Annotated in this window: 55 protein-coding genes (2 of these 55 running past the window's edge); 34 read left to right on the top strand and 21 right to left on the bottom strand. The window is 58.8% G+C overall.

Features of this window, described 5'->3' with window-relative positions; all coding sequences use genetic code 11:
• From VOI23_RS02095 to VOI23_RS02070, 6 genes are all read left to right on the top strand, one after another.
• On the top strand, positions 1 to 429 hold the 3' end of the coding sequence (locus VOI23_RS02095) for a lipid A-modifier LpxR family protein (protein ID WP_323780821.1). The gene continues 486 nt to the left of window position 1, outside the view; the window shows 429 of its 915 coding nt (coding positions 487–915); its start codon lies off the left edge, out of view; its stop codon occupies positions 427 to 429.
• A 141-nt stretch (positions 430 to 570) separates the two neighbouring features.
• Complete coding sequence (locus tag VOI23_RS02090) at positions 571 to 1,635, top strand: Hint domain-containing protein (RefSeq protein WP_323780818.1); 1,065 nt, start codon at positions 571 to 573, stop codon at positions 1,633 to 1,635.
• 214 nt (positions 1,636 to 1,849) lie between these two features.
• Complete coding sequence (rpsD, locus tag VOI23_RS02085; RefSeq protein ID WP_323780815.1) at positions 1,850 to 2,470, top strand: 30S ribosomal protein S4; 621 nt, start codon at positions 1,850 to 1,852, stop codon at positions 2,468 to 2,470.
• Positions 2,471 to 2,670: 200 nt separating this feature from the next.
• Positions 2,671 to 3,756 (top strand): histidinol-phosphate transaminase, encoded by a 1,086-nt coding sequence (gene hisC, locus VOI23_RS02080; protein ID WP_323780812.1) that lies wholly within the window; start codon positions 2,671 to 2,673, stop codon positions 3,754 to 3,756.
• On the top strand, positions 3,753 to 4,670 hold the full coding sequence (locus VOI23_RS02075; RefSeq protein ID WP_323780809.1) for a prephenate/arogenate dehydrogenase family protein: 918 nt from the start codon (positions 3,753 to 3,755) through the stop codon (positions 4,668 to 4,670). The genes hisC and VOI23_RS02075 overlap by 4 nt, the downstream gene beginning before the upstream one ends.
• Complete coding sequence (locus tag VOI23_RS02070) at positions 4,667 to 5,449, top strand: extensin family protein (protein ID WP_323780805.1); 783 nt, start codon at positions 4,667 to 4,669, stop codon at positions 5,447 to 5,449. Before VOI23_RS02075 ends, VOI23_RS02070 begins: the two co-directional genes overlap by 4 nt.
• Here the strand turns inward: VOI23_RS02070 and VOI23_RS02065 are convergent, their stop codons facing one another.
• On the bottom strand, positions 5,450 to 6,451 hold the full coding sequence (locus VOI23_RS02065; protein WP_323780801.1) for a DUF2125 domain-containing protein: 1,002 nt from the start codon (positions 6,449 to 6,451) through the stop codon (positions 5,450 to 5,452).
• A gap of 66 nt (positions 6,452 to 6,517) precedes the next feature.
• Between VOI23_RS02065 and VOI23_RS02060 the strand changes: the two genes are divergently transcribed.
• The 3 genes from VOI23_RS02060 (at position 6,518) to VOI23_RS02050 (ending at position 10,522) form a co-directional block, all read left to right on the top strand.
• The gene (locus VOI23_RS02060; RefSeq protein WP_323780799.1) at positions 6,518 to 7,048 is read left to right on the top strand and encodes a gamma-glutamylcyclotransferase; all 531 of its coding nucleotides are present in this window, start codon (positions 6,518 to 6,520) and stop codon (positions 7,046 to 7,048) included.
• A 67-nt stretch (positions 7,049 to 7,115) separates the two neighbouring features.
• Positions 7,116 to 8,327 (top strand): biopolymer transporter ExbB, encoded by a 1,212-nt coding sequence (locus VOI23_RS02055; protein ID WP_323780796.1) that lies wholly within the window; start codon positions 7,116 to 7,118, stop codon positions 8,325 to 8,327.
• Between the two features lie 2 nt (positions 8,328 to 8,329).
• Complete coding sequence (locus VOI23_RS02050; protein WP_323780793.1) at positions 8,330 to 10,522, top strand: peptidoglycan -binding protein; 2,193 nt, start codon at positions 8,330 to 8,332, stop codon at positions 10,520 to 10,522.
• 30 nt (positions 10,523 to 10,552) lie between these two features.
• On the opposite strand, the gene VOI23_RS02045 is transcribed toward VOI23_RS02050, so the two are convergent.
• From VOI23_RS02045 to gloB, 3 genes are all read right to left on the bottom strand, one after another.
• Positions 10,553 to 11,506 (bottom strand): M23 family metallopeptidase, encoded by a 954-nt coding sequence (locus VOI23_RS02045; RefSeq protein WP_323780790.1) that lies wholly within the window; start codon positions 11,504 to 11,506, stop codon positions 10,553 to 10,555.
• On the bottom strand, positions 11,506 to 13,836 hold the full coding sequence (gene clpA, locus VOI23_RS02040; RefSeq protein WP_323780787.1) for an ATP-dependent Clp protease ATP-binding subunit ClpA: 2,331 nt from the start codon (positions 13,834 to 13,836) through the stop codon (positions 11,506 to 11,508). Before clpA ends, VOI23_RS02045 begins: the two co-directional genes overlap by 1 nt.
• Positions 13,837 to 14,008: 172 nt before the next feature.
• Complete coding sequence (gloB, locus tag VOI23_RS02035; protein ID WP_323780784.1) at positions 14,009 to 14,776, bottom strand: hydroxyacylglutathione hydrolase; 768 nt, start codon at positions 14,774 to 14,776, stop codon at positions 14,009 to 14,011.
• Between the two features lie 61 nt (positions 14,777 to 14,837).
• On the opposite strand from gloB, the gene VOI23_RS02030 reads away from it, so the two are divergent.
• Positions 14,838 to 15,584: a methyltransferase domain-containing protein gene (locus VOI23_RS02030; protein ID WP_323780782.1), complete on the top strand. Its 747-nt coding sequence runs from the start codon at positions 14,838 to 14,840 to the stop codon at positions 15,582 to 15,584.
• Here VOI23_RS02030 and VOI23_RS02025 read toward each other — a convergent pair.
• Positions 15,581 to 17,671 (bottom strand): hypothetical protein, encoded by a 2,091-nt coding sequence (locus tag VOI23_RS02025; RefSeq protein ID WP_323780779.1) that lies wholly within the window; start codon positions 17,669 to 17,671, stop codon positions 15,581 to 15,583. The two genes, VOI23_RS02030 and VOI23_RS02025, sit on opposite strands and share 4 nt — an antisense overlap.
• A gap of 631 nt (positions 17,672 to 18,302) precedes the next feature.
• Here VOI23_RS02025 and VOI23_RS02020 point away from each other — a divergent pair.
• The 6 genes from VOI23_RS02020 (at position 18,303) to VOI23_RS01995 (ending at position 23,632) form a co-directional block, all read left to right on the top strand.
• Positions 18,303 to 18,863, top strand: a complete 561-nt coding sequence (locus tag VOI23_RS02020) for a F0F1 ATP synthase subunit delta (RefSeq protein ID WP_323780776.1) — start codon at positions 18,303 to 18,305, stop codon at positions 18,861 to 18,863.
• Positions 18,864 to 20,402: a F0F1 ATP synthase subunit alpha gene (atpA, locus tag VOI23_RS02015; protein ID WP_323780773.1), complete on the top strand. Its 1,539-nt coding sequence runs from the start codon at positions 18,864 to 18,866 to the stop codon at positions 20,400 to 20,402.
• Positions 20,403 to 20,417: 15 nt separating this feature from the next.
• The gene (locus tag VOI23_RS02010; RefSeq protein ID WP_323780770.1) at positions 20,418 to 21,293 is read left to right on the top strand and encodes a F0F1 ATP synthase subunit gamma; all 876 of its coding nucleotides are present in this window, start codon (positions 20,418 to 20,420) and stop codon (positions 21,291 to 21,293) included.
• A gap of 18 nt (positions 21,294 to 21,311) precedes the next feature.
• A complete protein-coding gene (atpD, locus tag VOI23_RS02005; RefSeq protein ID WP_323780767.1) occupies positions 21,312 to 22,736 on the top strand; it encodes a F0F1 ATP synthase subunit beta in 1,425 nt (474 codons plus the stop codon).
• An 11-nt stretch (positions 22,737 to 22,747) separates the two neighbouring features.
• Positions 22,748 to 23,185 carry a F0F1 ATP synthase subunit epsilon gene (locus tag VOI23_RS02000; protein ID WP_323780764.1) on the top strand — a complete coding sequence of 146 codons (438 nt, stop codon included), beginning with the start codon at positions 22,748 to 22,750 and terminating at the stop codon, positions 23,183 to 23,185.
• 96 nt (positions 23,186 to 23,281) lie between these two features.
• A complete protein-coding gene (locus tag VOI23_RS01995) occupies positions 23,282 to 23,632 on the top strand; it encodes an H-type lectin domain-containing protein (protein ID WP_323780761.1) in 351 nt (116 codons plus the stop codon).
• A gap of 45 nt (positions 23,633 to 23,677) precedes the next feature.
• Here VOI23_RS01995 and VOI23_RS01990 read toward each other — a convergent pair whose 3' ends face one another.
• Positions 23,678 to 24,694: a ribose-phosphate pyrophosphokinase gene (locus VOI23_RS01990; protein WP_323780757.1), complete on the bottom strand. Its 1,017-nt coding sequence runs from the start codon at positions 24,692 to 24,694 to the stop codon at positions 23,678 to 23,680.
• 104 nt (positions 24,695 to 24,798) lie between these two features.
• On the opposite strand from VOI23_RS01990, the gene VOI23_RS01985 reads away from it, so the two are divergent.
• Together VOI23_RS01985 and VOI23_RS01980 are read left to right on the top strand one after the other, a co-directional pair.
• A complete protein-coding gene (locus VOI23_RS01985; RefSeq protein ID WP_323780754.1) occupies positions 24,799 to 25,398 on the top strand; it encodes a 2-hydroxychromene-2-carboxylate isomerase in 600 nt (199 codons plus the stop codon).
• Between the two features lie 3 nt (positions 25,399 to 25,401).
• Complete coding sequence (locus VOI23_RS01980) at positions 25,402 to 26,244, top strand: alpha/beta hydrolase (RefSeq protein WP_323780751.1); 843 nt, start codon at positions 25,402 to 25,404, stop codon at positions 26,242 to 26,244.
• On the opposite strand, the gene VOI23_RS01975 is transcribed toward VOI23_RS01980, so the two are convergent.
• From VOI23_RS01975 to VOI23_RS01955, 5 genes are all read right to left on the bottom strand, one after another.
• A complete protein-coding gene (locus VOI23_RS01975; RefSeq protein ID WP_323780748.1) occupies positions 26,217 to 27,260 on the bottom strand; it encodes a low specificity L-threonine aldolase in 1,044 nt (347 codons plus the stop codon). The genes VOI23_RS01980 and VOI23_RS01975 overlap by 28 nt on opposite strands.
• The gene (locus tag VOI23_RS01970) at positions 27,260 to 27,718 is read right to left on the bottom strand and encodes a YcgN family cysteine cluster protein (protein ID WP_323780745.1); all 459 of its coding nucleotides are present in this window, start codon (positions 27,716 to 27,718) and stop codon (positions 27,260 to 27,262) included. The genes VOI23_RS01975 and VOI23_RS01970 overlap by 1 nt, the downstream gene beginning before the upstream one ends.
• Positions 27,715 to 28,653, bottom strand: a complete 939-nt coding sequence (locus tag VOI23_RS01965) for a bifunctional riboflavin kinase/FAD synthetase (protein WP_323780742.1) — start codon at positions 28,651 to 28,653, stop codon at positions 27,715 to 27,717. Before VOI23_RS01965 ends, VOI23_RS01970 begins: the two co-directional genes overlap by 4 nt.
• Positions 28,654 to 28,733: 80 nt before the next feature.
• Positions 28,734 to 29,177: a MaoC family dehydratase gene (locus tag VOI23_RS01960; protein WP_323780740.1), complete on the bottom strand. Its 444-nt coding sequence runs from the start codon at positions 29,175 to 29,177 to the stop codon at positions 28,734 to 28,736.
• 101 nt (positions 29,178 to 29,278) lie between these two features.
• Positions 29,279 to 30,154, bottom strand: a complete 876-nt coding sequence (locus tag VOI23_RS01955) for a TIGR01459 family HAD-type hydrolase (RefSeq protein ID WP_323780737.1) — start codon at positions 30,152 to 30,154, stop codon at positions 29,279 to 29,281.
• Between the two features lie 163 nt (positions 30,155 to 30,317).
• Between VOI23_RS01955 and VOI23_RS01950 the strand changes: the two genes are divergently transcribed.
• On the top strand, positions 30,318 to 31,514 hold the full coding sequence (locus tag VOI23_RS01950; protein WP_323780734.1) for a hypothetical protein: 1,197 nt from the start codon (positions 30,318 to 30,320) through the stop codon (positions 31,512 to 31,514).
• Positions 31,515 to 31,584: 70 nt separating this feature from the next.
• Here VOI23_RS01950 and VOI23_RS01945 read toward each other — a convergent pair whose 3' ends face one another.
• Together VOI23_RS01945 and VOI23_RS01940 are read right to left on the bottom strand one after the other, a co-directional pair.
• A complete protein-coding gene (locus VOI23_RS01945) occupies positions 31,585 to 32,505 on the bottom strand; it encodes a manganese-dependent inorganic pyrophosphatase (protein ID WP_323780731.1) in 921 nt (306 codons plus the stop codon).
• Positions 32,506 to 32,628: 123 nt separating this feature from the next.
• Positions 32,629 to 33,627, bottom strand: coding sequence for a TraB/GumN family protein (locus tag VOI23_RS01940; RefSeq protein ID WP_323780728.1), 999 nt, complete (start codon positions 33,625 to 33,627; stop codon positions 32,629 to 32,631).
• A 109-nt stretch (positions 33,628 to 33,736) separates the two neighbouring features.
• On the opposite strand from VOI23_RS01940, the gene VOI23_RS01935 reads away from it, so the two are divergent.
• From VOI23_RS01935 to VOI23_RS01915, 5 genes are all read left to right on the top strand, one after another.
• Positions 33,737 to 34,402, top strand: a complete 666-nt coding sequence (locus tag VOI23_RS01935) for a DUF2161 domain-containing phosphodiesterase (RefSeq protein ID WP_323780725.1) — start codon at positions 33,737 to 33,739, stop codon at positions 34,400 to 34,402.
• A 184-nt stretch (positions 34,403 to 34,586) separates the two neighbouring features.
• Positions 34,587 to 34,874, top strand: a complete 288-nt coding sequence (locus tag VOI23_RS01930; RefSeq protein WP_323780722.1) for a co-chaperone GroES — start codon at positions 34,587 to 34,589, stop codon at positions 34,872 to 34,874.
• Between the two features lie 38 nt (positions 34,875 to 34,912).
• Entirely contained in the window at positions 34,913 to 36,553 is a 1,641-nt protein-coding gene (gene groL / locus VOI23_RS01925) for a chaperonin GroEL (RefSeq protein WP_323780720.1), read from the top strand.
• A 290-nt stretch (positions 36,554 to 36,843) separates the two neighbouring features.
• Entirely contained in the window at positions 36,844 to 37,452 is a 609-nt protein-coding gene (locus VOI23_RS01920; RefSeq protein ID WP_323780717.1) for a DNA-3-methyladenine glycosylase I, read from the top strand.
• The gene (locus tag VOI23_RS01915) at positions 37,452 to 38,282 is read left to right on the top strand and encodes a DMT family transporter (protein WP_323780715.1); all 831 of its coding nucleotides are present in this window, start codon (positions 37,452 to 37,454) and stop codon (positions 38,280 to 38,282) included. Before VOI23_RS01920 ends, VOI23_RS01915 begins: the two co-directional genes overlap by 1 nt.
• Positions 38,283 to 38,374: 92 nt before the next feature.
• On the opposite strand, the gene VOI23_RS01910 is transcribed toward VOI23_RS01915, so the two are convergent.
• Both VOI23_RS01910 and VOI23_RS01905 read right to left on the bottom strand, forming a co-directional pair.
• A complete protein-coding gene (locus tag VOI23_RS01910) occupies positions 38,375 to 39,301 on the bottom strand; it encodes an electron transfer flavoprotein subunit alpha/FixB family protein (protein ID WP_323780710.1) in 927 nt (308 codons plus the stop codon).
• On the bottom strand, positions 39,301 to 40,059 hold the full coding sequence (locus VOI23_RS01905) for an electron transfer flavoprotein subunit beta/FixA family protein (protein ID WP_323780707.1): 759 nt from the start codon (positions 40,057 to 40,059) through the stop codon (positions 39,301 to 39,303). Before VOI23_RS01905 ends, VOI23_RS01910 begins: the two co-directional genes overlap by 1 nt.
• Positions 40,060 to 40,282: 223 nt before the next feature.
• On the opposite strand from VOI23_RS01905, the gene VOI23_RS01900 reads away from it, so the two are divergent.
• A complete protein-coding gene (locus tag VOI23_RS01900) occupies positions 40,283 to 40,780 on the top strand; it encodes a GyrI-like domain-containing protein (protein WP_323780704.1) in 498 nt (165 codons plus the stop codon).
• Between the two features lie 30 nt (positions 40,781 to 40,810).
• Here the strand turns inward: VOI23_RS01900 and VOI23_RS01895 are convergent, their stop codons facing one another.
• From VOI23_RS01895 to VOI23_RS01880, 4 genes are all read right to left on the bottom strand, one after another.
• Positions 40,811 to 41,383, bottom strand: a complete 573-nt coding sequence (locus VOI23_RS01895; protein WP_323780701.1) for a cob(I)yrinic acid a,c-diamide adenosyltransferase — start codon at positions 41,381 to 41,383, stop codon at positions 40,811 to 40,813.
• 3 nt (positions 41,384 to 41,386) lie between these two features.
• A complete protein-coding gene (locus VOI23_RS01890; RefSeq protein ID WP_323780699.1) occupies positions 41,387 to 41,590 on the bottom strand; it encodes a twin transmembrane helix small protein in 204 nt (67 codons plus the stop codon).
• 84 nt (positions 41,591 to 41,674) lie between these two features.
• Positions 41,675 to 42,505: an SDR family NAD(P)-dependent oxidoreductase gene (locus VOI23_RS01885; protein WP_323780695.1), complete on the bottom strand. Its 831-nt coding sequence runs from the start codon at positions 42,503 to 42,505 to the stop codon at positions 41,675 to 41,677.
• A gap of 76 nt (positions 42,506 to 42,581) precedes the next feature.
• Positions 42,582 to 43,124, bottom strand: a complete 543-nt coding sequence (locus VOI23_RS01880; protein WP_323780690.1) for an SH3 domain-containing protein — start codon at positions 43,122 to 43,124, stop codon at positions 42,582 to 42,584.
• A gap of 192 nt (positions 43,125 to 43,316) precedes the next feature.
• Here VOI23_RS01880 and VOI23_RS01875 point away from each other — a divergent pair, with 192 nt between their 5' ends.
• Positions 43,317 to 45,659, top strand: coding sequence for a DNA topoisomerase IV subunit A (locus VOI23_RS01875; RefSeq protein WP_323780688.1), 2,343 nt, complete (start codon positions 43,317 to 43,319; stop codon positions 45,657 to 45,659).
• Between the two features lie 53 nt (positions 45,660 to 45,712).
• Here the strand turns inward: VOI23_RS01875 and VOI23_RS01870 are convergent, their stop codons facing one another.
• Entirely contained in the window at positions 45,713 to 46,582 is an 870-nt protein-coding gene (locus tag VOI23_RS01870) for an AraC family transcriptional regulator (protein ID WP_323780685.1), read from the bottom strand.
• Between the two features lie 137 nt (positions 46,583 to 46,719).
• On the opposite strand from VOI23_RS01870, the gene VOI23_RS01865 reads away from it, so the two are divergent.
• The 8 genes from VOI23_RS01865 to VOI23_RS01830 are packed head-to-tail and all read left to right on the top strand — an operon-like array spanning position 46,720 to position 55,175.
• Positions 46,720 to 48,222 (top strand): aldehyde dehydrogenase, encoded by a 1,503-nt coding sequence (locus tag VOI23_RS01865; RefSeq protein WP_323780682.1) that lies wholly within the window; start codon positions 46,720 to 46,722, stop codon positions 48,220 to 48,222.
• Positions 48,223 to 48,258: 36 nt separating this feature from the next.
• Complete coding sequence (locus VOI23_RS01860; protein WP_323780678.1) at positions 48,259 to 49,554, top strand: ABC transporter substrate-binding protein; 1,296 nt, start codon at positions 48,259 to 48,261, stop codon at positions 49,552 to 49,554.
• Between the two features lie 14 nt (positions 49,555 to 49,568).
• On the top strand, positions 49,569 to 50,300 hold the full coding sequence (locus VOI23_RS01855; RefSeq protein WP_323780676.1) for an ABC transporter ATP-binding protein: 732 nt from the start codon (positions 49,569 to 49,571) through the stop codon (positions 50,298 to 50,300).
• Positions 50,297 to 51,022 carry an ABC transporter ATP-binding protein gene (locus tag VOI23_RS01850; protein ID WP_323780673.1) on the top strand — a complete coding sequence of 242 codons (726 nt, stop codon included), beginning with the start codon at positions 50,297 to 50,299 and terminating at the stop codon, positions 51,020 to 51,022. The genes VOI23_RS01855 and VOI23_RS01850 overlap by 4 nt, the downstream gene beginning before the upstream one ends.
• Positions 51,019 to 51,927 carry a branched-chain amino acid ABC transporter permease gene (locus VOI23_RS01845; protein ID WP_323780670.1) on the top strand — a complete coding sequence of 303 codons (909 nt, stop codon included), beginning with the start codon at positions 51,019 to 51,021 and terminating at the stop codon, positions 51,925 to 51,927. The genes VOI23_RS01850 and VOI23_RS01845 overlap by 4 nt, the downstream gene beginning before the upstream one ends.
• On the top strand, positions 51,924 to 52,910 hold the full coding sequence (locus VOI23_RS01840; protein WP_323780667.1) for a branched-chain amino acid ABC transporter permease: 987 nt from the start codon (positions 51,924 to 51,926) through the stop codon (positions 52,908 to 52,910). Before VOI23_RS01845 ends, VOI23_RS01840 begins: the two co-directional genes overlap by 4 nt.
• Positions 52,911 to 52,933: 23 nt before the next feature.
• A complete protein-coding gene (locus tag VOI23_RS01835; protein WP_323780664.1) occupies positions 52,934 to 53,719 on the top strand; it encodes a coniferyl-alcohol dehydrogenase in 786 nt (261 codons plus the stop codon).
• Positions 53,720 to 53,729: 10 nt separating this feature from the next.
• The gene (locus tag VOI23_RS01830; protein ID WP_323780661.1) at positions 53,730 to 55,175 is read left to right on the top strand and encodes an aldehyde dehydrogenase; all 1,446 of its coding nucleotides are present in this window, start codon (positions 53,730 to 53,732) and stop codon (positions 55,173 to 55,175) included.
• A gap of 75 nt (positions 55,176 to 55,250) precedes the next feature.
• On the opposite strand, the gene VOI23_RS01825 is transcribed toward VOI23_RS01830, so the two are convergent.
• A protein-coding gene (locus tag VOI23_RS01825; protein WP_323780658.1) for a thiamine pyrophosphate-requiring protein crosses the window boundary here: on the bottom strand, positions 55,251 to 56,804 show its 3' portion. The gene runs 168 nt beyond the window's last position; the window shows 1,554 of its 1,722 coding nt (coding positions 169–1,722); its start codon lies beyond the right edge, outside the window; the stop codon is at positions 55,251 to 55,253.

Raw genomic sequence — 56,804 nt, 5'->3', positions numbered from 1 at the left:
TTCGTAATGGAACTGGGGCGTGACTACGCCTTGGGGCAGGGTGCCACGCTGCGGCCGTTTTTGGAAACCCGGGTCGGGGTCGAAACGCTGTTGCGCGCCGGGGCCGACGTCACCATCGGTCAAATTGGTCGGGGCGAATTGTTGGTGCGCGACCCGGTCAGCGGTCAGCGGTACCGCACCATGCAGAATTCCGATGCCGGATACACATTCGTCCTTGGCGGCGATATCGCGAAGGTGACAGATTCCATCTATCTGCCTACCAGCCGCGGATTTACCCTGACCGACAGCCGTCAACGGCTGCGCGCCGGGGTGCATTGGCAGGGCGAGAACAGCAGTGGATTTTACGGATTGACCTGGCTGGGCGAGGAATTTCTGGGTCAGGGCGAAGGTCAGTTGATCGGCTCGGTGCGTCTCAATCTGAATTTCTGACTTTAGGGTCACGAGATAAATATCTGCAAAGTGTGATTATTTTGCACAGTTTATGTCTCAAGGGTGCGTCGGGGCTTTGCAGAGTCGGCAGGCTCTGTTAGCCTTTGGGTAATAAAAAAAGTTTGAAGGCAGGTATCAGGCATGGGAACGGGCTTTAGCGGCACGTTCGTCATTTCCTGGTCACAAACAAAAGTAGACGGCATAGAAGCCGCCCCTTTGCACGCGCTCAGCGTTGGGACCTCTTGGTCTTGGCATGGCGATGCGGTGAGGGTGGACGGACCGACAGAACTGCTACGTTTGGATCAGGCGGACGGAGAGGCCAATCTCCGCCGTAGGGCAGCGCGCATGGTGCGCCGTCTGGTGGGGGCAGCGAAACAGAACACGACCGATCTTGATGCGGTCGCGGTCGATGAACCGTTGTTGGACAGCAATATCGTTGTCACTGACGGGTCGCGAACGTTTACTCTGACGATTATCGAAGTGGGCGACGGTGCCCGGCCTTTACTGATGTTCATGGGGCAGATACCGCCATCGAACCGTGATCTGTGGGTGGTGCATCACACGCTCGATGCGATGCAGGCCAATCATATGAGTCCCGGCAGCGGCGGAGTGATCTGTTTCACCCCCGGCACCCGGATCGAAACCCCGAAAGGTCCGAAACGGGTCGAGGATCTGCGCGAAGGCGACCGGGTCCAGACCAAGGATAACGGGGCCGAGGAAATCCTTTGGATCGGTAGCCGCCGCATGACCGGCGCGCGGCTGTTCGCGATGCCGAAATTACGCCCGATCCGCATCCGTGCGGGCGCATTGGGGGTGCAACGACCGGATGAGGAATTGCTGGTGTCGCCCAGCCACCGCATGTTGGTGCGTGGCGATGTCGCCCGCGCCCTGTTCAATACGCCCGAGGTTCTGGTTGCGGCCGAAGATCTGATTGACGGCGACCTGATCAAGGTCGATACGCAACTGCGGGAAGTGACCTATATCCATCTGCTGCTGGGCAGCCATCAGGTGCTTTGGGCCAATGGGGTGGAAACCGAAAGCTTCCATCCCTCGAATGCGGCGCTGTCGACGCTGGAAGACACTGATCGAATGCGGCTTCTGTCGCGGTATCCGGAACTGGAAATGGATCCGCATGCCTATGGCGGTTACGCGCGGCGCAACCTGAGCCAGTCGGAAGCGGCGATTTTGATGTACGAGGCGGCTTAGGTCGTGGCCCGGAACACGGCGCTTTGCGCCGCTGGGCCATGAGGACTTACTATCCTGGCTGCGCTCACTTGACTCTGTCCCGAACCCCTATATAAGCGCGACTTCATTGGTGTTGGTGGCCCCTGCAAGGGGATGCCTGTCATGGGGAAACCCAAGAGGACAACGCCCTTCATAGTCGCCCCACCGGGCGATGCCCTTAAGAAGGAGATCAGCCGTGACCAAACGCACGTCTGCCAAGTACAAAATTGACCGCCGGATGGGTGAAAACATCTGGGGTCGTCCGAAATCCCCCGTCAATCGCCGCGAATATGGCCCCGGCCAGCACGGTCAGCGCCGCAAGGGTAAACTGTCCGACTTCGGCACTCAGCTGCGCGCCAAGCAGAAGCTGAAGGGCTACTACGGCGATCTGACCGAAAAGCAATTCCGCCGCATCTACGGCGAAGCCGAACGTGTCAAAGGCGATACCGGTGAAAACCTGATCGGCCTGCTGGAGCGCCGCCTGGACGCCGTCGTCTACCGCGCCAAGTTTGTGCCGACCGTTTTCGCTGCGCGTCAGTTCGTGAACCACGGTCACGTCCTGGTTAACGGCCAGCCGGTGAACATCCCCTCCTATCGCGTCAAAGAAGGCGACGTGGTAGAAGTGCGTGAGAAGTCGAAGCAAATGGCGGTCCTGCTGGAAGCCGTTCAGCTGCCCGAGCGTGACGTTCCCGACTACATCGACGCCGACCATTCGAAAATGGCCGCTACCTTCGTGCGCACTCCGAGTCTGGGCGATGTTCCTTACCCGGTGATCATGGAACCGAACCTGGTGGTTGAATTCTACGCGAAGAACTAAGGGTTCTTCGCCGGAATACTAAGTTTTCGGAAAGCCCGCCGCACGAAGCCTCGTGTGGCGGGCTTTTCTTTGTCTGCCAGCGGGGAAAGGGGCAGGCATGGCACATTGGCAACTGCGCCAATGTGGGCGCTGCCCAGAGTCAGTTCGATCTTTCCCTGCCCGGAGTGGCTTTGCTATGGAAAGCCGAAGGAGACAGGAACATGACCAAGATCACGCCACAGCCCGGCATCATGGAAATTGATCTATATGTCGGCGGCGCTGCCCATGTCGAAGGCGTGTCCGATGTTGTGAAGCTCAGCTCGAACGAAAACCCTTACGGACCCAGCCCGTCGGCATCCGCGGCCGCCCGCCGCGCGTCTTATGAGTTGCATCGTTATCCTTCGACCGATCACGCCGAATTGCGTGCGGCCATCGGTGAAATTCACGACGTCGATCCGGAAAACGTCATTTGCGGCGTCGGGTCTGACGAAGTGTTGCAATTCATCGCACAGTCCTATGCCGGACCGGGGGATGAGGTGATCTACACCGAACACGGGTTTTCAATGTACCCGATCCTGGCGCATGCCTGCGGCGCGACCCCGGTGAAGGTCGCCGAAAAGGACCGGGTGGTGGATGTCGACGCGATCCTTGCTGCCTGCACCGACAAGACCCGGATCGTGTTCATTGCCAACCCGGCCAATCCGACCGGGACGATGATTGATCTGGATGCCTGCACCCGGCTGGCCGAAGGCCTGCCCGCCGAAGCGCTGCTTGTGCTTGACGGGGCTTATGCGGAATTCGAAGCCGACTATGACGGCGGTGTATCGTTGGTGGAACGCCGCGAAAATGTGATCATGACCCGTACGTTTTCCAAGATCTACGGGCTTGGCGGTCTTCGGATCGGCTGGGGCTATGCGCCGCGCGCCATCATTGATGTTCTGAACCGGGTGCGGCAACCATTCAACCTGTCCACGGTACAGTTGGCGACTGCCGAAGCGGCGTTGCGCGATACTGACTTTATGGAGAAATGTCGCACGGATAATGAACGTTTGCGCTGTTGGCTGGCGACGGCATTGAAAGATCTCGGCGTCGAGTCCGATCCTTCGCACACCAATTTCATTCTGGCGCGGTTCGCCAATCAGAACGAAGCCGACGCCTGCGATGCCTATCTGAAAACGCAGGGGCTGATCGTACGCAAAGTGGCTGGCTACGGCCTGCCGAATTGTCTGCGCATCACCATTGGCGATGAATCATCCTGCCGCCGGGTGGCGCATGCGATTGGTCAGTTCAAAAGAGGTGAAACATGACCCCGGTATATGATCGTGTTGCGCTGATCGGTCTGGGGCTGATCGCCAGTTCGATGTTCTGGGCAATGAAGCGTGCCGGGGTAGCCCGCGAAGTGACGGGTTACGCCCGGTCGCAGGAAACCCGCGATACCGCGCGCCGGATCGGGTTGTGTGACCGGGTTTGCGACAGCGTCATCGAGGCTGTACAGGACGCCGACCTGGTAGTGCTTTGTGTGCCTGTTGGTGCAATGGGGGCGGTGGCCGCAGAAATTTCACCGCATCTGAAACCCGGCGCCACGGTCAGCGATGTTGGGTCGGTGAAGAAATCTGTGATCGAAACGGTGCGCCCACATCTGCCCAAAGGGGTAAGTTTCGTCGGCGCCCATCCGATGGCGGGCACAGAACATTCCGGTCCGGAATCGGGGTTCGCCTCGCTGTTCGACAATCGTTGGTGCCTGATTGTGCCCGATGGTGCGCCGGAAGACGCAACGCAGAAGCTGGAACAATTCTGGCAGGCTTTGGGGGCCAATTGCGAACGGATGGAGGTCGAACATCACGATCTGGTCTGTGCCGTGGTCAGCCATATTCCACACCTGATCGCCTATACGATGGTTGGCGTGGCCGACGATCTCAGCCGGGTTTCGGATCAGGAGGTGATCAAGTATTCCGCCGCCGGGTTCCGCGACTTTACCCGGATCGCAGCTTCTGATCCGACCATGTGGCGCGATGTGTTCATGACCAACAAAGATGCCACTTTGGAAATCCTTGGCCGGTTCACCGAAGAACTGTTTGCGTTGCAGCGGGCGATCCGCACCGGCGACGGGGACGAACTGTTCGAGTATTTTACTAGAACCCGCGCAATTCGCCGTGGTATCATCGAAGCGGGGCAGGATACCGAAGCTCCGGATTTCGGGCGGGTCAAAATACACGAATGAAAAAGATTCTGGCGGTTCTGATCGGTTTGGCAATGGCGCAGGCAGCTGATGCCAACGCGCCAGGAACCTCGCTGCGTCCAGTTGCCAGGGGGGATCTGGCGCAGTCCATCATTCAGGATGTCACGCCCCGCGTATTGGGAGTCCAACAGCAGGTCGAGACGCCGGATCGCAAAGGCATGTTGGGATTGTTCAGACCCAGAACCCGGTCCGATTCCGGGTTCGACGAAGCGATCCAGTCCCGCAAGGACCGACGCCGGGGGACCGTGTGCAATGATCCCGATCTGGTTGGCGAACCCGTGGGCTATGTGCCGGGCCGGATTACCGGCTGTGGCGTGCAGGAAGCGGTGCGGGTTAAATCGGTTTCGGGTATTGCGCTCAGTCAGTCGGCGACGGTGGATTGTCAAACGGCCAAAGCATTGAAAACATGGATTGAAAATGGAATGAAACCTGCCATTAAGCGGCGTGGCGGCGGCGTGGAGAAAATACGTATCTTTGCCAGCTATTCATGTCGGACGCGCAACAATCAAAAGGGTGCCAGGATTTCCGAACATGGGAAGGGCCACGCCATAGATATCGGTGGCTTTATCTTGAAGAACGGCGATGAAATCACCGTGCTGGACGGTTGGAAGAAGCGCAAAGAGCGCAAGATTTTACGCAAGATGCACAAAAGCGCCTGCGGCACATTCGGTACCGTTCTGGGCCCCGAAAGCGACCGTTTTCATAAAAACCATTTCCATTTCGACACCGCGCGCTATCGCAGCGGGTCCTATTGCCGCTGATCAGCGCAACCGCAGCAGTGGTGCCGCGCTGATCGGAACCGGCCCCAGAAACACCAGATCGCGACGAAAATCCAACGGAATATCCAGCGTTCTGGGATTGCCGGCAAGTCCGGCGATCAGGGTCAAACCGCTTTCCAGTTGATCGGCAACGCCCCGCGATATGACCTGCGAGGCAACCGCCATATCGAGTATTTCGCGCCAATTCCGCGCTTTTATGGTCAGTCGCCCCTTCGGGCGACCGCGGTTGTCGATCTCCAGATCACCAGCCAGCGCCAGTTCCAGATTACCCCATTTCGCCTCTGCCAGCTTCACGTTGATGCGGCGGGGTTGTGGGCGGCCGTCTTCAATCGCGTCCAGATCCCAAGGCTGGTCGAAACCGACCTGAAAATCGGCGCTGAATGCAGACAGGGTCCGAGGCAACCCGCCGCTGCGATCGACCAGTTTTCGGAAAGTCGATGACGGGGCCAGATCGTCGGCTGTCAGGGCAAAACGGTAAAGGCTGGCCTGATCGTCATCGCGTCGCACCGCCAAATGCAGCGCGGTCATCGTGGTTGCGTCATGATCACGTCGAGTGATTTGCACGCTGTCAGCGACCAGGTTGGCGCGGTTCAGCGCCAGATTGGAATTCTTGTCAGTAATCACGCTGGCCTGCATCTTGGCGCTGCTGATATCGAATTTGTCAGTCGGTGTGGCGATCAACTGCTGATCGGGCCAGATCGCGATGACATGGTTCGGTTTGTAGCTCAGCCTCAGGATTTGGAAAAACGGTACCTGCCAAGCCCAGCCCGTGGTCGGATCGGCCAATTCCAGATCGGTGAAGGTGGTGTCGAACCGATTGGGAAACCCCTGCAGGGTCAGGTCGGAATAGTCCGCAGCCCAGGCTTCGCCCCGGCGCGCTTCGAACCAGTCGGCGAAGCTGGATTTAACTCTTTGTGCCCCGACAAACCAGTAGCCGGACCAAAGTCCAGCAGCGATCAGGATGGCAATCAACAACCGTTTCACGCGCGGGCCCCTTTTCCTATCGTTCGCCGTGGTGTTTACAGGGGGCAGTTTGAAAGGACCAGCAGCATGACGATGTGGGTGTTCGGTTATGGATCGTTACTGTGGAATCCGGGGTTCGACCCGGTCGAAAGCGTGCTGGCCCGATTGCCGGGCTATCACCGCAGTTTCTGCATGTGGTCGATTCATCATCGCGGCAGCGTAGAAAAACCGGGGCTGGTTCTGGCGCTGGACGAAGTCGAAGCGCTGCAATGCAACGGTTTGGCGCTGGCGGTTCATCCTGACGAAGAAAGCCGGGTTCTGGCAGAGCTGCGCGAACGCGAACTGGTCAGTTCGGCCTATCTGGAAAAACGGTTGCTTGTGGATTTGACCGATGGCCGCCGGGTCGAAGCCGTGACCTATGTCATCGACCCGGTTCATGTTCAATATTGCGGTGGGATGGCATTGGAACAACAGGCGCAGGTGATCGCCAATGCCCATGGCGGGCGCGGTCCGAATGCAGAATATCTCTACAATACCGCCGCACATTTGCACGAACTGGGAATCCGTGACCCTGATTTGGACTGGTTGTCTGATCGCGTTCGGGAAATCCGCGCATAAGACCTTGGCTTAATGGCCTTTTCATCATAAGGTTCCGACAACTAAAACAGTGTCGGGATCTGTCCGAATGGTACAGACGGACCGCGAGGCCGAGCCGCAATTTTCACCACCCGTCCGCCAGATTTTGCTGATGCTTCTGGTCTTGGCGTTGAGCGGCTTTGTTGTCGTTCTCGCCCTGCCACGCATTCTGCCTGTATTCGAGGCAAATCCTTATCTTAACGGATTCATCCTTTTCGTTTTCGCCCTAGGTGTGATCGCCTGTTTTTGGCAGATGGCGCAATTGTTCAATTCAGTGCGCTGGATCGAAGATTTTGCCTCGGACGGAACCAGAAGAGAAGGCCGCCGCGCCCCGAGTTTGCTGGCACCGCTGGCCACGCTGTTGCGCAGTCGCAATGCGCAGATGCAGATCAGTTCTTCGTCAACCCGGTCAATCTTGGATTCGGTGGCAACACGAATCGACGAAGCGCGTGAAATCACCCGCTACATCGTCAATTTGCTGATCTTTCTGGGCCTTCTGGGCACGTTTTATGGCCTTGCCACAACAGTACCCGCGCTTGTCGATACAATCCGCAGTCTGGCCCCGGCCGAGGGCGAAAGCGGTGTAGATACGTTCGGTCGGCTGATGAGCGGACTTGATGCTCAGCTTTCGGGTATGGGCGTGGCTTTCGGGTCTTCGCTTTTGGGGCTGGCCGGTTCGCTGGTCGTAGGCTTGCTGGAACTCTTGGCTGGCCACGGTCAAAACCGGTTTTACCGCGAACTGGAAGAGTGGCTGTCCACGATCACCCGGGTGGCTTTTTCCTCTGGCGACGGGGATGGCGGCGGTGAATTTTCTGCGGCTGCGCAGATCCTGGACCATATGCTGGAACAGATGGACCAGATGCGGCAGTTGTTTGCCCACACCGAAGCAGGCCGGGCCGAAGTCGATGCTAAACTGGGAAGTTTGGCCGGATCCATCGAACGGCTGACTGACCGGCTGGCTGGGAATCGTCCGGTCCATGATGCGTTGGAACGTGTCGCTGACGGTCAGGACCGACTGATAGAGATTATGAGCGATAGCGGAAGCGGCGAAGGGCTGGATGCCGAAAGCCGGATGCGGCTGCGGTCGATGGACGTGCAATTGCTCCGGATTTTGGAAGAAATTAGCGCCGGGCGTCAGGAAACCATGGCCGAATTGCGCATGGACATCGCCTCTTTGACTCGTCTGGTGGCGCAAAGCCGTATCGCCGAAGCCGATCACCCCCAAATGCGCAGCGCCCGGACCAAGGATAAGGAGGGCTGATCATGGCCCTTTCGCGCCGCACCGGACAACGGTTCCAGAGCTCGATCTGGCCCGGTTTCGTGGACGCGATGACCGGCCTTTTGCTGGTGCTGATGTTTGTGCTGACCATTTTCATGGTGGTGCAGTTCGTGCTGCGCGAAACCATCAGCGGTCAGGAAAGCGAACTGAATGCGCTGTCGACGGAAATCGCGGCGCTGGCTGATGCTTTGGGGTTGGAAAAACGGCGTAGCGCGCAATTGACCGAACGGCTGGGCGAACTGGACGCGACCCTGTCAGCGGCGCGCCAGCAGGCGGATGCGCGTGAAGCATTGATCGCGTCCCTGACCGTGGAACGGGACACTCAGGCGGCCGCGTTGGAAGTCGCCAATCTGAAAATCACTGATTTTGAAACGCGGGTCGCGGCGTTGCTGGCGCAACGCGAAGAAGCGCGCGGCAGTATCGCGGCGTTGCAAAAGGAACGGGCCGATCTGATCGACGAACGCGAAGCGCTGAATCTGGCATTGGCTCAGGCCCGCGATGAGATTGACCAAGGGGCAGAGGCGGCCCGTTTGGCGGCGGCGAAACGCGAAGCTCTGGAGGCGCTGATCGCCGATCTGAAGGCGCAGAACAAAGATGCGGAAATGGCAAATGCCACGCTCGGTACGCGTGTCGAAACGCTGCAAAACGACCTGAACGAAGAGGAAAAAGCGCGACTGGCCGAAGCGGCGGCCGCAGAGGCGTTACGTGAGAAGTTGAAAAATGCCGATGCCGAACTGACCGCCATGACCCTGTCGCTGGAAAAGCAGCGGCGCAAGGCCGAGGAGACTCTGACACTGTTGGCTGCAGCAGATGCGGCGAGCAAGGATTTGACCTCGAAACTGGCGGCGGCGTTGCTGGCGCAGCAATCGGTGTCTGATGAGCTCGCCCGGGCGCGACGCGATCTGGACGCTGCCCAAGGTGGCCGCGAGGCCACGCAATCGCGTCTGAAAGATCTCGAAAACCAACTCGCCGCCGCTTTGTCCGAGGTGGATGAGGGGACGCTGACCATTGCCGATTTGCGAACCCGGTTGAGTCAGGCCGAAGCATCGCTGGCGTCAGCCGAAGGCCGGGCGCAGGATATGGAAGCGCGGCTGGCCGGAGAACGCGCGTCGTTGGAGGAACGTCTGGCCGAAGCACTGGCGGCCAAGCTCAAGGTCGAAGCGGATATCGAAGATGCCAATACCGCGCTGGAAGTAGCCCTTGCTGCCAAGTTGGCGGCGGAAAAGCAGGCCGAACTGGCGCGGCAGGCTCAGGCAGATGCCGAGCAGCAGGTGGTCGCGGCCCATGCCGCAATGGAACAGGATGAAGCCGAATTGCAGCGCCAGTTGGCCCGCGCGCTGGCGGCCAAACTGGCCGCCGAACAGGCGTCGCGCGAAAGTCAAAACGAAGCAGAGCGGCAGGCGGCGCTGGCTGAAGCTGCGAACAAGACGCTTTCTCAGGCAAAGGCCCAATCCACCGAAGCGCAGCGCCAGCAGGCACTGCTGAACCAGCAACTCGCCGCCATGCGGACACAATTGTCGAGCCTTCAGGCCTTGCTGGACGACTATAAGGAACGAGATTCAGCGGCGAATGTACGGATCGACAGTCTGGGGTCCGATCTGAACGCTGCCTTGGCGCGTGCCGCAGCCGAAGAACGCAAAAGACGGCAGCTCGAAGAGGCAGAGAGGCTGCGGCTGGAAAAGGAAAAGCAGCAGCTTGAGGCCCAAAAGCAGGACTTGGAACAATATCGCAGCGAATTCTTCGGACGAATGCGCGAACTGCTAAGCGAACGCGAAGGGGTGCGGATCGTTGGCGACCGCTTTGTTTTCTCGTCCGAAGTTCTGTTCGCATCGGGAAGTGCGGATTTGTCATCGGAAGGTGCAGGCGAAATCGCCAATGTCGCTTCGATCCTGCGCGAGATTGCCGACGACATCCCCAAAGAAATCGACTGGATCATCCGGGTGGACGGGCACACGGATGACCGTCCAATCGCGGCCGGGGCTGAATTCGCCGACAATTGGGAACTGAGCCAGGCACGGGCGCTGTCGGTGGTGCGGTTCATGGTGCAGAACCTTGGCATTCCGCCAAATCGTTTAAGCGCCAATGGATTTGGCCAGTATCAGCCAGTCAACCCCTCCGATACGCCCGAAGCACGGGCGCAGAACCGCCGGATCGAATTGAAACTGACCGAACGATAGGCAGGCATTGAACGACTGCGGTGGCTGGTGTCATTCCACCGTTACGTGGGCAAAGCGATGCGCGATGATCGCGCCGTCACGGGTCAGTTGCGCTTCGCCCAGATAGGCGCCTTTTGGCCAACCGCCTGCGGGGGCCTTGCGTCCCACCGCGCGCATCACGGCGCGTTGCGGGTTTTCCATCGGGATTTCCTTGCGGAACACTTCGCCCTGCGGACCGTTGGCCCAGATCGTCAACAGATCGCCGGTCTGCGCATCGCCGGACAGCGAATAGACGACGAGTGGGGCATTGGCCGCACTGGATTGCAGCCGAACCGCGCCGCTCTGGACCTCTTTGATCGAGGGGATTTTGTTGGCGAAGCCCGCCGTCACCAGCCCCGTGCGATAGTATTCCGCCGGGTTGTCCCACAGGGTGTCGACCGGATCGGTGCAGCTATCCGTCGCTGCGGCGTCAAAGGGATCGACGATCTTGCCGTCCTTGATCACCTGGAAATGCAGGTGAGGATGATTGGTCTGCCCCGACAGACCGATCTGACCCATTGCCGTGCCGGGCTGAATCACGTCGCCGGGTTTGACCAGAATGGACCCCAGTTTCATATGGCAATACAAAGTCTGCCAGCCATCGCCATGGGTCATCAGTACCGCGTTACCACAGGCGTTTTCAGAGGTGACACCGCGCATCAGCCGGTCGTCGGCCATGCTGTCGCGGATACGTTCGACCCGGCCAAAAGCAGCGGCACGAACGGTGACGCCTGCGGCAATTTCATCGAAGCTCAGCAGCGCGATATCGGTGCCTTTGTGGGCGTCGCGGGTGTTGATACCGCAGGAAAAGTCACGGATGCCGCGCGCCGCCGGATCGTGATCGACATAGTCTTCAATATAACAGCTGTCGCCCAGAGTGCAGTCGACAGGCCATTGAAAAAGCGGCGCCCTCGCAGCGGATTGCGCTGCGAGGGCGAGCCCCAGAATAATCCCGATGAGTTTCATCAGTCTGCGGTTAGCAAGGGTGGTTTGTCTCCGGAAATGCGTGGCCGGTCGGGACCTTCGATACGCAGATCGATTTCGCCGTTTTTGACGCCAACCTTGACCAGTCCACCCTTGGCCAGCTTGCCAAAGAGCAACTCTTCGGCCAGCGGCTTCTTGATGTATTCCTGAATCACGCGACCCAGTGGGCGGGCGCCCATTTTGTCGTCGTAACCTTTGTCGGCCAACCACTCAGCCGCAGGCCGGGTCAGTTCGATATGCACGTTGCGGTCCATCAACTGGGCCTCAAGCTGCAGCACGAATTTCTCGACGATTTGCAGGATCACATCCTTTGGCAGCGGGGCAAAGCTGATCACCGCGTCCAGACGGTTGCGGAATTCCGGCGTGAAGGTGCGTTCAATCGCGGCAGTGTCTTCGCCGGTCCGGCGATCGCGGCCGAACCCGATCGCGGCCTTGGCCTGTTCCGCGGCACCCGCATTCGAGGTCATGATCAGCACGACGTTACGGAAATCCACCGTGCGTCCATTGTGATCGGTCAGCTTGCCGTGATCCATCACCTGCAACAGGATGTTATAGACATCAGGATGCGCCTTTTCCATCTCGTCCAGCAACAGCACGCAATGCGGATGCTGGTCGATGCCATCGGTCAGCATGCCGCCCTGGTCAAACCCGACATAACCCGGAGGTGCACCGATCAGGCGGGACACAGCGTGTTTCTCCATGTATTCGGACATGTCGAAACGCAGCAGTTCGACACCCAGCGTATCGGCCAATTGTTTGGCGACCTCGGTCTTGCCAACGCCGGTGGGACCCGCAAACAGGTAGTTGCCGATCGGTTTTTCAGGTTCACGCAGCCCGGCGCGGGCCAGCTTGATGGCCGAAGCCAGTGCTTCGATGGCAGTATCTTGACCGAACACCACGCGTTTCAGAGATTTTTCCAGATCCTTGAGAACCTCGGCATCGTCCTTGGACACGTTTTTCGGCGGGATACGGGCGATCTTGGCGACCACCGCCTCGATTTCCTTAACGCCGATGGTCTTGCGGCGCTTGGATTCGATGACCAAGTGCTGAGCCGCCCCGGCTTCGTCGATCACATCAATCGCCTTATCGGGCAGTTTCCGGTCGTTGATATAACGGGCTGACAGATCTACCGCCGCCTTAATTGCGTCATTGGTGAATTTGATGCCGTGATGGTCTTCGAAATAGGGTTTCAGGCCCTTGAGGATTTTCACGGTATCTTCGACCGAAGGTTCGTTCACGTCAATTTTCTGGAACCGGCGGGAAAGCGCGCGGTCCTTTTCGAAATGCTGGCGGAATTCCTTATAGGTGGTCGACCCCATGCAGCGCAGCTTGCCGCCCTGCAGCGCCGGTTTCAGAAGGTTCGACGCATCCATCGCACCGCCCGACGTGGCACCGGCACCGATCACGGTGTGAATTTCGTCGATGAACAATACCGCGTCGGGATGTTCTTCCAGCTCTGTCATTACCGCTTTCAGGCGTTCTTCGAAATCACCGCGATAACGGGTGCCAGCCAGAAGCGCGCCCATATCAAGCGAATAGATCGTGGTATTGGCCAGAACCTCGGGCGTTTCGCCAGCGACGATTTTGCGTGCCAACCCTTCTGCGATGGCGGTCTTGCCGACGCCCGGATCGCCAACCAGCAACGGATTGTTCTTGCGACGGCGGCACAGAACCTGAATGCAGCGTTCTACCTCATGGGTCCGGCCGATCAGCGGATCGATGTCGCCCTGCTGCGATTTGACGTTCAGGTTTACGCAATATTTACCAAGCGCCGATTCCTTGGGATCGATGGTTTCAGACGCGGTGCCCTGATTGATGTCTTCTTCTGTAGGCTCCGATCCGCTGACCGGGCGGGTTTCGCCATAGGAGGGATCTTTGGCTACGCCATGAGCGATGAAATTCACCGCGTCATAGCGAGTCATATCCTGTTCTTGCAGGAAATAGGCGGCGTTTGATTCGCGTTCGGCAAAAATCGCCACCAGAACATTGGCACCGGTCACTTCGGTCCGGCCCGAGCTTTGAACATGGATCGCGGCGCGTTGGATCACGCGCTGGAAGGCGGCGGTCGGGACCGCTTCGGACCCATCGATTTCGGTGACCAGATTAGACAGGTCGTCATCGACGAATTCGATCAGGGTTCCGCGCAGTTCTTCGGTGTCCACCGAACAGGCCTTAAGCACGCGTAAAGCGTCGGGTTCGTCGATCAGGGCGAGCAGGAGATGTTCCAGTGTCGCAAATTCGTGTTTGCGGGCATTGGCCAGAGCCAGCGCTGCATGGATCGCCTGTTCCAGCGTATTCGAGAATGAAGGCACGGCAGTGCTCCTTCCAATAATTGGGCCGAAAAATCCGAAGCCTGTCTATTACAACGTCCGGTCGACCATGGCCTGTTAACATTAAAGTTTGGTCGATATCCCGTCGGCTTCAAGTCTTTTCTACCTGTGACACCTCACAATTTTAACAAATGCCGATCCGCTGGGCGCGTGTTCAGAAATTATCCTTACGCTTTCTGATCTCGGCGAAGACTGTAGAAGGTTGTGCATCGATCATGCCAACTGACGCCTTTATGCCAGGATCATTACAGCGCAGGAACGGGTTTGTTGCCAGCTCTTCCGATAACATGCTGGGAACGGTCGCTTCACCCTGTTCACGTGCCGTTTGGACCTGCCTCATACGAGACATAAGCGCAGGATTGTCAGGATCAATGGTCAGCGCGAATTTCCCGTTCGATTCGGTGTATTCGTGACCTGAACAGATCACCGTATCGGCGGGCAGGGAGGCCAGTTTAGACAGGCTGTCGAACATTTGCTCCGGGGTGCCTTCGAACAGTCGCCCGCATCCCAGTGCCATCAGGCTATCGGCTGTAAACGCGAGCTTACTGTCGGGGAAATGGAAGGCGATGTGGCCAATCGTGTGCCCGGACACGTCGATCACCTGCACCGGTTCGCCGCCAATACGCAGCGTATCGCCCTCGGCCACGGCAAGGTCGAGCGGCGGCAGACGGTGGGCATCGGCCGCAGCCCCGATCACTTTTGCGGGATGATCTTTCAGCAGCGCCGCCAGTCCGTCGATGTGGTCCCAGTGATGATGGGTCAGCAGCACGTGGCTGAGCGTCCAGCCCTTGCCATTCAGCGCATTGGCGATCGGTTCGGCTTCGGGCACATCAATCAATGCGGTTTCGCCGGTATCCGCGTCATGCACGAGATAGGCGTAATTATCCTTAAGGCAGGGCACGGTGACAAGCTCAAGGGGCATGGCATTTCCTCGACTGATTGCTATTCTAGGGCCACAGTGGCGGATCAGGGGACCGGCTGCAATGCATCTTGACGTTCAGGACCTGCGCAATTTTTACTACCGCAGCACTCTGGGGCGCGCGGCGCAGAAAACCGTGCGCGACGAGGTTAAAAAAATGTGGCCCGAAGCGCATGGTCAAACCGTGGTCGGGTTCGGTTTCGCCGTGCCTTTATTGCGGCCCTATCTGAAAGATGCCCGACGGGTGACCGCGCTGATGCCCGGCCCGCAGGGGGTGATGCCTTGGCCCGCAGGGATGCCGAATCTTTCGGTGCTGTGCGAAGAAGTATCTTGGCCCATCGAAACCGGCCATGTCGATAAGCTGGTGTTGATGCACGGGCTGGAAACCAGCGAACAGCCCTCGGCGTTGCTCGATGAATGTTTCCGGGTGCTGGGGCCGGGGGGCAAGGCGCTGTTCATAGTGCCGAACCGTGCCGGATTGTGGTCGCGCAGCGATCGCACACCGTTCGGATATGGACGGCCCTATACGCTCAGTCAGCTGGAAACCCAGCTCAAGCGGCATCATTTCATGCCGGAACGCAATGAAACCACGCTCTATCAGCCGCCGTCGCAACGTCGGTTCTGGCGTAAAACCGGCGCGTTGATGGAACGGATGGGGCATTCCCTGTCGATGGTGGTATCCGGTGGGGTGATCATGGTGGAAGTGTCGAAACGCGTCCACGCGCCCAGCGGGCCGGGTCTGCGTGAAGCGGTCCGAAAGCCGTTGTCGATCCTGTCGCCCAGCCCGGCGAAGGAACCGAAACCGGTTTAGGCGGTTTCGTCGTAGATGACGTCGCGGTTGATGGTGATCATGTCATTGGCATCATCTGCCAGGGTGCCACCAGCATAAATCCGTATGAATTCATGCCCGGCGTTATCACTGAAGGAAAAATAGATGTAGGTTTCAGTGTACCCGTCCTCCTCCAGCACTTCCTGTTCCGCGCTGACAGTGATTTCACCCGTCACTTCGCGCGGCAGGTTAAGCGTGACCTCGGCGAAATCGCTAGGTGTTGAGAAATACTGGAGCACGGCCGGGTCGCGATCTAACGTCTCGGGATAGACATTCACCGATACCTGATCCTGCCCTGTGACACCCCAAACTTCCTGCCCCATGGACATGGTGAGCTGGTCCACCGCTTGATCTGCGTCGAGACGAATATTTGCAGAGCCGCTGTTGCGGGCTGCGATCACGACATCCTCTGCATCATCGTAATCCCCATAAACTTCCGTATGGATTACGATGTCATCTCCGGAGAAGGTGATGGTGTCGTTACCGTATCCCCCGAATATGGAGTTTGAGATCTCAGATTCGCCTTGTGAAACAAAGGTTATCTGGTCGTCTCCTTCACCGCCGTCGATACGGACGGTCGCGCCGGAATACTCCAACACATCGTCGCCGTCCCCAAGGAACGCCCGTAGGCTTTCACCTTCGGAGATGATATTGTCATCACCATTCCCGGCTTGGATGATCTGAAGGTCGCTGGTAGAGCTGAAAGTATCGTCGCCGCCGCCGAGGACCGCGAAACTTGTTTCCCCTTCCGCAATAACGGCGTCGTTGCCGCCATGTGCTAGGATGTAGCTGGCTGTCTCTGTAGAAATGTCGCTGTCGCTTGATTCTGTGCCTTCCACAGGTTCGAGAAAACGCACGTCGGGCAGGGCTTCGATCAGCTCGGTCGCGCTTCCCGGTGCCCCGGCAGGGATCATTGCGATTTGAATCTGGTCATTAGTCAGTTGGGTAACACCTTCAAGACGGATAACGATCTGTTCAGTGTGCGCGCCATCGGAATAGCCGACGGTGACATCGGAATAGTCGCCTTGCTGATTTGTCGTGACCTCGTAATCGGTCAATGTCAGGTCAGGATTGTCCCCTTCCACAAAAAGCGCCAGTTGGTCCTCCGCAGGATTGAAATCGGTAATGGTCGCGATTTGGACAGTGGGTTCCGAGGGATCGGGTGCCCCCAAACGATCAATGCCGATCGTAAACAAGTCGGCACCTTCGCCACCGGCAAGACTGGCATGGAGCGAGGCTGGATCTGTTCCTAAGGCAGAGTTACTTGAATGCAGCCAAATGATGTCGTCGCCGTCGCCACCGTCAAGCTCTGCCGCGCCTCGCGAAAACAATATATCGTTGCCCGCACCGCCGGTCAGTTGAGATGGAACATATCCATCGTCGTTAATTGAATATCGCCAGTTTGTATTGGTGAGGACATCATCACCTTCTCCCCCGGAAATCGAGCTCCCGGACCGTGCTTCTATAGTATCGTTGCCAGCACCACCTTCTAGAATGGCGTTCGAAAAGGCAGAGATATTGTCGTTACCAAGCCCCCCATCGATTTGAACGGAATGAAGCCCGGCTATTGTGTCGTTCCCTTCCTCTCCGAATACGACGGACCCTGATGAAGAGTGGATTTCGTCATCTCCACTTCCGCCTTCAACAGTACTGTCGCGGCCAGTGCGAATATCGTCGTCACCTTCGCCCCCTGACACAGAGCTTTCATCATTTGTGCGAATAATGTCGTTGCCGGTCCCGCCATGCACCGTGACGTTGTCGGTGTGAAAGCCGGAAAAATTGTCATCGCCGCCATAGCCAAAAGCCGTTTGACCGTCTTCCAGCGAAAAACTGTCATCGCCTTCCGTGCCATATACGGTGTCATCCACCGGGTCAGGCAGGGTGGGATCGTCTTCTGTGTCTTCGGATTGGTCTCCGGTGATGATCTCATCGAATACGGTGTCATCTACCGGGTCAGGGAGGGTGGGATCGTCTTCTGTGTCTTCGGATTGGTCATCGGTGACGATCTCATAGAAGGCCCAGCCAAGGATCGCGGTTCCCATCATGGCGATTAGGGTAATCGGTAACATTTCAAATCTCCGGCTTCGGGGAAGCATCTTGGCGTCTCAAGTCGTGCCTGATTTGTGCCCAGCGCCGCATCTATCTCTTCATAATAGCGTATATTGCAGGTCGCGCAACTTAGGCGAGCCTGCGATTGACGTGGGCATGGAAAATACAGTGTTTCGGGGTAGGGCGAATGGCGCGGATACGGGTATATCCCGCAGGCCTTGCGCCGCTTTCTGCTTCGATTATCTGGCACCATCGGTTGCCTGCGTGACGCTGGCCGGCCGGTGGTTCAGCAGGCAGATATCGACCCGTCGGGGGCGATTATCCGACCCTTTTCTGACGCAGCGTCGGACCGGTAGCGTTAACGCTTTGTGGTGGATTTGCCACCATTGCAGGCAGGGAATCGAAAAAGCTGTGGAAAACGAGCGTTTTTTTTACACCCGAATTGATGTGCAAACGGTCGCACCCAGCTTAACTATCTGAAAATATGTGGTATTCTTTTGTATACGAAGAATCTATAGCAGGTTGCTAGGTAGAGATTGCTCTGCTACACCCACGCCGATTTTGATGCGTTGACGCAGGTCAATGATCCAAACGCCTACGGGGCGGGTCCAAGCGGCCCGAGACGGGGCCAGAATAGTCGGAAGGGTGGACGTGTCCGAACCAGCTTCGATCTCCTCAGGCATTGCCGCGCGCTATGCCACCGCCATCTTCGAGCTCGCGAAAGAGAATAAGACTCTCGCGAAAATCGAACCTAATGTTGCCGATCTTTCTGCCGCTTTGGCGGAAAGCGATGATCTGCGTGGGCTGATCAGCTCGCCGCTGGTTTCGCGGGAAGATCAACAAAAGGCCATCACCGCTGTGGCGGACAAGATGGGCCTGCGTCCTGTGATGAAGGACGGTTTGGCACTGATGGCGCAGAAACGCCGTCTGTTCGTGCTGCCACAGCTTTTGCAACAGCTGTCTGCACTGATTGCCGAAGATAAGGGTGAAGTGACTGCCGATGTCACCAGCGCCAAAGCGCTGACCAAAACCCAATCGGACAAACTGACCAAAACCCTGACTGCAAGCGTCGGGAAAGACGTCAAACTGAATGCGACCGTTGATGAAAGCCTCATTGGCGGTCTTGTCGTTAAAGTGGGCTCGAAGATGATCGACACCTCGATCCGCTCCAAGCTCAGCTCCCTCCAGAATGCAATGAAAGAGGTCGGATAAATGGGTATCCAAGCTGCAGAGATTTCTGCGATCCTGAAGGACCAGATCAAGAACTTCGGCCAGGACGCCGAAGTTGCCGAGGTTGGTCGCGTGCTCTCCGTCGGTGACGGTATCGCCCGCGTCTACGGTCTCGACAACGTTCAGGCTGGTGAAATGGTCGAATTCCCCGGCGGTGTCCGCGGGATGGCCCTGAACCTTGAAACCGACAACGTTGGTGTCGTGATCTTCGGTTCTGACCGTGACATCAAAGAAGGCGACACCGTCAAGCGCACCAATTCCATCGTGGACGTGCCCGCTGGTGACGAACTTCTGGGCCGCGTTGTCGACGGTCTGGGGAACCCGATCGACGGCAAAGGTGATCTGAAGGCGTCCAAGCGTCTTGTCGCTGACGTCAAAGCGCCGGGCATCATCCCGCGTAAATCCGTGCATGAACCAATGGCGACTGGCCTGAAATCGGTGGACGCAATGATCCCCGTTGGCCGTGGCCAGCGCGAACTGATCATCGGCGACCGTCAGACCGGTAAGACCGCGATCGCTCTCGACACCATCCTGAACCAGAAGTCGTATAACGAAGCGGCCGGTGACGATGAATCGAAGAAGCTGTACTGCATCTATGTTGCAATCGGTCAGAAGCGTTCGACCGTTGCTCAGTTGGTGAAGAAGCTCGAAGAAAGCGGCGCGATCGAGTACACGATCGTTGTGGCTGCAACCGCGTCCGATCCGGCGCCGATGCAGTTCCTGGCTCCCTATTCGGCAACCGCTATGGCCGAGCATTTCCGTGACAATGGCCGCCACGCGCTGATCATCTATGATGACTTGTCGAAACAGGCTGTGTCTTATCGTCAGATGTCGCTTCTGCTGCGTCGTCCGCCGGGACGTGAAGCCTATCCGGGCGACGTTTTCTATCTTCACTCGCGTCTGCTGGAACGTTCGGCAAAGCTGAACGAAGATTACGGCTCCGGGTCGCTGACTGCACTTCCGATCATCGAAACCCAGGGCGGCGACGTGTCGGCGTTTATTCCGACCAACGTGATTTCGATCACCGACGGTCAGATCTTCCTGGAAACCGAACTGTTCTACCAGGGTATTCGTCCTGCTGTGAACACCGGTCTGTCGGTGTCGCGGGTTGGGTCCTCGGCTCAGACCAAGGCAATGTCTTCGGTTGCAGGCCCGGTGAAACTGTCGCTGGCTCAGTACCGCGAAATGGCCGCGTTTGCGCAGTTCGGGTCCGACCTCGATACGGCAACTCAGCAGCTTCTGAATCGTGGCGCTCGCCTGACCGAGCTAATGAAGCAGCCGCAATATTCGCCGCTGACCAGCGCCGAGATCGTTTGCGTGATTTACGCAGGCACCAACGGTTATCTGGACAAAGTCGACGTCAAGGATGTCGGTCGGTTCGAAGCCGGTATGCTGGCGCATCTGCGTGGCAAGAACGCCGATTTGTTGGAAGATATCACCAACAACGACCGGAAGGTGAAAGGCGAGCTGGCAGACAAGATCAAGGCCGCGCTGGACGATTTCGCCGCTGACTTCGCATAAGGGGGAGATAAGGCAATGCCGAATCTCAAGGACCTAAAAAACCGGATCGGGAGTGTGAAGAACACTCGTAAGATCACAAAAGCCATGCAGATGGTTGCCGCGGCGAAACTTCGCCGCGCGCAGGATGCTGCAGAAGCTTCGCGCCCGTATACCGAACGGTTCAATGCCGTTATGGCCGGGCTGGCGGCTTCGGTTGGCTCGTCTGACAGCGCCCCAAAGCTGCTGTCGGGTACGGGTTCCGATCAGGTTCAGCTGTTGGTGGTCATGACCGCTGAGCGCGGGCTCTGCGGTGGCTTCAATAGTTCGATCGTAAAGTTGGCTCGTGCCAAAGCCCAAGATCTGGTTGCGCACGGCAAGACGGTGAAGATCCTCACCGTTGGCAAAAAAGGCCGCGAACAGTTGAAACGAGACTTGGGCGATCTGTTTGTCGGCCATGTCGATCTGGCTGAGGTGAAATCTGTCGGTTACGTCAATGCACAAGACATCGCACGCGATCTTCTCAATCGCTTCGATGCCGGGGAATTTGATGTGGCGACGATCTTCTACAGCCGTTTCCAGTCGGTGATTTCGCAAATCCCGACCGCTCAGCAAGTCATCCCGGCCTCGTTCGAGGCTGAGGAAGAAGCAGGGGAAACTACCCTGTACGATTATGAACCCGACGAAGAGGCCATTCTGGCCGACCTGTTGCCACGTGGCGTGGCAACACAAATCTTCGCGGCGCTGCTGGAAAACGGTGCGTCCGAACAAGGGGCGCGGATGTCTGCAATGGACAACGCGACCCGGAACGCGGGCGAGATGATCGACAAGCTGACGATCGAGTACAACCGCTCGCGTCAGGCCGTCATCACCAACGAGCTTATCGAAATTATCTCGGGCGCTGAGGCGCTCTAAGAGAACGGAGACGAAACAATGGCAAACGCAGAAGGCAAAATCACTCAGGTGATCGGCGCTGTTGTGGACGTGCAATTTGGGGACGAGCTGCCGCCGATCCTGAACGCATTGACCACTGAAAACAATGGCAAGACCCTGGTTCTGGAAGTGGCTCAGCACCTGGGCGAAGGGACCGTTCGTACCATCGCAATGGACGCGACCGAAGGTTTGGTTCGCGGTCAGAGCGTGACCGACACCAAGGGTCCGATTTCGGTGCCGGTTGGGACCGCAACTCTGGGCCGGATCATGAACGTGACTGGCGATCCGGTTGACGAAAAGGGCCCGGTTGAATCGGCCGAACGTCGTGCGATCCACGGCGAGGCACCGGCATTCTCGGAACAGTCGACCGATACCGAGATCCTGGTGACCGGCATTAAGGTGATCGACCTGCTGGCGCCTTACACCAAGGGCGGTAAAATCGGCCTCTTCGGTGGTGCTGGCGTTGGTAAAACCGTTCTGATCATGGAACTGATCAACAACATCGCGAAAGTGCACTCGGGTGTGTCCGTGTTCGCCGGTGTTGGTGAACGGACCCGTGAAGGCAACGACCTGTATCATGAAATGATCGAATCCGGCGTTATCGTTCCCGATAACCTGACAGAGTCGAAAATTGCGCTGGTCTACGGCCAGATGAACGAACCGCCGGGTGCCCGTATGCGGATTGCTCTGTCGGGTCTGACCTTGGCGGAACAGTTCCGGGATGACACCGGTTCGGACGTTCTGTTCTTCGTCGACAACATCTTCCGCTTCACTCAGGCGGGGTCCGAGGTGTCGGCGCTTCTGGGCCGCATTCCTTCGGCTGTGGGTTATCAGCCGACTCTGGCGACCGACATGGGCGCGATGCAGGAACGTATCTCGTCGACCAAGAACGGTTCGATCACCTCGGTTCAGGCCGTGTATGTGCCTGCGGATGACTTGACCGACCCTGCACCGGCAACTTCGTTCGCCCACCTCGACGCAACGACCGTTCTGGATCGTTCGATTTCGGAAAAAGGCATCTATCCGGCGGTTGACCCGCTGGGATCGACTTCGCGTCTGCTGGATCCGCTGATCATCGGTGAAGAACATTACAAAGTCGCTACCGACGTTCAGCAGGTTCTTCAGCGTTACAAATCGCTGCAGGACATCATTGCCATCCTTGGCATGGACGAACTGAGCGAAGAAGACAAACTGGCCGTGGCCCGTGCCCGTAAGATTGAACGCTTCCTGTCGCAGCCTTTCGACGTTGCAAAAGTGTTCACCGGTTCGGATGGCGTTCAGGTGCCGCTGGAAGACACGATCAAATCGTTCAAAGCGGTTGTGGCCGGTGAATACGACCACCTGCCCGAAGCGGCCTTCTACATGGTTGGCGGCATCGACGAAGTGATCGCAAAAGCCGAGAAAATGGCTGCTGAAGCAGCCTAAGGAGGCCCTTAATGGCTGAGACAGTGCAATTCGATCTGGTTAGCCCCGAACGGCGCGTTGCGTCGTTCGCGGTCGAGCAGGTCCAGATCCCGGGTGCGGATGGCGACATGACGGCGATGGCCGGTCATGCTCCGACCATCACCACCCTGCGCCCCGGTGTGTTGCGGGTCAACGGCCCGGAAGGCGAAGCGGAATATGTTGTGACCGGCGGGTTCGCCGAAATCAGCGCCGCTTCGATCTCGGTTTTGGCCGAACGCGCCATTCCGCGTGCCGACGTCACGCAGGAAGACATCGACAACTTGGTTCAGGCCGCTGCCGATGCTTTGAATAAGGCGAAGGAGTTTTTCCATAACGAACCGGGTCCGGTCGATGATGCTGCAAAGTTGTTGTCGGATATGGTCGCGATGGGAACTCATATCGGTCTGGATCCGAACCAAGCGAATCTTTGAGTTCGGGATCATTCCTGAGACGCGAAAAGGCCCCTTTTAGGGGCCTTTTTCATTTGTCGGTTGACCCTGACTGGTTTCACGGGTGAATTATTTTTCATGAAGAGAATAAGATCGAATTTGACGGGAATCGATCAGGGCGATGTTGTCCTGTTTACCGATTTCGAAGATGGCGGCGAGATGTGGACCGGTGAAGGAAACCGTGAACGTCGAAAGAAGGTAACCTTCAGCGAACCGTTCAAATCACCCCCGGCCGTGACCTGTTCGGTATCCCTTTGGGATGTGGACTATTCGACCAATATCCGCAGCGATGTCTATGCGCTGGATATTACTGAAAAAGACTTCGATATCGTTTTTAACACGTGGGATAATACCCGGATCGCCCGCATTCGTGTGTCATGGATGGCAATCGGTGAACTGAGTGACGAAGACGATTGGGATATCCCATGAAAAAGGGCGCCATCAGGCGCCCTCACATCTTCAACAGTTCCGATTTCACAATTTGAACTGACCTTCGTAGATCGGTTCCAAAGTGTTGGTCTCGAACAAGGACGAAACGCTGGTCCCGTTCCATGTGTTCAGGATTGCCTGCGCAAACATCGGAGCGGTTGGTAGAATGCGGATATTCGGCGTGGCCAGAACTTCCGGGGTCGGTTGGATAGAATCCGTGATCACCAAGGATTTCATCACCGAATTGGTGATCCGTTCGACTGCGGGTCCCGACAATACGCCGTGCGAAATATAGGCGTGAACTTCGCTTGCGCCGTGTTCCATCAGGATCTCGGCGCCCTTGCACAGCGTCCCGGCCGTGTCGCACATATCATCTACGATGATACATTTTTTCCCTTCGACATTGCCGATCACGGTCATTTCGGCGACTTCACCGGGTTTTTCACGGCGTTTATCGACAATCGACAGCGGTGCATTGATCCGTTTGGCCAATTCGCGTGCACGGGCCACACCGCCAACATCGGGCGATACGACCATCACGTCGTCCAGCGATCCGGCGAACTGCGTCTGAACGTCCAGTGCAAAAATCGGTGAGGCATAGAGGTTGTCGACCGGAATATCGAAGAAGCCCTGAATCTGCGTCGCGTGCAGGTCCAGCGTCAGAACACGTTCGATCCCAGCTTCCACTAGCATATTGGCCACCAGCTTGGCGGTAATCGGGGTGCGGGCTTTGGTCCGGCGGTCCTGACGGGCATAGCCGAAATAGGGGATCACTGCGGTGATCCGAGCGGCCGAAGACCGGCGCAGCGCGTCGGCCATGATCAAAAGCTCCATCAGGTTATCGTTGGCCGGGCAAGAGGTCGGCTGTATGATGAACATGTCCTCGTTGCGGACATTCTCATAGACCTCGACAAAAATTTCCTGATCGTTGAAGCGTTCGATCCTTGCATCGCATAGGCTGATTTGCCGTCCCCGGTGGATAGACATTCGCCGCGCAATGGATTGGGCCAGCGGCAAGTTGGCATTCCCTGAAATCAGTTTCGGTTCATTGAGTGTGGACATGCCGACAGTTCCCCAGATTGGTCGAGATGACAGATTCGTGTTGTTGACACCGCTTAGCATCTCACTACGGTCAGGCAAAGCTATGCAGTAGGGGAGGGCCGTGGATGGCGCATATTGATTACTATTTTTCGACACTTTCGCCATATGCTTATCTGGTGGGCGATCGGTTGGACGAGATTGCAAAGCGTCATGCGGCCAGTGTTACCTACAAACCCTTCGATATCATCTCTGCCTTTCCCCGTACCGGAGGTGTCGCGGTGCCCGAGCGGCACCCATCCCGGATTGACTACCGAGCTCAGGAATTGCCGCGCCAAGCGCGCAAACTGGGAATGAAACTGAACATGAAACCGGCCCATTGGCCGACCAATGCCGCGCCTTCCTCTTATGCGATCATCGCGGCGCAGAATGCCGGGGGTGGTGATCTGGCCGCATTGGTGGATTCGCTTCATGTCGCCTGCTGGGCCGAGGAAAAAGACATCGCCGAGGATACGGTGATCAAGGACTGCCTCAAACGCGCGGGTTTCGATCCTTCTCTGGCTGACAGCGGTTTGCTGTCCGGGGCGGAAACCTATGCCGCCAATCTCGAACAGGCGGTCGCCGAAGGCGTTTTTGGATCGCCCTTTTTTATCGTCGATAGCGGGCAGAAATTTTGGGGTCAGGACCGGTTGGAGGATCTGGACGCGCATCTATCGGGCGATCTCTGATTCATGCCGAAAGGAGAGAAGGGCGGGTTTCCAACCTATTGGACCGAGTTTGGGTCGGGGCCGAACGAAGCTTTGTTGCTCCATTGTACCTTGGGCCATTCCGGGGCTTGGAAGGGGATGGCGGCGCAGTTGGGGGACCTGCTGCATATGACCGCCTTTGATATTCCCGGTCACGGCAAAAGCGGCAAATGGTTTTACCGCGGACCGCTGCAACGGACCACGGTTGATATGGCGCTGGCTTTCCTCGATGGCCCCACAGATTTGATCGGCCATTCCTTCGGTACAACGGTCGCCTTACGTTTGGCAACGGAACGGCCCGATCTGGTCCGGTCTCTGGTGCTGATCGAACCGGTGTTTCTGGCGGTCGCTTTCGCAGACGATCCCACTAGCCGCGTGCGCCATGATAACGAATTGCAAGAGTACGGTCAGGCGCTGAAGTCCGGTGACATGATGGCGGCAGCCAAATCCTTTTCCGATTTATGGGGCGGAGGCCGACCGTGGGACAGCTTGCCCGAGGCGCAGCGCAGGGATATGGCGGAAAAGATCAAGGTGGTCGAACAAACGACGCCCGAGGTCGTTGATGACTCGGCCGGATTGTTGGCAAGCGGTGCCATTGAGGCGCTCAATGTGCCCACCCTTCTGATCGAAGGCGCAAACACGCCCGAATATATCAGCCTGGTCGCCGCCGGTTTGAAAAGACGAATCCGCGGTAGTCAGCACGCGGTTGTCAAAGGCGCGGGCCATATGGCGCCGCTCACCCATCCCAAGCAGGTTGCGGCGCTTATCCGCGCTTTTCTGGGAAACTTGCCCGGTGAAAATCAGCCTTTGGCAGCGGCGAGGAACTGATCAACGCCATCGGTCCCGATCGACCAGTCGCATACGAAACGACCCAAAAGCGGCTCATCAGGATCGTCGCCCTCAAGAGCACCCGACAGGATGTAATAATAGGCCCCGGCGTCAAAGACGCGTTGATGTAATGCCCGCGGCATCTTGGCGAAAATCATATTGGCCTGTGGTTCGGCAATAAACTCCACCCCGGCTAGCGCCCGCAATCCGGTGGCCAGCCGGGCACTGTTTTCATTCGCCTGCCGTGCGGTTTGCAACCACAAACCGTCCTGCAAATAGCCCAGCATTTGCGCGGATAGAAAGCGGTGTTTGGAAAACAGATGCCCGGCCCGTTTGCGCCGCAGCTCAAATTCCCAAGCATGTTTCGGGTCAAAGAAGATTACCGCCTCGACGCCCATGCAGCCGTTTTTCGTGCCACCGAAACTGACCGCGTCAACGCCCGCTTTCCAGGTCATCTCGGCCGGCGAACAATTCAGTTGAACCAGAGCATTGGCAAAGCGCGCGCCGTCCAGATGCACCGGCAGATCGAATTCCTTGGCCACGCTGCACAAGGCTTCGATTTCGTTCAGGGAATAAATCCGGCCCAGTTCGGTGACTTGGGTGATCGACACCGGTCCGCGCTGCGCGTTGTGTACGCTGCCACCTTTCTCAAGGATCGCGTTGCGCAGCGCTTCGGGGGTCATCTTGTCACCCTCACCCACCAGGGCCAGCTTGGCACCGCCAGTGTAGAATTCGGGTGCGTTGCATTCGTCTTCTTCGATATGGGCGACCGGCGAACAGAAAATCGACTGCCAAGGCTGACAAAGGGTTGCCAGCGACAGAACATTGGCCACGGTGCCGGTGGGGACCAGATAAACCGCCGCTTGGGGCGCTTCGAACAGATCGCGGATCTGATCGCGTACCCGGTCCATTTCCGCGTCAGCACCATAGCCCGAGCGGTAGCCGTCATTGGCCTGCATCACGGCTTGCAGGATTTGCGGATGGGCTGGGCCACCATTGTCAGAGGCAAAAAACATTATGTCGGCTCCTCTATAATATAGTCTTCCCAATCTTCTTCGGGAACTTCGAATTCTGGCACCGTACGGCCCCGCATGGAAACTCCGGCCATATGTACGCTGTCGGGATCACCACTGATCAACGGATGCCAGTCTTGAAGTCTCTTACCGTTCCACAGCAGCTTATAGGCGCAGGTTTCCGGCATCCAATACAGGTTATCTTCCATGTTCTGGGGTTTTAGAACAATGCATTCGGGCACAAATTGATGGCGGATCGGATATTGTGCGCAGCGGCAGGTGCTGTCGTCCAGCAACCGACAAGCGATATTGGTCAGCGCGACATCGCCGGTTTCGTCATCTTCCAGCTTGTTCAGGCAGCATTTGCCACAGCCGTCGCACAGCGCTTCCCATTCCTCGTGGGTCATCTTTTCAATCGGCACGGTTTCCCAGAACCGTTTGCGCAACTTTGGGCGGCTCATAATGCGTCCAGGATTGCGCGCGCCCGGTCGCAATCGGCATTCATCTGATTGATCAGCGCGTCGAGGCTGTCGAATTTTTCCTCGGGTCGCAGGTAATCGACCAAGCCAATCGATAGCGACGTGCCGTAAAGGTCGCCTTTGAAATCGAACAGATAGGTTTCCAGATTCGGTTTGTTTTCCCCGAACATGGGTCGCACACCCATCGACGCCGCGCCGCGATAGCTGCCTTTATGCGGACCGTCCAGAACGTCGACCAGTACCGCGTAGACACCGAATTTTGGCGGATGCAGGCCTTCGATTGACATATTGGCGGTTGGGAAACCCAGTTCACGACCGCGCTGATCGCCGCCGATCACACGGCCTTCGATCCTATGCCAATGGCCCAGCATGGCAGCGGCATCGCGCGGGCGGCCGTCGCTCAGCGCGTTGCGGATCGCGGTTGAGGACACTTCGATACCGTTTCCTTTTAGCAGTTCGGCGATGGTGACGCCAAATCCCATTTCGGTGCCAAACCGTTTCAGGTCTTCAACGCTGCCGGCGCGGCCCTTGCCGAAACAGAAATCGGAACCAACCACCACATGTTTCAGACCCAGACCGTCACGGATCACCGCAGAGGCGAAATCTTGTGGGGTGAACGATGACAGAGTAGTGTTGAAATTCAGCTCATAGAGCCTTTCAATACCCAGCTTTTCCAGCCGGTGCGCCCGTGCTTCTCGGCTCATTAGCCGGAAGGCCGGGGCCTTGGGGGCGAAGAATTCGCGCGGATGCGGCTCAAAGGTCATGATCCCCAGCGGCGCACCGATCCGGTCGGCTTCGCGGCGGGTAAGGTCGATCACCGACTGGTGCCCCAGATGGACGCCGTCAAAATTTCCGATCGCAGCGGCGGCGCCACGATCGTCATCGGTGACATAGGTGTAATCCCGGATGATACGCATGGCGAAGGGTTAGCCTCGCAGGCAGACAGGCGCAAGTCTTCTTGCACCATAGTATTGCCGCCATGCGCGGATGGCTGGGATCAGTCGAATTTGCGCGATGGGGCCAGAACGGTGGCTTCGCCCATCAGCACCTTCTTGCCATCGACCAAACAACGGCAATCCAATTTCACCCGGCGCTTGGAATGGTCGATATCGACCACTTCAACTTCTGCGGTGACCATGTCGCCCGGACGTACCGGGGCGAGGAATTTCAGAGTTTGCCCCATATAGATGGTGCCGTGTCCGGGCAACTGTTCGCCGATCACCGCCGAAATCAGCCCTGCGGTCAGCATCCCATGCGCGATGCGGCCACTGAAAATCGTATCCTGAGCGTAGTCGTCATCCAAGTGTACCGGATTGTGGTCGGTTGATACCTTGGCGAACATTTCGATATCTTCATCGGTGACAACTTTACGCAGGTGGCGCGTCATCCCCATTTCGATGTCTTCGATACAGATCGTACCGCGTGGCAGATTGTCCAACATTCGACCCTCCGTTTATCCGGGTGAGTAATATTTCGCCGCCCCGAGGGGCTTTTCTGCAACTTTATTACTTTGCAGTCGCAGAAAATCAAGTATTTTTTCTCCTAGCGGAGCTGGCCAATCGTATAGGTCGGATTAGAGTTTTCTCTTTGCAGGTAAGCCTCTAGCGCGTCCTTGTCGGGTTGATGCGACGTTTTTGTTTCTTCTCGCGCCAGCCCGCCAGAAATGAAAAGAGAATCAATGTCCTCGCCCATCGCCCCCTGAATATCGGTGTGAGGACCGTCGCCGATGGCCAGAATAGCGCTGTCCGGGATGTCGGGATTCAATGCGGCCAACCGGCGGCGCGCCAGATCGTAGATCGGCGGATGCGGTTTGCCGAAATAGAGGCTTTCGCCGCCCATATCGGTATATAGCCGTGCCAGCGCTCCGGCGCACCATTCGCGGACCGCGCCACGGTCAACCACGATATCGGGATTGGCACAAAGCAGCTTCAGCCCCTTGGTCTTGGCATATAGAAAATCGGAGCGATTTACGGCGGGATCGGCCATCGGGTCGTTCGGGCCGCAGCAGACGATACCTTCTGCCTCGGTCAGCGGTACACGGGTGATATCGACTGGGTTTTCCAGAATATGCAGCGGCTCAAAAAATCCTTCGTCGCGGTCCCATTCGCCCATGAAATAGACATTTTTTCCGACAGCGCCCTGAAACATAGCCGACCGGGCACTGTCACCGCTGCTGGCGATACTGTCATAGGAATCTGCGGGCACACCGAAACGAGTCAGCTGCTCAGCGACGCCCGCGCGGGGTTTCGGCGAGTTGGTGACCAACACCACGATGCCACCTTTCTGGCGGTACTTCTGCAGCGCTGCGACCGCTTCGGGGTAGGCGGTGACGCCGTTATGAACACAGCCCCAAAGGTCGACGAACAAGGCGTCGTAACGGTCAGAGATCTCGGAAAGAGCGGAAATGATCTGTGTCATGCAAACGGGCCTGTTTTTTAGCGTCATCTAACGGGGTGAAGATATGACAGGGGTGCCGGATAGGCGCCACAGTAAATTGGGATTTCAGCATAGGACGTTTGGAAATCCCGAAAACCTTTCTGCCAGTATTTACCACGCCCTGGCCCGGCGTTAGACCGGTCCCATGCTGAATGCCGCAATCCTTCTGACCACCGTCGCCGTTTTGGGTGCTCTGATGCTGCCCCGGATCGCCGATGCACGGCTGTGGCGCGCGACGGTGACCCCATTGGCCTCGATCATCGGCAGCGGGTTTCTGGTGCTGGGGCCGATCCTTGACGATTCCTATGGGCTGTTTGCCCCGGCGGTCATGGCGGCGCTCTGTCTCGGGGCCTGGGCTTTCGGGTCGGCGATCCGTTTTAATATCGCACGGATCGATCTGACCGAGGAGGGACGGTCACGGCCAGAAAAGATACTGGAACAGGCGACCTCTTGGGCGCTGTCTTTCGCCTATATCATCTCGGTGGCCTATTACCTGAATCTTTTCGGCGCTTTCGCGGTTAGCCTGACTACGTATAACAGCCCAACCGCTGCCAAGGAAATGACCAGCGCGGTTTTCCTGCTTGTGCTGGTGGTGGGTTGGACCCGCGGTTTTGGTGCGCTGGAGCGGATGGAACAAATTTCGGTCAGCGTCAAACTGGCGATCATTCTGGGACTGCTGGTCGGGCTTGCCCAGTATTTCGCGCGGCAGGCGGGCGCCGGCACTCTGGTGCTGAACCCACCGCGCCTGACCGGCTGGCCCGCAGTGACCCTGGCTTTTGGTCTGATCGTGACGGTGCAGGGGTTCGAGACGACGCGCTATCTGGGTGCCGTTTATGACGCCCGCACCCGCATCCGGGCGATGCGGCTGGCGCAGCTGCTGGCGACGCTGATCTACATGGTTTATATCGGTTTGCTTGCTTATGCCTTTCCAGCTAGTCATATGGCGCTGAACGAAACCGCGATCATCCAGCTGATGGAATTGGTGGCGCCGATCCTGCCGGTGCTGCTGGTGGCTGCCGCGCTCAGCGCACAGTTCAGCGCCGCAGTGGCCGATACCGGCGGGTCCGGCGGGTTGGTGGCCGAATTGACCCGGGGCAGGATTTCAACGCGTCAGGCCTATGCCGGGTTGGTGGCGGTGGGACTTGTGTTGACCTGGACCGCCAATGTCTTCGAGATCATCAGCTATGCCTCCCGCGCTTTCGCAGCTTACTACGCGTTGCAGGCCGCCATCGCGGCGGTGGGGGCGCGGCAGATGCCGGGCGGCGGCCGACTGGCGATGCGGTTCGCGGCGCTGGCGCTGCTGGGTGTGGCGATCGTAATTTTCGGGGTGCCGGTGGAATAGGGCACAACGAAAACGGGCCGGAGGTTTACACCTCAGGCCCGCGAAATTTTTCAGATTTCAAATTTTCTGATCAGACCTTGAGGTTCGGGATGATCTGTTTCTTACGGCTCATGACGCCGGGCAGAACCACGGTGTCGCCGGTCACGTTTGCGCCAAAACTTTTCTCGGCTACGGTTTTGACCAGATCGTTCGGGACCAGCAGGGTGGCTTCTTCGTTCAGGATGTCGATGACGAACAGCAGGACCTGATCGGCACCGTCTTCGGCGGCGACATCAACCATCGAGGCCATCAGGCTGTCTTTGCGGTCCAGAACGATTTTGGGCGCGGTGGTTTCCAGAACCGAAACGCGGAACTCCTTGCCGTCTACGTTGTATTCTTTCGAATCCATCCGTAGCAGTTCGGCATCCGAAAATGCCGACACGTCGGATTTAGCTTCGAACATTTCAGCGGCATAGGCGGCGATATCGATGCCCAGATCGGCGGCCAGCTTTTCGACCACTTCACGATCATGATCTGTGGTGGTGGGCGACCGGAATTCAAGCGTGTCCGACAGGATACAGCTCAGCGCAGCGCCCTTGATCGCGTCGGGCATCTTGGCGGCATCTTCACCCATCAGGTCAATCATGATGGTGGCGGTGCAGGCCAGCGGTCGGATTGTGATATTGATCGGGCCCTTGGTTTCCAGCCCGCCGACCAGCTTGTGGTGGTCGATGATCGCCTGAACGTCGGCGTCGTTGATTGCCTCGGGCAGTTCGGCAGGGTTGTTGGTGTCAACGATGATCACCGGTGCGCCAGCTTCGACGGTCTTGATGATCTCGGGCTTGTCCAGGTTCCAACGGTTCAGAACGAACAGCGCTTCGGTGTTGGGTTCGCCCAGCAATTTCGGAGCGGCGTCAACGCCTTTCACTTCGTTCAGGTACCATGCCCAGATGATGGGGGAACCGGTCGAGTCGGTGTCGGGGGATTTGTGGCCAAAAACCTGGATGGTCATACTGGAATCCTTCATGTGCGGAAATGGTCGAATTTGCGCGCCTTATAGAAGGGCTTTGATGGATTGTCACCTGTCTGTGCCGCAGTGCGACGTTGATGCCGCACCGCAGCGCCCAGAACTTTATCAATCTTCGGACAGTGGCAGCCGGGTGATCGTAAATCCCTGCCGTTGCAGTAGCGCCAGCACACCGTCATCGCCCGGTAGGTGCATCGCTCCGACGGCCACGAAGGTTGGGGATTTCGATAATGCGGGGGTCAATTTGCCCATCCAGTCGCGATTGCGACCGATAATGAGCTTTTGTTCGACTTCGCTAAACATTTTTGAGATTTTTGCACGGTGCTCTGGCGCTGTTTTTGCGATGCGGTGCCATGTGAACGCCCATGCAAGTTGCACCTGTTCACGGAAATACAGCGCTACAGTGGACTTGTCACTACCGAGGTCATCGAGGTCAAGAGACAAGCCCCATTTCATGTCTTCAACCTGCTGGTCGATCGGATCACCTGCCAAAAGCGGTAACAGTTTGTCCCAAATGTCCAATGAATGGACGGGTATGCCAAGGTCACCGGCGGTTTGTTCAACCCGTTTGTCCAAACCAAGTCTACCCTTTCTGAGGTCGACAATTGCGCAGTTGGGGACCGACAAAGTGATACCGAGGAACCAGGGCTGGAACCGGGCTGCCATGAAACCCGGCATGTTCCGTTCTGCCAGTTTGACAGAAAGCTTGGCCCAGTTTTCTTCTCCTAACCGGTCTATCAGGCTAGGGCCTTCATTGATCAAATAAGCGCCGCTGTTTTCTGCCAGATAAGTCTTCATTCCGTTTTCGTCGGGCTTGTTGAATTCAACGAAAAGCTGCTCTGTCTGTTGCAGAAGCGGGGTCACCCGTTCCATCGTCGTTTCATGGCGCGGATCATAAAAATGCAGTGTCCCGACGATATACGACGTTATGCCATCCTTTTCTGCTTTCCAGAGCAGGCCTTCGGCGAAGCGGACTGTCTGCGCCTTATTCATCAAGGCCGTTTTGTCCGATTCTGGCAATGCATCAAAGGCGACGGGCCCTTCGCAATCGGCCTGCGCAATTGAGGCCGCCAGCCCAAGCACTAGGCTCAACAAAATATTACGCAATCTGGAACTCCCTCTTTTGGAGAGGGTAGCATGAAGATCTGTATACACAAGCAAAGCGCGAAGCGTTCTGTGGCTTGGCTCGTGCTGGTGTTCTGGCTAAAGTCGCGCCATGCCAAAACCCTGCGAAACAGATCTGTATGAACCTATAAAAAATTTCTTCGAAGCCTTGGAATATGAGGTCAAAGCGGAAATTGGCGCGGCGGATGTGGTGGCCTTGCGGGACGGCGAGGCACCGGTTGTGATCGAGTTAAAGACCGGGTTTTCTCTGACACTTTTACAACAGGCGGTGGCGCGGCAGAAGATTACCGATCAGGTCTATGTTGCTGTGCCGCGTTGGAAGGGCCGGGCCGGGTGGCGGGCGTTCAAGGGCAATCTGGGTCTGTGCAAGCGATTGGGTCTGGGGGTGATTTCGGTCAGCCTGGATGCGGGCGAAGTGCAGGTGCATCACGACCCCGCACCATTTCAGCCGCGCAAGGTGAAGAAACGGCAGGCGTCGCTGATGGCCGAATTCGAGCGGCGCGAGGGTGATCCCAACAAGGGCGGCGCGGTGCGGATTGGGCTCGTCACTTCCTACCGGCAGGAAGCGTTACGCTGCGCCGCGTACCTCGCTGAAAACGGAGCTTCGAAAGGCGCAGTGGTAGCGCAGGCTACCGGGGTGAAACGGGCCACGAGGGTAATGGCGGACAATCACTATGGTTGGTTCGAACGGGTGGACAGGGGGGTATATAGGTTAACTGATATGGGCCGCAGCGCGCAAACACCGGGTGCTTTATAATAGCGTTTTTCACGGCTTCCTGGGAACCGATCACCAACTGGGCCAATTTTCCGTTCTTGGCAGTTGACTCGTGTTCTCCATCTTCCTAACTATGCGTCGTTAGCACTCGACAGTGGTGAGTGCTAATGGCTCTGCTTCATGAGAAGGGGGCCTGAGAGAAACACTGAGCCAAGGAGACTCAGAAATGGCATTTACTCCGCTTCATGACCGCGTGCTGGTTCGCCGCGTTGAAGGCGACGAGAAAACCTCAGGTGGGCTTATCATCCCCGAAAGCGCCAAGGAAAAGCCGGCTGAAGGTCTGGTTGTAGCCGTTGGCGCCGGTGCCAAGGACGACGAAGGCGAACGGATCGCCATGGACGTCAAAGAAGGCGACAAAATCCTGTTCGGCAAATGGTCCGGCACCGAAATCACCTTGGAAGGTGAAGAGCTGCTGATCATGAAAGAATCCGACATCATGGGCATCATTGCCTGATCGTCGCGTCAAAGTTTTAAGAAACAGGAGCAAACGATATGTCTGCTAAGGACGTCAAATTCGACACCGATGCCCGCAATAAAATGCTGAAAGGCGTCAACATTCTCGCCGATGCTGTCAAAGTGACCCTGGGCCCCAAAGGCCGCAATGTGGTTCTGGACAAAAGCTTCGGCGCCCCCCGTATCACCAAGGACGGTGTGTCGGTCGCCAAGGAAATCGAACTGGAAGACAAGTTCGAAAACATGGGCGCGCAGATGGTCAAAGAAGTGGCCAGCCGCACTAATGACGAAGCTGGCGACGGTACCACCACCGCCACCGTTCTGGCCCAAGCCATCGTCAAAGAAGGCCTCAAGCAGGTTGCTGCCGGTCTGAACCCGATGGATCTCAAGCGCGGTATCGATCTGGCCACTGCAAAGGTCGTCGAAGCGATCCGTGCGATGGCTCGCGAAGTCAAGGATTCGGCTGAAGTTGCTCAGGTTGGCACCATCTCGGCCAACGGCGAAACCGAAATCGGCCGTCAGATCGCAGACGCGATGCAGAAGGTTGGCAACGAAGGCGTCATCACCGTCGAGGAAAACAAGGGTCTGGAAACGGAAACCGTTGTCGTCGAAGGTATGCAGTTCGACCGTGGCTACCTGTCGCCCTATTTCGTTACCAACCCCGACAAGATGATCGCGGATCTGGAAGACTGCATGATCCTGCTGCACGAAAAGAAACTTTCGTCGCTGCAGCCGATGGTGCCGCTGCTGGAATCGGTGATCCAGTCGCAAAAGCCGCTGCTGATCATTGCAGAAGATGTTGAAGGCGAAGCGCTGGCAACTCTGGTTGTCAACAAGCTGCGCGGCGGCCTGAAAATCGCAGCGGTTAAGGCACCGGGTTTCGGCGATCGCCGCAAAGCCATGCTGCAGGATATCGCAATCCTGACCGGTGGTCAGGTCATCAGCGAAGATTTGGGCATGAAGCTCGAGTCGGTTACCATGGACATGCTGGGCACTGCCAAGAAGGTCACGATCACCAAGGACGAAACCACCATCGTCGATGGTGCAGGTGAAAAAGCCGAAATCCAAGCACGCGTTTCGCAGATCCGTACTCAGATCGAAGAAACCTCTTCGGATTATGACCGTGAAAAACTGCAGGAACGTGTGGCCAAGCTGGCTGGCGGTGTTGCCGTGATCAAGGTCGGCGGTATGACCGAGGTTGAAGTGAAAGAGCGTAAAGATCGTGTTGACGATGCTCTGAACGCAACCCGCGCAGCCGTTCAAGAAGGCGTGATCGTGGGCGGCGGTGTCGCTCTGGTTCAGGCTGGTAAATCCCTGGAAGGCCTGGTTGGCGCCAATACCGATCAAAACGCCGGTATCTCGATCGTTCGCAAAGCTCTCGAAGCGCCTCTGCGCCAGATCGCTGAGAACGCGGGTGTTGACGGTGCGGTTGTAGCTGGCAAGGTCCGTGAATCGGACGACACCAGCTTCGGCTTCAACGCTCAGACCGAAGAATATGGCGACATGTTCGCCTTCGGTGTGATCGATCCGGCCAAAGTGGCACGGACCGCACTGGAAGACGCATCTTCGATTGCGGGTCTGCTGATCACCACCGAAGCGATGGTTGCTGACAAGCCCGCCAAAGAAGGCGCGGCTCCTGGCGGTATGCCCGACATGGGCGGCATGGGCGGCATGATGTAAGTCACGCCTTCCACGCTGGAAGATTTGGGGCCGCCTTCGGGCGGCCCCTTTTTATTCAGAGGGTGAATTGTCCCAACGTATTGTTTTTTTATATAAATTTATTTTCGACAAGCGCTCCTACAGTCTAAGATTTCCTGTCCGATTGAGCAAAACTCAGTTCGCATAGCATGGAGACGATGCCCGTCGCAGCAGCTTGGGCATCGGGGTGCAGGTGATGGCTTGGGAGTTGAGCATAGCGCGGACGCTGTCTAGGCTGCGTTCAGTGTGCAGCAGGACAGGGATGCGATGACATGGGCAAATTGATCGTGGGTTCAGACGGCAAGCCGCGCTGCAAATGGTGCGGGGACGTGGCGGAATTCCTGCCCTATCATGACAATGAATGGGGCTATCCGGTGGGTGACGACATCCGGTTATTCGAAAAGTTATGTCTGGAAAGTTTCCAGTCGGGGCTGAGCTGGCGCACCATTCTGGCCAAGCGGGAAAACTTCAGAAGTGCATTTTCCGGGTTTGATTTCAATAAGGTAGCAGAGTTTGACGAGAGCGATGTGTCGCGGCTATTGGGGGATGCGGGGATCGTGCGGCATCGTGGTAAGATTGAGGCGGTGATCAACAATGCGCGGCGGGCGCAGGAGTTGGTGGTGCTGGAAGGGTCGATCGCAGCCTTTGTCTGGAGCTATGAGCCCGATCCGGCCGAATTACCCGAACCGCAGACGCAATCGACCTCGCCCGCTTCGGTCGCCTTGTCGAAGGAGCTGAAAAAGAGGGGATGGAAATTCGTAGGTCCTACAACGGTTTATGCGTTCATGCAGGCGATGGGATTGATCAATGACCATGCGGCGGGTTGTGTGATGCGCGACAAGGCCGCCCGTGCGCGGGCGGAATTTGACAGGCCGGTCTGATGCGGCTGTTTCTATTGACCCTTGTGACCATGATCGCCTTTGCGGCGAATTCAGTTTTGAACCGCATGGGGTTGGCGCAGACGGGGTTGGATCCGGTGCTTTTTGGAACCGTTCGGTTGATGGCCGGGGCCGTGATGCTGGCGGTTCTATCCTTTGCTTTGCGCGGTGGTCTGCCCTTGAAAGGGGATGGGCGGGCGATTGGTGTAATTGCGCTAAGTCTTTATATTTTCGGCTTTTCTCTGGCTTACACTGCGCTGGATGCAGGGATCGGGGCGTTGGTTTTGTTCGGTATGGTTCAGGTTACGATGTTTGCCGGGGCTTTGTGGTTGGGGGACAGGGTGCCAGGGTTGCGATGGGCCGGGGCGGTGGTGGCTTTCGTCGGGCTGGTCTGGTTGCTGTGGCCCGGTGGCGGCGTGGTTTTGCCGCCGTTGCAGGCGGGAATGATGGTGCTGGCCGGGATCGGTTGGGGCATCTATTCGCTGAACGGGCGCAGGGCCGGGGATGCGTTGCAGGCGACGGCGGCGAATTTCGTTCTGGCGGTCCCGATCGGGATGGGTTTGACGCTGTTGTCAGGGGTTAGTAGTTTGAATCCATTAGGTATTGTATTGGCAATTCTGTCCGGTGCGGTGACGTCTGGGCTAGGTTATGCGCTGTGGTACTCGATCCTTCCGCGTCTGGGGGCGACACGGGCGGCGGTGGCGCAAGTCACGGTTCCGGTCCTCGCTATTGCGGGCGGCATGCTGTTTCTGGGCGAGGTGCCTTCGCTGAGCTTTCTGCTGTCGGTGGGGGTGGTTCTGACCGGCGTCGTATTGTCGAGCCTTGCCCGCTGAGGGGCAACGTAAAAGGCCCGCCAGAGGCGGGCCTTTTAGCAATAGTTTGTCGAGATTTGTGCAATTTGTAGCGCGAAACGCTACAGATGGCTTCAGAGCTTCTCGGTCAGTTCCGGCACGGCCTGGAACAGGTCGGCGACGAGGCCGAAATCGGCAACCTGGAAGATCGGTGCCTCTTCGTCCTTGTTGATTGCGACGATGACCTTGGAGTCCTTCATGCCCGCGAGGTGCTGGATCGCACCCGAGATGCCGACGGCAATATAAAGGTCCGGTGCCACCACCTTGCCGGTCTGACCAACCTGCCAGTCGTTCGGCGCAAAGCCCGAATCGACCGCAGCGCGCGAGGCGCCAACGGCGGCGCCGAGTTTGTCGGCCAGCGCTTCGATGATCTTGAAGTCGTCTTCCGACCCGACGCCACGGCCACCCGAGACCACGATCTTGGCCGAGGTCAGTTCCGGACGATCGCTTTCGGCAACCTTGTCTTCGACCCATTCGGACAGGCCTTCGGCGGCGCCGACCGAAATGGTTTCGACTGCGGCAGAGCCGCCGTCGCCCGCGGCGTCGAAGGTCGAGGTGCGGAAGGTGATGACCTTCTGCGCGTCATTCGATTTCACGGTCTGGATCGCGTTGCCGGCATAGACCGGGCGTTCGAACGTGTCGCCATCGACAACGCCGGACACATCCGACAGCACCATCACGTCCAAGAGCGCCGCGACGCGCGGCATGATGTTCTTGGCGTCGGTGGTTGCGGGGGCCACGATGTGGCTGTAATCGCCCGCCAGCGACACGATCAGTGCCGCAGTGGGTTCGGCCAGACGGTGGCCCAGAGACGCGTCTTCGGCGACCAGAACTTTGGAAACGCCGTCGATCTTGGCAGCCTCGGCCCCGGCCGCGGCGGCCGAAGAGCCGACGCAAAGCGCGGTCACGTCGCCCAGAGCCTTGGCGGCCGTTACGGCCTTGGCGGTTGCATCCAGCGCCAGTGCGCCGTCGGTGACTTCAGCAAGCAGGAGAACAGCCATTACACCAGCCCCTTTTCTTTCAGTTTCGCCACAAGATCATCGACCGAGCCGACCATTTCACCGGCCTGACGTTCCGCCGGTTCGGTGGTCTTGACGATTTCCAGACGCGGGCTGACATCGACGCCGTAATCGGCGGCGGATTTTTCATCCAGCGGCTTCTTCTTGGCTTTCATGATATTGGGCAGCGACGCATAACGCGGTTCGTTCAGACGCAGGTCGGCGGTGATGATCGCGGGCAGTTTGACCTTGATGGTCTGCAAGCCGCCATCGACTTCGCGGGTGACCACGGCGCTGTCGCCGTCCAGATCCAGTTCGCTGGCGAAGGTCGCCTGCGACCAGCCCAACAGCGCCGACAGCATCTGGCCGGTGGCGTTCATGTCATTGTCGATCGCCTGTTTACCGGCGATGACCAGCCCGGGCTGTTCTTCGTCGATCACAGCCTTGAGGATCTTGGCGACAGCCAGCGGTTCGATGTCCTGATGCACGTCATCGGCCGCCACGACCAGAATGGCGCGGTCGGCACCCATGGCCAGAGCGGTGCGCAGGGTTTCCTGCGCCTGCTTGACGCCGATCGAGACGACGACGACTTCTTCAGCTTTTCCGGCCTCTTTCAGGCGGATCGCTTCTTCGACGGCGATTTCGTCGAACGGGTTCATCGACATTTTCACATTGGCAAGATCGACACCGCTGCCGTCCGCTTTGACGCGGACTTTCACGTTATAGTCGATCACACGTTTGACAGGTACGAGTACCTTCATTGGCGCGGTCTCCCTCTAGGTGTGTGGGGGATGGTAACGATTCCCCCGTATACTATCGGCCCTTTGTTATATTCTTGCGCGGAGGTGAAACAGGGGAAAATCGTCACGTTAGCGCCAACCGACGTCGCGTTTTCAAACTTTCTGCCAGTGGCAAGCCAAAAGATTGAAAAAAGGGGCTGGGAAGCCGGACCAAAAAGGGCATATTCGAAGCTACGGAGCAGATATGGGTTTTCTTGTCACATCACCTGAAATCGTGGATTTCCCGGAACAGACCGTTATCGGTTTCGGGGGCGAATTCCGTTTGGAAAGCCGCGATGAGATTCCGAAGCTCTGGTGGCAGTTGCATACCGAATGGAAACTGGTGGAAAACGGGGTCAGGAGGACGACCATCGGGGTCTATCAACCGCTTCAGAAAGATCGGCCTTTTTCCTATTATGAACCGTATTCCTATCTTGCCGGTGTTGTGGCGGAGGACGGGGAAACCTGCAATTCGCAGTTCAAGTCGGAGCTGTTGCAGGGAGGCTGCTATGGGCGGTTCCGGTTTATCGGGTCCTTTGTGGAAGTCACCGACGCATTTGATTCCATCATGCTGAACTGGCTGCCGGAAAGCGGGTTCCAGCTGGACAACCGGGCGGTGTTCGAACGCTACCCGTCCTATCCGTTTGGCAGCAGTGCAATTCCGAAATTCGAAATCTGGCTGCCAATGGCGCAACGGGTCTAACCCGAGCACCGACCCGGATTACCGTCGGTGTCACCTGTTTGCGCCGGGCACCCATAGCACATCGGCGCGGCCGTGATCGTTGGCCAGCCGGGCGGCGACGAAGAACCAGTCGGACAGCCGGTTGAGGTATTTGACTGCGGACGCGTTGACGTCTTCGGAACCGGACAGTTCCACCGACAGCCGTTCGGCGCGGCGCGCGACGGTGCGGCACAGATGCAAATGGGCCGACAGCGCCGATCCGCCGGGCAGAATGAAGCTGCGCAGCGGTTCAAGGTTTTTGTTCATCACGTCGATTTCGGATTCGAGCCGTTCAACCTGAGTGTCGGCGATCCGCAGCGGCGGGTAGTCGGCATCAGCATCCTTGTCCATTTCCGGGCGGCACAGGTCGGCGCCCAGATCGAACAGGTCGTTCTGAATCCGGCTGAGCGCGTCGTCGGTTTCGCCGCTCGCATGCAGCCGGGCCAGACCCAGCGTGGCGTTCAGTTCATCCACGGTGCCATAGGCCGCCACGCGGGGGGAATGTTTCGGCACCCGCACGCCATTGCCGAGCGCGGTATCGCCCTTGTCGCCGGTACGGGTGTAAATCTTGTTCAGAACGACCATCGTTTAACCTCCGCGCCGCAGCCAGACGAAAAGCAGGATCAGCAGAACCGCGACGAATTGCGCCGCGATCCGCAGGCGCATGATCTTGTTGGCATGTTTACGGTTGAAATCGCCGCCCTTGGCAAACCCGCCGATCCCGATCATCAGGATCACGAGCACGCCGAGGCAGGCGGCGGCGACGACATAGAAGAGCGGATCGTCTCTCATTTGGGCGGCTCCTTTGGGTTGGGTTGCGCCAAGATGTAGTGGCCCGGCGCGAAAAAGCGAAGTCTCTATTTGGTCGCGGGGGGCTTAACCCCGGGCCAGCAGCCAATCGAGCGCCCGGGAGGGAAGTATCCGGCGCAGTGCCCCCATGATATGGGTGGCCGTGGTGACGTAATAGCGCGGGCGCGGGTTGTCGCTGTTCAGGATGCGGATCAGTTTCGCGGTCACAGCTTCGGGTGGCAGTTCGAACAGGTCCTTTTTATCGCGGGTTTCATACAGCCGTTTGATCAGGCTGCCGCGGTATTGGTCGGCGCGCGGGCTGTTTTCCCAGTCGATCCATTTTTCGAAATGCGGGATCGCGTTTTTACGGATGTTCGAGGTGACCGGCCCCGGTTCGAGCAGCACCACCCTGATATTGGTGTCGCGCATTTCGATCCTGAGCGTATCGGTCAGCGCTTCGAGCGCGAATTTGGTTGAACTGTAGGCCGCGCGCCACGGGGCTACCACCAGACCGAGGATCGAGGAACAGTTGATGATATGGCCGTGGCCCTGCGCCCGCATCACCGGGATCACCCGGCGGGTCAGGTCGTGAATGCCAAAGAGATTGACCTCGAATATTTCGCGCAGCGCGCCGCGCGGCAGGTCTTCGGCGGCCCCGGGACAGGCGAAGGCACCGTTGTTGTAGAGCGCGTCAAGCGTGCCGCCGGTCGCTTGCAGGACCTGCGCCAGCGCGGTTTCGATGCTGGTTTCGTCGGCGTAATCCAGTTGCACGGTTTCCAGCCCTTCGGCGGCCAGCCGGTCGCAATCGACCTGTTGGCGGCAGGAGGCGAACACCCGCCAGCCCTGCGCTTTCAGCCCATGCGCGGCGGCATAGCCAATGCCCGAGGAACATCCGGTGATCAGGATCGTTTTCTGCACGCTTGCCTCCGACTGGGGTTATGCCCGCTTACGAAAAAAATCGTTACGCCGCAATCGCGGAGCCGGGCAATACCGCTTAGCCATCCGCTGCCCGGGCGGTCAACAGCGATCCAGCGATCCAGCCAATGCGGCCGGTGTCGATCACCCGCAGCTTGACCCAGCCCTGACCGGGGTCCTGAAGCACACGAACCTCGGCGCCGCGGGTCAGTTTGGCGACGACATTGTAACGCTTGCCCGGTCCCATCCGCAGATTGGCCCGGGACGGTCGGACGGACCGGAAATCGGGGGCTGGTTCGGCCTGGATCACCTGCACCGGTTGCGACCGGACCGCGGAAGTGGCGACCGGATTTTCAGAGGCAGGGATGACCCTGATCAGCGGCAGGGCGGGGGCCGTGAAGTCGACCGGTTCAACACGCGATCCGGGGGCGGCCACCGGGATCGGAACAGTGGGCGGTGCGGTGCGGACGATTCGCTTTTCGCTGGCGGCGCGGGCTGATGCGGCTTCGACCCGTGCCAGCCGGGCAAAGCGATCCGCACCGGGATTAAAATCTGCGCCACCGCTGGCCTGATAGAAAGCCAAGGCCAGCAAGAAAAAGGTCAGAACGATTAAAGGATGCATCGTTGGCCCCTGAAATGGATTCAATGAATATTGTTTTCAATGTCTTCCTATATAACACGGGAAGGCCGCGCAGGGGGAATACCGGAATACCATTCCCCACCGGGCACCGAGGACAGCACATTACGATGCGGCGACTGAAATTCGCGCTGACGCGGTCTTGTCGCGCCGTTATGTCGAAGGTACACAGCATATATGAGCGATCTGATCGACGACCCCAACATGAACCCGATGGAAGTGTCCGAGCCGCTGCGGCGGGCCATTGGCGAACGCTATCTGACCTATGCGCTGAGCACGATCATGCACCGGGCGTTGCCCGATGCGCGTGACGGGCTGAAACCGGTGCATCGGCGCATTTTGTATGCGATGCGCGAATTGCGGCTGTCTTCTTCGGGGGGGTTCCGGAAATCGGCGAAAATTTCCGGCGACGTGATGGGCAATTACCACCCGCATGGCGATGCTGCGATCTATGACGCGATGGCGCGTCTGGCACAGGATTTCAACGTGCGCTACCCGCTGGTCGACGGGCAGGGCAATTTCGGCAATATCGACGGCGATAACCCGGCTGCCAGCCGATACACCGAAGCGCGGATGACGGCCGCCGCCGAGGCATTGCTGGACGGGCTGAACGAAGACGCCGTTGATTTCCGCGAAAATTACGACGGGACTCTGAGTGAACCGGTGGTGTTGCCGGCGGCGTTCCCGAACCTGCTGGCCAATGGATCGTCGGGGATCGCGGTGGGCATGGCCACCAATATCCCGCCGCATAACATCGAGGAACTGATCGGGGCGTGTCTGCATCTGATCAAGGTGCCGGATGCGCGCGATGAAACCCTGCTGAATTACGTGCCGGGGCCCGATTTCCCCACTGGCGGCGTGATCGTGGAGCCGCGCGACAGCATCGCGCAGGCGTATCGGACCGGGCGCGGGGCGTTCCGGCTGCGCTGCAAATGGGAAGTCGAGGATCTGGGGCGCGGCACCTGGCAGGTGGTTATCACCGAAATCCCCTATCAGGTGCAGAAATCCAAGCTGATCGAAAAGATCGCCGAGCTGATCCAGACCAAGAAAATACCGATTCTGGCCGATGTGCGCGACGAAAGCGCCGATGATATCCGGCTGATTCTGGAACCGCGGTCGAAAAACGTCGATCCGCAGGTTCTGATGAACATGATGTTCCGCAGTTCGGATCTGGAAATCCGGTTTTCGCTGAACATGAACGTGCTGATCGACGGGGTGACGCCGAAGGTCTGTTCGCTGAAAGAAGTGCTGCGCGCGTTCCTCGATCACCGCCGCGAGGTGCTGCAGCGCCGGTCGCAGCATCGTTTGGACAAGATCGATCACCGGCTGGAAGTTCTGGAAGGGTTGATCATCGCCTTTCTCAACCTCGACCGGGTGATTGACATCATCCGCTATGACGACGCGCCGAAAGACGCGCTGATGGCGGAAAACTGGGGCCTGAAACGGGCCCGCGCGATGTCCGAGGCCGATTATGTTTCGCCGCTGCCGACGACGGTCGAGGGCGAATTGAGCGATGTACAGGCCGAAGCGATCCTGAACATGCGGTTGCGGTCGTTGCGGCGGCTGGAAGAGATCGAGCTGAACCGCGAGCGCGATGCGCTGCTGGAAGAGCGCGAAGGTCTGCTGGGTCTGCTGGCCAGCGAAGATTTGCAATGGGGTCGGGTCAGCGAAGAATTGAAAGAGACCCGCAAGCAGTTCGGCCGGGGCTATCCCGGCGGCGCGCGGCGGTCGCAATTCGCCGAGGCCGGTGTGGTCGAAGAGGTGCCTTTGGAGGCGATGATCGACCGCGAACCGATCACCGTGGTCTGTTCGCAGATGGGCTGGATCCGGGCGATGACCGGCCATATCGACCTGACCCGTGAGCTGAAATTCAAGGATGGCGACGGGCCACGGTTCATTTTCCACGCCGAAACCACCGATAAGCTGCTGGTTTTTGCCAGCAATGGGCGGTTCTATACCATGCAGGCGTCGAACCTGCCCGGTGGGCGCGGCATGGGCGAACCGCTGCGGTTGATGGTCGATCTGCCCAACGAATCGGAAATCGTCGACCTGTTCATCCACAAGCCGGGACAGAAATTGCTGGTCGCATCCACCGAAGGCAACGGGTTCATGGTCACCGAAGACGAGGTTTTGGCCCAGACCCGGACCGGCAAGCAGGTGCTGAACGTCAAGGATGACGTGAAGGCCGAAATCGTGCGGCCGGTGATTGGCGATCACGTGGCGATTGTCAGCCAGAACGGCAAATTGCTGGTCTTCCCGGTGGCGGAGCTGCCGGAAATGACCCGGGGCAAGGGTGTGCGGTTGCAGAAATACAATATGGCGCGCGGGCGTCAGGGGACTCTGGAGCTGGATGGCGGGCTGTCGGATATCACCACCTTTGACTGGGACGCCGGTCTGAGCTGGGAAATGGGCGGCGGCAAGACCCGGCATGAACCGGATCTGACCGATTGGCTGGGCAAGCGGGCCGGGGTCGGCAAGAAGGCACCCTATGGCTTCCCGCGCAGTTACAAGTTCAAGTGAACGCCGCTGAATCAGGCGGGTCCGTTGCCTGAAAATGCGACTGGGCTGCGCTGCTAGGGCCAGTCGGAAAAGGTCCGCAATGCGCTGCTGGCCTGAAGGTCCATTTCCTGTCGTGTCATCTGCCGGTACTGGCGCGGCGAGAGGCCCGTCGACCGTTTGAAGAAATGTGAAAACTTGGTCGGATCGTTGAAGCCAAGGTGATCGGCGATCGACTGAATGCTATCGTCGGATTGCGCAAGGCGGGTGGACGCATCCAGCAAAATCCGCTGATGGATCAGCGCCAGCGGAGAGCGTTTCAGGTTTCGTTGGCAGATATCGTGCAGCCGGTCATAGGTCAGGTTCAGATCCTGACAATATTCGGCAACCGATTTGCGGTTGCGATAGTCCAGTTCGACCAATTGCCGGAAACGATGCAGTATCCTGATGTCGTTCTTGACGTCGGTCAGGCTGTCGGCGGTGAACATCCGGCTGGTCGCGATCAGCAACAGCCGCAGCAGCGCGGCGATGGCGGTTTGGGATCGTTTACCCGGGTCGTTCAGTTCCTGAACCAGCAGCGGCAGCAATGGCAAAATAGAGGTTTCGACAATTTGCGGGTTTTCGGGTGTCAGTGAAGGGCGGCTGAGTACAAGATCGAGCGACAGGCTTTCCGGTCCGGTGCCGGTGATCAGGGATTGCATCCGCCGGGCAAATCCGATGATCCACACGCCGGTTCCGGCGGGCACCTGCAAGCGCGCCTGCGCGCCGTGGGGCAACACCATCACGCAATGCCGGCCAATCGTGATGTCCCGCTCACCCATCAGAAGCTGCGCCGCGCCGCGCCGCACGATCACGATCAGATTGAAGGTTTCAAAGCTGCCCTGCCCGGCGACATAGACGCGGGGCCGGAAGCTTGGTTCGACCGCTTCGAGGCGCAGCATCGACATGAGTGCAGAATTTTCCGACCCGGCCAATGATCCATTTCCCATAAAGTTTCAATATTTACCCAGATACCGACATTTGTTGGCCCGTGCAAACGGGTCATAGTGAGGGCCGGGCTGCCGGACTGGCAGGGGAGGACCGCGTGACTGATTTCGCCAAAACAGCCAGTTCGGCTGTCGCAACCACTGGACGCGGGACGGGCGGGCCGTTGGAGACCGGGCTGTTCGTGAACGGCGCGCATGTGGCTGCCGAGGCTGCCGCGACATTCACGCGGCTGGACCCGTCGACCGATCTGGTGGCATCGGTCGCGGCGGACGGGCGCGCGGCGGATGCGGAATATATCGCGTCGGTCGCGGCGGCAAATTTCAGTTCATGGTCGACATTGACAGGGGCCAGACGCGCCGCCGTTTTAAGGCGGGCCAAGCAGTTGATCCCGCAATATGCCGAAAGATTTGCACAAAGCATGACCACCGAAGTCGGCGCAACGGCGGAGTGGGTTGCGTTCAATCTTCAGATTGCTTCGGACGTGTTGGAAGCCACGGCGGCGCTGGCCGAAAGATTTGGTGCCGAAGGCACGGTTCCAGATGGAACGACGTCGCAAGCGGTGCGCGTGCCTGCGGGGGTCTGTCTGGCCATCGCGCCGTGGAATGCGCCTGTCGCGCTTGGCATGCGGGCAATCGCGTTTCCATTGGCGTTTGGCAATGCGGTCATTTTCAAAGCGTCCGAGCTATGTCCGGTTACACATGTTCTGATTGGGGATTTGCTGCACGAAGCGGGTTTGCCGGCGGGAGTTCTGAACATCATCACCAATGCGCCCGAACATTCCGCCGAGGTTGTCGAGACCCTGATCGCAAGCCCCGCCGTGCGCCGGGTGAATTTCACCGGATCGACGCGGGTGGGGCGGATCGTTGCCGGGCTTGGCGCGCAGCATCTGAAACGCTGTCTGCTGGAGTTGGGAGGCAAATCGCCGTTCATCGTGCTGGCGGATGCGAATATTGATCTGGCGGTGGAGGCGGCGCTGTTCGGGGCTTACCTCAATTCGGGCCAGATTTGCATGGCGACCGACCGGATTATCGTCGATCACGCGATTGCCGATGACTTTGTGGCGGCGCTGGCGATCCGCGCGCGCGGACTGACCGCGGGCGATCCGCGCGAGCCGGGTATGCGGGTCGGACCGTTGGCGACATCCTCGATCGCGGCGCGGCTTTCGGCGTTGATCGAAGACGCGGTGGGCAAGGGGGCGGTGTTGCGCGCGGGTGGTCCTGCGCGCGGTCAGTTCATGGATGCGACCATCGTTGACGGTGTTTCTCCGATGATGCGGATCTATTCGGAGGAATGTTTCGGTCCTCTGGTCGGGGTTTACCGGGTCGGGTCCGCCGAGGAGGCCGTCACGATTGCGAATGACTGCGAATACGGGCTGTCTTCGGCTGTGTTCAGTCGCGACATTTCCGCCGCCCGCGCCGTCGCAGAGCAGTTGGAAACCGGCATTTGCCACATCAATTCGGCAACCGTCGCGGACGATCCTGCAATGCCGTTCGGCGGCATGAAGGCCAGCGGCTATGGCCGTTTTGGCGGCGATGCCTGTTTCGATGAATTCACCGAATTGCGCTGGATCACAACGCCGCCCGACACGGGCGCGACTTAAAAAGAGCCTTTGAGCATAACAACCGGGAGAGACCAAATGAAAACCGCAATTTCGAAAGCCATTCTCAGCCGTCGCCAATTCGTTGGCACGACGCTGGCCGCAGGCAGTCTGACATTCGCCGGGCGCGCCGCAATGGCGCAGGGTGCCGAGACAATTCGCATCGGCTTTGTAAGCCCGCGCACCGGGCCTTTGGCCGGGTTCGGAAAAACCGACGGCTATGTGCTTGACCGGGCCCGCGAGGCTTTGGCGGGCGGGCTTGAAATCGGCGGCAAGTCCTATGCGGTCGAAATTCTGGACCGCGATACCCAATCCGATCCGGCCCGCGCGGCGCAGCTTGCGAAAGAGCTGATCAACGCGGGGATTGATCTGATGCTGGCGGTTTCGACCCCGGAGGTGATCAACCCGGTGGCGGACGCGTGCGAAGCGGCTGGTGTGCCCTGCCTGTCCACCGTGATGCCCTGGGAGGCATGGTATTTCGGGCGCGGCGCGAAACCGGGCGAACCCAGCCCGTTCAAGTGGACCTATCATTTCGGGTTCGGTGTCGGTGAATTCCTGAAGACCTATGTTTCGCAATGGTCTTTGGTCGAGACCAACAAGAAAGTCGGCGTGATGTATCCGAATGACGCCGATGGTAACGCCGTGCGCGCCGCGCTTGCGCCGCAACTGGCCGACGCGGGGTTCACCATCATCGACCCCGGCGCCTATGAAACCGGCACCACCGATTATTCGACACAGATCGCGCTGTTCAAGGCCGAAGGGGTCGAGATCATCAACACCTTCCCGATCCCGCCGGATTTCGCCGCGTTCTGGCGTCAGGCTGCGCAGCAGGGGCTGACCCGTCAGATCAAGATCATGCAGACCGCCAAAACCGGGCTGTTCCCGTCAGATATCGAAGCGCTGGGATCGCTGGGAAGCAAAATTTCATCGGCGGCATACTGGCATCGCGATTTCCCCTACAGTTCGCCCCTGACAGGGTTGAGCGGACAGCAATTGTCCGATGGCTGGGAGGCTGAGACGGGGGAACAGTGGACCCAGCAGCTTGGCGCGACGCTGTCGTTGCTTGATGCCGGGGTGGAGGCGCTTAAGGCGGCCGCCGATCCCAAATCGCGCGAATCCATCCGGGATGCGATTGCGGTTCTGAACGTCGAAACGATTGGCGGGCAGGTCGACTTCACCTCCGGGCCGGTGCCGAACGTATCGCCGGGGCCGATCATTGGGACGCAGTGGGTTGCCGCATCGGAGGGGCCGTACAAGTTCGACTATCTGGTGACGGAAAACGCGACCGACCCGAATGTGCCGGTTGCCGCCAAGCTGATCCCGTATAACGAGTGAACGGGGCAACGGTGATGACGCAGGGCGCGCAGCTTCGGGCCAGTGGGGTGCACAAATCCTTTGGGTCTCTGGCGGTGTTGAACGGGATCGATTTTTCGGTCCATTCGGACGAAGCCGTCGGCATTGTCGGACCGAACGGGGCCGGGAAATCGACGCTGCTTGGGGTTTTGTCCGGCGCAACCTTTGCCACAAGCGGCGAGGTGCGGTTGAACGATGCCGATGTCAGCAGGTTGCCGGCCCGCGACCGTGCGGCGAAGGGACTGGTGCGCACGCACCAGATCCCCAAACCGTTTTCGGGCATCACCGTTTTTGAAAATGTGCTTGTGGCCGCTACCCATGCGGGCGCAAGACGCCAGTCCGAGGCCTATGATCTGGCTCTCGACGCGCTGGAAATCTGCGGCATGATGCCGGTGGCGAACCGCCCGGCGGAAAGCATCGGTCTGCTGGATCGCAAGCGGCTGGAACTGGCCCGTGCTTTGGCCACGCGGCCCAAGCTGCTGCTGCTGGACGAAATCGGCGGCGGGTTGACCGATGCCGAGGCGTCCGAATTGGTGGACACGATCCGTAAACTGCGCGGCCGCGGGATCGGCATCGTCTGGATCGAACATATCGTTCATATCCTTGTGCAGGTGGCCGAAAGGTTGGTGTGCATGGATGCGGGGCGGATCATCGCCGAGGGCGATCCCGATGCGGTGATGACGCATCCTGAAGTGGTCAAAGCCTATCTGGGAGGAGCGCCTGAATGAGCATGTTATCGGTACAGGATCTGGACGTGCGTTATGGTCAGTTTCGCGCGGTCCGGTCGGTCAGTTTTGATATTGTCAAAGGCGAGATCGTCGCGCTGGTCGGGGCGAATGGTGCTGGCAAGACGACGATGCTGCGCGCGCTTGCCGGGGCCAACAGGGTCCATGGCGGGGCGATCCGTCTGAACGGGGTTGATATTACCCATACCCTTAGCCATCTGCGGGTTGCCGCCGGGCTGGCTTTGGTCCCCGAGGGGCGCAAGCTGTTTCTGGATATGACGATTGAGGAAAACCTGCTGCTGGGCCGTACGGTTGGGCGGCCCGGGGTCTGGACGGTCGACAAGGTTTTTGAAACCTTCCCGAACCTCGTCAAGCGGCGTCATGCGCTGACCGGCACCATGTCGGGCGGCGAACAACAGGCCACCGCCATCGGGCGGGCCCTGATGTCGAACCCGGAGGTTTTGATTCTGGACGAGGTCAGTCTTGGTCTGTCGCCGCTCGTGGTGGATCAGGTCTATGCGTCGCTGGACAATTTGCTGACCATGGGCACGACGATCATTCTGGTTGAACAGGACCTGACCCGGGCGATGGCGGTGGCGGACCGGGTCATCTGTATGCTGGAGGGCCGCATCCTGCTGGATCGCGCGATGGAGCAGACCGACCGTGCTGAAATCACCCAAGCCTATTTCGGACAAGGTTACAGTGCTGTGGGAGAACCGGCATGATCAATATTCTGATACAGGCGACGCTGCTGGGCGGGTATTATGCGCTGATTGCCTGCGGGCTTGCCTTCATGTTTCAGGTGATGCGGGTCATCAATCTGGCGCATGGGTCGCTGGCGATTGTCAGCGCGTATCTGGTCTGGGTGGTGTCCGATACGTTTGGTCTGTCGCCCTTCGTGGCGTTGCTGGCGATCATTCCGGTGATGGGGCTGGCCGGGTGGTTGTTGCAGCGTCTGGTGCTGGAACGGGCGGTCAAGGGCGGCGAGCTGCTGCCGGTGCTGTCGACCTTTGGTCTGGCCATCGTACTGGACAATCTGTTGTTTCAGCAGTTCGGCGCGAATACGCGGTCATTGTCACCCTATGTCGGGGATCTGAGCTGGGAAGCGTTTGAGCTGCCGGGGAATATCTATGTCGGCAAGTTGCCGGTCTACATCCTGATCGCGGCGATTGTCATCATCGGGGCATTGGATCTGCTGTTGAAGAAAACCGCGCTTGGCCGCCAGATCCGTGCGACCGCGGCCGATCCCGTGACCGCCGGTCTGGTGGGGGTGGATGCGCGGCGCGCGGCGGGGGTTGCGGCGGCTTTGGCGACGATGACGGTCGCGGTGTCCGGCGTGGCCCTGGGTTTGCGCGGGACGTTCGATGCCTATGCCGGGGCGCCGCAATTGCTGTTCGCGTTCGAGGCCACAATCATTGGCGGCGCGCGGTCGCTTTGGGGGGTGTTGGGCGGTGCGATCATTCTGGCCGTGGCGCAATCGCTGGGCGCACAAATCCATCCGCAAGGATTTCTTCTGGGCGGTCACATCGCCTTTCTGATGTTCCTGTTCTTTCGGATATGGCGCAGCGGCAAGGGGTCGATCCTTGCCGCATTTCTGCCTGCCGCATTGCGCAAGGGAGATGCCCAATGAGGATTCAACGCTGGACCTGGCAGGCCAAGGTCACGTTTTCGCTGGCCACCGTTATTGTCGTGCTGTTGGCGGTATTGGGGCCATTTGCATCCGCCGGTGTCATCGAGCGGCTGACCGTGTTGTTCATCTATATCATCATGGCCGCGATGTGGAATGCGCTGGCCGGCTATGGCGGGCTTGTTTCCATCGGTCAGCAACTGTTTTTTGGGCTGGGTGCCTATATGACGATCCGGATCGCGGATGCGGGGGTCGATCCGTTTCTGGCCATCCCGATCGCGGCGCTGGTGGTGGGGGCGATATCATGGGTTCTGTCGCTGTTCATGTTGCAGCTGCGGGCCGGTGAATTCGCAATTGGCATGTGGGTGCTTGCCTCGATCGCGCATCTTTGCGTCAATCTCGATCCGCTGATTCAGGGCGAAACGGGCACCTCTTTGATTTCGCTCAACGCCTTCGACATCGAAACCCGGAGGATTTACATTTTCTGGGCCGCTCTGGTCGGGATGGTCGGGTTGCTGGGGCTGCTTTTCGCGGTTTTGCGCACGCCGACCGGGCTGGCGATGCAGGCGATCCGTGATGATGAGGAAGCCGCGGATTCAATCGGGGTGAACCCGATGCGGACCAAGCGGCTGTTCTTTGTGCTTGCCGGGTTCGGGACCGCGGTGGCGGGGGCCTTGTGGTTGGCGCAGGTGTCGGCGTTCCAGCCCAAGACCTATTTTTCGGTGCAGTGGACGGCCTACATGATCTTCATGGTGCTGGTCGGCGGGCTGGGTCGTTTTGAAGGCGCTATTCTGGGGGCCTTGGTGTTTTTCGGAGTCGAGACTTGGTTCTCCGATACGGGCGTTTGGTACCTGATCGGACTGGGTGCCGCAGCGATGCTGTTTTCGCTTTTTCTGCCAAAGGGGCTTTGGGGCTGGGTCGAGGCGCGGACCGGTCTGCGATTGATGCCGCTTGGCTATGTCGTGCAACCAGAACAGAAACTTTAACATTCATTAAGAGGAGAGTTGTCATGCTCTTTGGAAAGACCATCGTGGTCACTGGGGTAGCCAGCGGGATCGGTCGCAGGACCGCAGAGCTTGCCGGTCAATTGGGCGCCGAGGTGATCGGGATCGACCGGGCAAAGCCGGACGACACATTCGGTCAGTTCCTGAGCGGCGACCTGTCGACGCCCGAAGGTGTGGCCGCCATTGCGGCGGCTTTGCCGAACCGGCTGGATGCGCTTTGCAACGTTGCGGGCGTGTCGGGCAATACCGGGGCGGCCAATACATTGGCGATCAACTTTTTCGGATTGCGGGCCCTGACCGAAGCGTTGGAACCGAAAATCCGCGAAGGCGGATCGGTGGTGAATGTGGCGTCGATCGCGGGGTTTGGATGGCGCGAGAACGCCAAGCGCGCCGCCGCCATTGTCAAGACGCCCGGGTTCCCCGACGCCGCGCAGATCGTCAAGGAACATGCCATCCCGAACGAAGCGGGGTACCCCGTTTCAAAGGAAATCCTGTTGGTCTGGACCCTTCTGGCGGCGCATTTCGACAGGTTCAAGTCACGCGGCATCCGGGTGAACGCGGTGTCCCCCGGTCCGGTCGATACACCGATCCTGACGCAGTTCCGCGAAGTGCTGGGAAATGAGCGGGTCAATTCGGATGTGGACCGTGTCGGCCGCGCCGGAACCGCCGCCGATATTGCGCCCGCGATCCTGTTCCTGTGTTCGGATGCCGCGCGCTGGATCAACGGTCATAACCTGGCCACCGATGGCGGGCTTGAGGCGTCAATACTTGCTGAAATCAATCAATTCTGAGGAAACCACCATGACTGTTCAATTCGTCATCAATAACAAGGATAGCGGCGCATCGGGGGGGGGGACCTTTGACCGGATCGACCCGGTTACCGGCGAAGTCGCATCCACCGCCGCCGCCGCGAAGGCCGCCGATATCGGAGCGGTTGTCGCGGCGGCTGACGCAGCCTTTCCAGCCTGGTCCGCGATGGGGCCGGGCGAACGGCGGGCGCTTCTGAACAAGGCGGCCGACGCGATGGAGGCAAAATCCGACGCCTTTGTCGCCACCATGATCGCGGAAACCGGGTCCACCGGGCCGTGGGCGGGGTTCAATGTCATGCTGGCCGCTGGCGTGATCCGCGAAGCGGCGGCGATGACCACGCAAATCGGGGGCGAGGTCATTCCGGCCAACAAGCCCGGCACATTGGCCATGGGCGTGGCCCGCGCTAAGGGTGTCTGTCTTGGGATTGCGCCATGGAACGCGCCGGTGATCCTTGGCACCCGCGCGCTTGCGATGCCGTTGGCCTGCGGCAACACCGTGATCCTGAAAGGGTCCGAATCCTGTCCGAAAACCCACCGGATGATCGTGGATTGCTTTGTCGAGGCCGGTCTGCCCGCCGGCGTGGTCAACTATGTTTCGAACGCGCCGGAGGATGCGGCGGAGGTGGTGAAAGCCCTGATCGAAGCGCCCGCCGTCAAACATGTGAATTTCACCGGATCGTCGGCCGTGGGCCGCATCATCGGCCGCCTTGCTGGTGAAAACCTGAAACCGGCGCTGTTGGAACTGGGCGGCAAGGCGCCGCTGGTGGTTCTGTCCGATGCGGATATCGACGGCGCTGTGAATGCGGCGATTTTTGGCGCCTTCATGAATCAGGGCCAGATCTGCATGTCGACCGAGCGTCTGATCGTGGACGAAGCAATCGCCGATGAATTCGTTGAAAAGCTTGCGGCGCGGGCGTCGAAGCTGCCTTATGGCAACCCGCGCGATCAGGTCGTGCTTGGGTCTTTGGTGAGTGCCGCTGCGGGCGAAAAGATGGATGCGCTGATCGCCGATGCCACCGGCAAGGGCGCAAAGCTCGTGGCGGGCGGTCAGCGGGACGGCGCGATCCATTCGGCCACGTTGCTGGACGGGGTGACGTCCGAGATGCGGATCTATGGCGAGGAAAGCTTTGGTCCGGTCAAATCGATCATCCGTGTGCGCGGCGATGCGCAGGCAATCGCAACCGCGAATGACACCGAATACGGCCTGTCGGCGGCGGTGTTCAGTCAGGATATCCAGCGTGCGATCTCGGCTGCCAACCAGATCAAGAGCGGTATCTGTCACATCAACGGTCCCACCGTTTCGGATGAACCGCAGATGCCCTTTGGCGGGGTCGGGGATTCCGGTTATGGCCGGTTTGGCGGCAAGGCGGCGATCGCGGAATTCACCGATCTGCGCTGGATCACGATCGAAGACCCGAACCAGCATTACCCGTTCTGACACCCGGACGGGGTTTCAGGGCAGAAAGCGCATCCGGGAGGCTGCGCTTTCTTGCTGTCTGGCGGGCGCGTTGTTTCAGCTTTTCCCGATCGCCACCTCGATCAGCGCCAGTCCGCGCTTGGCGTCGACATGGGCCAATGCGTCGGTCAGGGCGGCATCGAAACCGTCGGCATCGCTGGCGTGGCGGGCCCATGCGCGGCTGGCCTGTGCCACCTTGACGAAATCCGGGCTGGGCGAAAGGTCGGTCAGTGGCACCGTATTGGCCCTGGCGGCATAGCCATCGGGATAGATGTCCATCACCGACTGCCGCACCGCCCCCCATTCGGTATTGTTCAGCACCAGCACGACAATCGACAGGCCGAGCGATTCCGCGATCTGATGACAGGCGACGGGGTTGGCGAACATATAGGAACCGTCACCCATCGTGGCGACGACCGTTTTTTCCGGTTTTGCCAGCGCATATCCCATCGCCGCCGGAAAGCCCCAGCCAAGCCCGCCCGCATGGGGGCCGTCGAACCAGCTTTGATGCTTGTCGACCGTCATGAACGGCAGTTGGCAGCCGAGTTCTGAAAACACCGTTGCGTCCCGGTCGCGCAGTTTCAAAGACAGGGTGTGACTGATCCAGCGCTTGGTCAAGGCGGCAGAATTGACGTCGGCCTCTGCCGCCCCGATGCGGGCGGTCCGGTTGGCGAGATTAGCAGCGGCGACGTCGCGCTTGCGGCTCTCGATGCGGCTCTGGCGATCCGCAAGCCGGGCGGACAAGGCCGTTTCCAACGCCAGAATGGCGGGGGCCAGTTCGGTGGTGAGACCAAGATCGCAGCGGAAATTTCGCACGCCGGACCGGTCCTGTAACGGGCGGGGTCCGATCTGGATGACGGTCGCGTCTTCGCGCGGTTCGATCTGGGCCGGTGCCCAAGGGGCCAGCGCATCAAGGCAAAGCACGACATCGGCCTGTTCGAGCAGGGCGCGCGGGTCCGGGCCTGCCGCCATCGGGTGGGTCGTTGGCAGGGCGAGTTCGACCGCCCAGTATTGGCATACCGGTATCCCCCATGCCTGTGTCAGCCGCGACAAGGCCGCGAAAGCCTCGGCCGAGCCTGCACCGTGCTGGGCAAAGATGACCGGATGCGCGGCGCTGGCCAGAAAATCGGCGACCGCGTCGATCTGTTCGGCGCTGACGCCGGTCACTGCGCCGCGCATCTGTGGGCGGCGGGCGGCACCGCTGGCCGGCACGCTTTCGCTCAGCACCTCGCGGGGCAGGCTGATATAGACCGGCCCTTTGGGCGTACTGGTGGCGATGCCATGGGCCCGGTCGGTCACGTCGAACACCTGTTCGGGGAAGCGCAGTTCGTAGTCCCATTTGCAGGCTTCGCGGATCAGGCTGGCCTGATCCAGCATTTCCTGCCCCCAGCCGATCGGCACGGTGCGGGCACCCAGACGGCCCTTTTCCAGCGTCGGCGTACGCCCCGATAGCAGCAGCATGGGGATATTGTCGCAGGCCGCGTTGATGGCCCCCATCGCGGCATTGGCCAGCCCGACATTGGTGTGCACCATGACGGCCTGCGGTTTGCCGGTGGCCAGCGTATAGCCATGCGCCATGGCGACGGCGGCTGTTTCGAAGGGCACGGTCAC

The sequence above is a fragment of the Thalassovita sp. genome (genome assembly GCF_034670005.1).
In the GTDB taxonomy this organism is placed as follows: Bacteria; Pseudomonadota; Alphaproteobacteria; order Rhodobacterales; family Rhodobacteraceae; genus Thalassobius.
The sequence above is the reverse complement of the archived record's forward strand: the minus strand, read 5'-3'. Positions and strand labels throughout refer to the sequence as shown.

Coding starts and splice junctions, on each gene's coding strand:
- VOI23_RS01895 (WP_323780701.1), bottom strand. CDS start 41,383: ATGGTCGTTCTGAACAAGATTTACACCCGTACCGGCGACAAGGGCGAT.
- gloB (WP_323780784.1), bottom strand. CDS start 14,776: ATGCCCCTTGAGCTTGTCACCGTGCCCTGCCTTAAGGATAATTACGCC.
- VOI23_RS01855 (WP_323780676.1), top strand. CDS start 49,569: ATGACGCAGGGCGCGCAGCTTCGGGCCAGTGGGGTGCACAAATCCTTT.
- VOI23_RS01920 (WP_323780717.1), top strand. CDS start 36,844: ATGGGCAAATTGATCGTGGGTTCAGACGGCAAGCCGCGCTGCAAATGG.
- VOI23_RS01995 (WP_323780761.1), top strand. CDS start 23,282: ATGAAGAGAATAAGATCGAATTTGACGGGAATCGATCAGGGCGATGTT.
- VOI23_RS01960 (WP_323780740.1), bottom strand. CDS start 29,177: ATGTTGGACAATCTGCCACGCGGTACGATCTGTATCGAAGACATCGAA.
- VOI23_RS02090 (WP_323780818.1), top strand. CDS start 571: ATGGGAACGGGCTTTAGCGGCACGTTCGTCATTTCCTGGTCACAAACA.
- VOI23_RS01915 (WP_323780715.1), top strand. CDS start 37,452: ATGCGGCTGTTTCTATTGACCCTTGTGACCATGATCGCCTTTGCGGCG.
- VOI23_RS02010 (WP_323780770.1), top strand. CDS start 20,418: ATGCCGAATCTCAAGGACCTAAAAAACCGGATCGGGAGTGTGAAGAAC.
- VOI23_RS01970 (WP_323780745.1), bottom strand. CDS start 27,718: ATGAGCCGCCCAAAGTTGCGCAAACGGTTCTGGGAAACCGTGCCGATT.
- VOI23_RS01985 (WP_323780754.1), top strand. CDS start 24,799: ATGGCGCATATTGATTACTATTTTTCGACACTTTCGCCATATGCTTAT.
- VOI23_RS02030 (WP_323780782.1), top strand. CDS start 14,838: ATGCATCTTGACGTTCAGGACCTGCGCAATTTTTACTACCGCAGCACT.
- VOI23_RS01965 (WP_323780742.1), bottom strand. CDS start 28,653: ATGCGTATCATCCGGGATTACACCTATGTCACCGATGACGATCGTGGC.
- VOI23_RS01955 (WP_323780737.1), bottom strand. CDS start 30,154: ATGACACAGATCATTTCCGCTCTTTCCGAGATCTCTGACCGTTACGAC.
- VOI23_RS02025 (WP_323780779.1), bottom strand. CDS start 17,671: ATGTTACCGATTACCCTAATCGCCATGATGGGAACCGCGATCCTTGGC.
- VOI23_RS01980 (WP_323780751.1), top strand. CDS start 25,402: ATGCCGAAAGGAGAGAAGGGCGGGTTTCCAACCTATTGGACCGAGTTT.
- VOI23_RS01880 (WP_323780690.1), bottom strand. CDS start 43,124: ATGCATCCTTTAATCGTTCTGACCTTTTTCTTGCTGGCCTTGGCTTTC.
- VOI23_RS02045 (WP_323780790.1), bottom strand. CDS start 11,506: ATGAAACTCATCGGGATTATTCTGGGGCTCGCCCTCGCAGCGCAATCC.
- VOI23_RS02070 (WP_323780805.1), top strand. CDS start 4,667: ATGAAAAAGATTCTGGCGGTTCTGATCGGTTTGGCAATGGCGCAGGCA.
- VOI23_RS01840 (WP_323780667.1), top strand. CDS start 51,924: ATGAGGATTCAACGCTGGACCTGGCAGGCCAAGGTCACGTTTTCGCTG.
- groL (WP_323780720.1), top strand. CDS start 34,913: ATGTCTGCTAAGGACGTCAAATTCGACACCGATGCCCGCAATAAAATG.
- VOI23_RS01935 (WP_323780725.1), top strand. CDS start 33,737: ATGCCAAAACCCTGCGAAACAGATCTGTATGAACCTATAAAAAATTTC.
- atpD (WP_323780767.1), top strand. CDS start 21,312: ATGGCAAACGCAGAAGGCAAAATCACTCAGGTGATCGGCGCTGTTGTG.
- VOI23_RS01875 (WP_323780688.1), top strand. CDS start 43,317: ATGAGCGATCTGATCGACGACCCCAACATGAACCCGATGGAAGTGTCC.
- VOI23_RS01850 (WP_323780673.1), top strand. CDS start 50,297: ATGAGCATGTTATCGGTACAGGATCTGGACGTGCGTTATGGTCAGTTT.
- VOI23_RS01870 (WP_323780685.1), bottom strand. CDS start 46,582: ATGTCGATGCTGCGCCTCGAAGCGGTCGAACCAAGCTTCCGGCCCCGC.
- hisC (WP_323780812.1), top strand. CDS start 2,671: ATGACCAAGATCACGCCACAGCCCGGCATCATGGAAATTGATCTATAT.
- VOI23_RS01860 (WP_323780678.1), top strand. CDS start 48,259: ATGAAAACCGCAATTTCGAAAGCCATTCTCAGCCGTCGCCAATTCGTT.
- VOI23_RS02000 (WP_323780764.1), top strand. CDS start 22,748: ATGGCTGAGACAGTGCAATTCGATCTGGTTAGCCCCGAACGGCGCGTT.
- VOI23_RS02075 (WP_323780809.1), top strand. CDS start 3,753: ATGACCCCGGTATATGATCGTGTTGCGCTGATCGGTCTGGGGCTGATC.
- VOI23_RS01945 (WP_323780731.1), bottom strand. CDS start 32,505: ATGACCATCCAGGTTTTTGGCCACAAATCCCCCGACACCGACTCGACC.
- VOI23_RS01950 (WP_323780734.1), top strand. CDS start 30,318: ATGCTGAATGCCGCAATCCTTCTGACCACCGTCGCCGTTTTGGGTGCT.
- VOI23_RS01845 (WP_323780670.1), top strand. CDS start 51,019: ATGATCAATATTCTGATACAGGCGACGCTGCTGGGCGGGTATTATGCG.
- VOI23_RS01910 (WP_323780710.1), bottom strand. CDS start 39,301: ATGGCTGTTCTCCTGCTTGCTGAAGTCACCGACGGCGCACTGGCGCTG.
- VOI23_RS01975 (WP_323780748.1), bottom strand. CDS start 27,260: ATGTTTTTTGCCTCTGACAATGGTGGCCCAGCCCATCCGCAAATCCTG.
- VOI23_RS01905 (WP_323780707.1), bottom strand. CDS start 40,059: ATGAAGGTACTCGTACCTGTCAAACGTGTGATCGACTATAACGTGAAA.
- VOI23_RS01835 (WP_323780664.1), top strand. CDS start 52,934: ATGCTCTTTGGAAAGACCATCGTGGTCACTGGGGTAGCCAGCGGGATC.
- VOI23_RS02055 (WP_323780796.1), top strand. CDS start 7,116: ATGGTACAGACGGACCGCGAGGCCGAGCCGCAATTTTCACCACCCGTC.
- VOI23_RS01990 (WP_323780757.1), bottom strand. CDS start 24,694: ATGTCCACACTCAATGAACCGAAACTGATTTCAGGGAATGCCAACTTG.
- VOI23_RS01930 (WP_323780722.1), top strand. CDS start 34,587: ATGGCATTTACTCCGCTTCATGACCGCGTGCTGGTTCGCCGCGTTGAA.
- VOI23_RS01830 (WP_323780661.1), top strand. CDS start 53,730: ATGACTGTTCAATTCGTCATCAATAACAAGGATAGCGGCGCATCGGGG.
- VOI23_RS01890 (WP_323780699.1), bottom strand. CDS start 41,590: ATGAGAGACGATCCGCTCTTCTATGTCGTCGCCGCCGCCTGCCTCGGC.
- VOI23_RS02060 (WP_323780799.1), top strand. CDS start 6,518: ATGACGATGTGGGTGTTCGGTTATGGATCGTTACTGTGGAATCCGGGG.
- VOI23_RS02050 (WP_323780793.1), top strand. CDS start 8,330: ATGGCCCTTTCGCGCCGCACCGGACAACGGTTCCAGAGCTCGATCTGG.
- VOI23_RS01900 (WP_323780704.1), top strand. CDS start 40,283: ATGGGTTTTCTTGTCACATCACCTGAAATCGTGGATTTCCCGGAACAG.
- atpA (WP_323780773.1), top strand. CDS start 18,864: ATGGGTATCCAAGCTGCAGAGATTTCTGCGATCCTGAAGGACCAGATC.